Source organism: Burkholderia sp. Ap-955 (genome assembly GCF_011753045.1).
In the GTDB taxonomy this organism is placed as follows: Bacteria; Pseudomonadota; Gammaproteobacteria; order Burkholderiales; family Burkholderiaceae; genus Burkholderia; species Burkholderia lata_D.
This window is the reverse complement of sequence record NZ_VWWH01000054.1, coordinates 1-50323: the sequence shown is the minus strand read 5'-3', so window position 1 is coordinate 50323 and position 50323 is coordinate 1. Positions and strand designations below refer to the sequence as shown.

The following is a 50323-nucleotide window of genomic DNA, read 5'->3' as shown; positions in this document are numbered from 1 at the left end:
CCTTTCCAGCGCCCAGGCCGCCGAGACCGCATGAACGCGCCCGCCCGCCCCGCCGTCGCGGCCCGGCCGCGCTACGCGCTGGTCGCCACCGCGTGCCTCGTCGCACTGATCGCGCTGTCGCTCGCGTGGGAGCTGTGGCTCGCGCCGCTGCGTCCGGGCGGCTCCGCGCTGATGCTCAAGGCGATCCCGCTCGCGCTCGCGCTGCCCGGCGTCTGGCGGCGTAACATCTATACGATGCAGTGGGCGAGCATGCTGATACTCGTCTATTTCGCCGAAGGCGTCGTGCGCGGCATGTCCGATCGCGGGCTGTCCGCGACGCTCGGCTGGTGCGAGACCGCGCTCGCCATCGTCTTCTTCGTGGCGGCGCTGGCGTACGTCGCGCCGTTCAAGCGCGCGGCGAAAAAGTCGCGCGCCGCGTCCTGACCCTTACGCGACAAGGTGATGATGTCTTCCGAAGCTTTCGTTTCCGCGTGCCGCGACGCGATCGGCGCCGATCACGTGCTGACCGACCCGCACGATACCGAACCGTTCCTGACCGACTGGCGCCGCCGCTACAAGGGCGCCGCATGCGCGGTGCTGAAGCCCGCGAACACGGCCGAAGTCGCCGCGCTCGTCAAGCTGGCCAACGCACACGGCATCGCGCTCGTGCCGCAAGGCGGCAACACGGGCCTGGCCGGCGGCGCCACGCCCGACGCGAGCGGCAGCCAGGCCGTGCTGAGCGTCGCGCGCCTGAACCGCGTGCGTGCGCTCGATCCGCACAACAACACGATCACCGTCGAAGCCGGCGTGATCCTCGCAGACGTGCAGGCGCGCGCCCGCGAAGGCGGCCGGCTGTTCGCGCTGAGCCTCGCGGCGGAAGGCAGCTGCACGATCGGCGGCAACCTGTCGACCAACGCGGGCGGCACCGCGGTGCTGCGCTACGGCAACGCGCGCGAGCTGTGTCTCGGGCTCGAGGTCGTGACGCCGCAGGGCGAGATCTGGGACGGCCTGCGCGGACTGCGCAAGGACAACACGGGCTACGACCTGCGCGATCTGTTCATCGGCGCGGAAGGCACGCTCGGGATCATCACGGCGGCCGTGATGAAGCTGCATCCGCTGCCCGCGGCGCAGGTCACCGCACTCGCCGCGCTCGAATCGCCGCACGCGGCGCTCGATTTCCTCGCCCTCGCGCAGCGCGCGGCCGGGCCGCTGCTGACCGGCTTCGAGCTGATGTCGGACTTCTGCATGCAGCTCGTCGGCAAGCACTACCCGCAACTGCGCTACCCGTTCGCGCAGACGCATGCGCAGACGGTGCTGCTCGAACTGTCCGACAACGAAAGCGAAGCGCATGCGCGCGCGCTGTTCGAGAAACTGATGGAAGAAGCGTTCGAGGCCGGGCTCGTGGTCGACGCGGTGGTTGCGGAGAATCTCGCGCAGTCGCGCGCGTTCTGGGATCTGCGCGAGCACATCCCGCTCGCGCAGGCCGACGAAGGGCTCAACATCAAGCACGACATCGCGGTGCCGATTTCGTCGATCGCGCGCTTCATCGACGAGACCGACGCGGCGATCCAGCAGGCCGCGCCGGGCGCGCGGATGGTCACGTTCGGCCACCTCGGCGACGGCAATCTCCACTACAACGTGCAGATGCCCGAAGGCGGCGACCCGAAAGCGTTCCTGGCCGCGTTCCAGGCGCCGATCAACCGGATCGTCTACGACAACGTGCATCGCCACCACGGCACGATCAGCGCGGAGCACGGCATCGGCCAGTTGAAGATCGACGACGCGCAGCGTTACAAGTCGCCGGTCGAAACGACGCTGATGCGCACGCTGAAGACCGCGCTCGATCCGCGCGGCCTGATGAATCCCGGCAAGGTCCTGCGCTGAAGCCGTCCACTCCGGAGCCACGCCCGTGAAAGTCCGCGTCCTGTCCGACCTGCATCTCGAAAGCAACCTGCCCGACGCGATCCCGCATGCCGACGCGGATCTCGTCGTGCTCGCCGGCGACATCCACAATCATGCGGAAGGCCTGCGCTGGGCCGCCGAAACGTTCGATTCCGCGGTGCCGGTGATCTACGTGCCGGGCAACCACGAGTACTACGACGGGGAATTCGGTGCGCTGGAGACGGCGATGCGCGATGCGGCGCAGGCGCTCGACAACGTGCATTACCTGAACAACGACGTCTACGTCGATCCCGGGCAGCGCTTCCGCGTGCTCGGCACGACGCTCTGGGCCGATTTTTCGCTGTTCGGCAACGACGAAGCCAGCCTTGCCGGTTCGATCGAGGCCGGGCTGCGCGTGATGCTCGATTTCAAGGGATTGATCCAGGTGACCTGGCCGCACGACGCGGCACTGCATGCGGCGCCGGGCACGCAAGAGCGGGATTTCTCGCCGGCGGACGCGATCGCGCTGCATCGACGCAGCCGCGCGTGGCTCGAAGCGCAGCTCGCCACACCGTTCGCGGGCCAGACGATCGTCGTGACCCACCATGCGCCGCACCGGCGCTCGCTGGCGGAGCGCTACGCGGAAGATCTTGCGTCGGCGGGATTTGTGACAGACATGGCGGAGCTCGTGAAGCCGCCGGTCAATCTGTGGCTCCATGGCCACACGCATACGTCATTCGACTATGTGGCGGACGGCGGCACACGCGTGGTGTGCAACCCGCGCGGCTACATCCACCGGCGCACCGGCGAACTGGAAAATACCGCGTTCGCGTGGGGCAAGGTCGTCGAGCTCGGCTGAACGCCGAGCCCGCGCGGCCGCGTTGCACGGCCTTTTTCGACCCGGAGCGTGACGGCCGGATCAGCGGCCGGGGCGGCGTTGCTCGCGCACTCGCACCGGTACCGGCTTCATCTGCGCCTTCGCCTTCATCGCGCGCAGCAGGTCGCGGGTCGCCGCGGCGGCCGCGGCCGCGCCCAGCAGGACTCCAAGGCCGATCATCAGGTGCGTATCCATTGCTACTCCGGGGTTGCGTATCTCGTTAATTCCCACAGTATCAAACTGTCTGACACGCGTTCGTAAAAAAATGTTGCGTGAAGGACAAATCTCGTCAGATTGCGGTCAACCGCGCTGTCATGTCGCACGCGTGTACTGCTCGAGCGCGGCTTCGTCGGCTGCGAGCGTCGCCGGCAGTTCGTCGCGCAGGAAATCGACCCAGGTGCGAATTTTCGCGTCGAGGTACTGGCGCGACGGATACAGCGCGTAGATGTTCATCACGTGCGACCGGTAATCGGGCATCACGCGCACGATGTGCCCGCTGCGCAACCAGCCGATCGCCGAATAGAGCGGCAGACCGCCGATCCCCATCCCTTCCCGCACGGCCACCGCGAGCGCCTCGGCGACGTTCACGCGAAACGGCGGCGGCGTCGTGATCGGGACGACCTCGTCGCCGTTCGGCCCCGCCAGCGCCCATTCGTCGAACTGGAAGCCCGGCCCGATCATCCCGAGACAGACGTGCTGTGCGAGATCCGCCGGCCGTTGCGGCACGCCATGGGCCTCGACATAACCGCGCGACGCGCACACCACGCTGTAGCTCTCGCCGAGCCGCTGCGACACGAGCCCGGAATCCGGCAGGTCGCGGCCGACGACGATCGCGACGTCATACCCCTCGTCGAGCAGGTCAGGCATCCGCTGCGCGAGGGTCAGCTCGACGTGCACGTCCGGGTAGCGCTCGCGATAACGCGCGATGGCCGGCACCAGGTAGTGCTGGCCGAGGCTCGTGAAGCAATGCACCTTCAGCTTGCCCGACGGGCGCGCATGTGCGTCGCCCGCCTCGGCTTCGGCCTGGTCGACATACGCGAGGATCTGCTCGCAGCGCTGCAGGTAGCGCTCGCCGGCTTCGGTCAGCGCGATCCGGCGCGTCGTGCGGTTCAGGAGACGCGTGCGCAGGTGCGCCTCGAGATCCGAGACCGCGCGCGACGCGTAGGCGGTAGTCGAATTCATCTGCTGGGCGGCCGCGGTAAAGCTTCCCGCGTCGACCACGCGGACGAATACCCGCATGTTTTGTAACGTATCCATCCCATTACCCATTTGAATCCGGACGGATTGTTGCACAGAGGCGAACAAGTATTGTCTCAGGATTCGTAAAAATGACTTGCACCCTTGTCCATTTATTCAGGAATCACTGAAAAATATAATCGCATCCGACTCATCTATATCCGAAAGGGAGAAAATCGTGCAGTCTCCGGCGACAAAAGGGACGCTCGCACTGGCGGTTCTTGCAGTCTCATTAATAATGGCCGGATGCGCGAGCATGGGCGACAACAAGCCGCAGTCGGCCCGCATCGAGGCGAACGCGCTCGATGCCGGCGCCGCGATCCGTGCGGCCGACCGTGACGCGGGCTGGCCCGCAGCCGACTGGTGGCGCGCCTACCGCGATCCGCAACTCGACGCCTGGATCGCCAACGCCCAGGCCGGCAACCCGACGCTCGCGGCCGCCGAGGCACGGGTGCGCGAAGCGCAGGCAATGGCACGCGTGGCCCGTTCGGCCGAGTTGCCGCAGATCAACGGCAACCTGTCGCTGATGCGCCAGCACTGGCCGGACAACGTGTATTACGGCCCCGGCCCGCTCGCGAACGCCGATACCTGGAACAACACCGGCACGCTCGGCCTGTCGTACCACCTCGACCTGTGGGGCAAGGACAAGAACGCGACCGAGCGCGCGCTCGACACCGCGCATGCGACCGCCGCCGACGCGCGTGCGGCCAAGCTCGAGCTCGAAGTCAACGTCGTGCGCGCGTACGTCGGCATGTCGATGAACTATGCGTTGCTCGACCTCGCGCACGAAACGTTCGAACGCCAGCGCTCGCTCGCCGATCTGGCGCGCAAGCGGCTGCAGGCCGGCCTCGGCACGCAGCTCGAAGTGAGCCAGGCGGAATCGACGCTGCCCGATTATGAGCGCCAGATCGACAGCTACGAGGAAGCGATCCAGCTCGCACGGCACCAGCTCGCCGCGCTGGCCGGCAAGGGCCCCGGCGCGGGCGATGCGATCAAGCGGCCGCAGCTGTCGCTCGACGCACCGGCCGGCCTGCCGTCGGCGATGCCGGCCGACCTGCTCGGCCGCCGCCCCGACGTCGTCGCGGCGCGCTGGACGGTCGACGCGCAGGCGCGCGGCATCGATGTCGCGAAGGCGTCGTTCTACCCGAACATCGACCTGCTCGCGACGGTCGGCGGCTTCGGCGTGACCGCGCCGTTCACCGACTTCCTGCGCGCGATGAACGGCGGCTGGACGGCCGGCCCCGCGCTGTCGCTGCCGATCTTCGAAGGCGGCCGGCTGCGCGCGCAGCTCGGCGCCGCGAATGCCGGCTACGACCAGGCGGTCGAGCGCTACAACCAGACGATCGTCGGCGCGCTCAAGGACATCGCCGACCAGGTCGTGCGGATCCGTTCGCTCGATACGCAGAAAAAGGACGCCGCACGCTCGGTGGCCGCCAACGACCGCAGCTACCAGCTGTCGCGCGAAGGCTTCCGCCGCGGGCTGACCGACTACGTGAACGTGCTGGTCGCGCAGCAGCAGTTGCTGCGCGCGCAGGAGACGGCCGCCCGCATCGATGCGGAACGCCTCGCCGCGCACGCGCAGTTGATGGCCGCGCTCGGCGGTGGCGTCGAGACGGGTATGGACGTTCGGGGCGGCCATCCGCGGGACGGCGATCCGTCGCACGACGAATCCGCCGCGGGCGCAGCCGTGCCTGCTGCCGCGTCGGGCGCGAAGCCCGTGGCAGCCGTCGCCCGGCCCGCGCAGGTGGCCGCCGCCGGTGCGTCCGGCGTGCCGGCCGCACGGTAACGCGGAGCGACGCCATGTCAGCCTCCTCTCCCGCCTCCACGCCCGCCGGCGGTCCGTTCGCGGCCTGGGCCGCCGCGTTCGGCGACTGGGCCCGCACCTACGGCGCCGCGTGGCTCTACCTGTTCAAGGCGCTGCTCGCGACCTTCATCGCGCTCGGCGTGTCGATGCGGCTCGACCTGCCTGCACCGAAGACGGCGATGACGACCGTCTTCATCGTGATGCAGCCGCAAAGCGGCGCCGTGCTCGCGAAGAGCTTCTACCGGGTCGCCGGCACGATCTTCGGGCTCATCGCGACGCTCACGTTCGTCGGGCTGTTCCCGCAGCAGCCGCAGCTGTTCCTGCTGGCGATCGCCATCTGGATCGCACTGTGCACCGCCGGCGCCGCGCGCAATCGCAACTTCCGCAGCTACGGCTTCCTGCTCGCCGGCTATACGACCGCGCTGATCGGCCTGCCCGCGTCGCAGCACCCGGACGGGGCATTCATGAGCGCGATGACGCGCGTCTCGGAAGTCATTATCGGGATCGTGTCGGCCGGCGTCGTCAGCGCGCTCGTGTTTCCGCAGTACACGGGCGAACAGATGCGCACGACGGTGCGCAAGCGCTTCGGCAGCTTCGTGGACTACGTCGCGTCGGCGCTGTCGGGCCAGCTCGACCGCGCGCACATCGAGACCATCCACACGCGCTTCGTCGCCGACGTGGTCGGCTTCGAGGCCGCGCGCAGCATGGCCGTGTTCGAGAATCCGGACACGCGCATGCGCAGCGGCCGCCTCGCGCGCCTGAACAGCGAGTTCATGAGCGCATCGAGCCGCTTTCACGCGTTGCATCAGTTGATGAACCGGCTGCACGCGGCCGGTGCGCAGGCTGCGATCGATGCGATCGAACCGTATTTCCGCGAAATCGCGCCGCTGCTCACGCGCCATGGTGAACCCGTGCGCACGTCGATCGACGCCGCGCACTCGGCCGAGCAACTGCTCGCGTGGCGCGACGCGCTGCCGCGCCGCATCCGCGCGACGCGCGCGGAACTCGAAACGCAGCCCGATTTCCCGCTGCTCGACTTCGACACGGCCGCCGAGCTGCTGTACCGCTTCATCACCGACCTGCAGGAATACGCGGCAACCTACGCATCGCTCGCGACCGCGACGCACGAACGCGAACGCTGGATCGAGCGCTACGAGCCGCGCACCAACCGGACGGCCGCCACGATCGCGGGGATCCGCACCGCGACGGTGATTCTCGCGCTGGGCTGGTTCTGGATCGAGACCGCGTGGCCGAGCGGCGTGATGCTGGTGCTGAATGCCGCGGCGACCTGCGCGCTCGCGTCGTCGGCACCGCGCCCGACCGCGATGGCCGCCCAGATGGGGATGGGCACGGCGCTGGCCGTTTGTACCGGCTTCCTGCTGATGTTCGGCATCTATCCGCGGATCGACGGCTTCTGGCTGCTGTGCGCGGCGCTCGCGCCGCTGCTCGCGATCGGCATCTACATGACGCTGAAGCCGAAGCTCGCGGGCTACGGGATGGGCTACCTGATCTTTTTCTGCTTTCTCGCCGGCCCGGACAGCATCACGCACTACGATCCGATGAGCTTCATGAACGACGCGCTCGCGCTGCTGCTGTCGATGCTGGTATCCGCGATCGCGTTCGCCGTGCTGTTCCCGCCGACCGCGCCGTGGCTCAAGAAACGCCTGTTCGCGGACCTGCGCCACCAGGCCGTCGCGGCCTGCCATGCGCGGCTCGCCGGATTGCGCACGCGCTTCGAGAGCGGCGCGCGCGACCTGATGTACCAGGCGCACACGCTGTCGGCCGACCAGCCCGACGTGCAGCGCGACGCGCTGCGCTGGATGTTCGCCGTGCTCGAAACCGGCAACGCGGCCATCGACCTGCGCCACGAGCTGGCCACGCTGCCGTCCGAGCCGCGCTATGCGCCGACGACGCCGTGGCGACGTGCGATCGAGACGATGCGCGCCGCGCTGTCGTCGCTGTTCGCCCGGCCGGACGCCGAACGCTTCGACGCAACGCTCGCCGCGGTCAACGATGCGATCGACGCGACCCGGCAGACGCTCGACGCGTTCACGCCTTCGCGCGAGGAGCGCCACCGGCTGCAGCGCATCCTGAGCCACCTGCATTTCGTGCGCACGGCCCTGCTCGATCCCGAATCGCCGCTCGCCGCGCTCAACCGCAACCGCCCCGTGCGTCCCCAACCAGGAGCCTCGTCATGATGCCGCGTGAAATCGCCATTCTCGATGCCTACATGCCCACGGCGGTGCTGATGTTCGTCCTCGGCGCGCTCGCGACCTGGGCCGTCGACCGCCTGCTCGCCTACACGGGCCTCTACCGTCTCGTCTGGCACCCGTCGCTGTTCCGGGCCTGCCTTCTCGTCTGCATTTGCGGCGGACTGAGTCTAGCCGTTTACCGTTGATTCCGAACCATCATGATTCTCAGAAAACTCTTCGGCTTCGTCGCGACCGCCGTCATTCTTCTCGTCGCGATCCTGATCGGGCGCTCGCTGTGGGTGCACTACATGGATGATCCGTGGACGCGCGACGGGCGCGTGCGCGCCGAGATCGTCAACGTCGCGCCGGACGTGTCGGGCGCGATCGTCGAGCTGCCCGTGCATGACAACCAGCTCGTCAAGAAAGGCGACCTGATCATGCAGATCGACCCGTCGCACTACCAGATCGCGGTCGAGCAGGCGCAGGCGGCCGTCGCCGCCCGTCGCGCGGAACTGCAGATGCGCCGCGACGACGCGGCCCGCCGCGCGGATCTCGATGCGCTCGTCGTGTCGAAGGAAAACCGCGAGAACGCGGCACACAGCGCATCGAGCGCCGATGCGCAGTACCAGCAGGCGATCGCCGCGCTCGATGCCGCGAAGCTCAACCTCGAGCGCACGCGCGTCGTCGCGCCGGTCGACGGCTACGTCACGAACCTGCAGACGTTCAAGGGCAACTACGCGGTGGCCGGCCAGGCGAAGCTCGCGATCGTCGACAGCCATTCGTTCTGGGTCTACGGCTACTTCGAGGAAACCAAGCTGCCGCGCGTGAAGATCGGCGCGCCGGCCGAGATGCGGCTGATGAGCGGCGGCGTGATGAAGGGCCACGTCGAAAGCATCTCGCGCGGCATCTACGATCGCGACAACCCGCAGAGCCGCGATCTCGTCGCGGACGTGAACCCGACCTTCAACTGGGTGCGCCTTGCGCAGCGCGTGCCGGTGCGCATCAAGATCGACGACGTGCCGGCCGACGTGGTGCTGTCGGCGGGCACGACCTGCACGGTCATCATCGATCCGGACAAGCAGAAGAAGTCGTAAGCGCCGGATAGCCGGGCGCGCTTACGCGGCGATACGGAAACGCCCGACCAGCGACTTCAGCGCCTGAGCCTGCTCGTCGAGCGCATTCGCGGCCGCGGCCGCCTGTTCGACGAGCGCCGCGTTCTGCTGCGTGCCGGCATCCATCTGCGTGACCGCTCGGCCGATCTCCTCGATGCCGGCGCTCTGCTCGTCGGACGCCGCCGAAATCTCGCCGATGATGTCGGTCACGCGCTTCACCGCCCGCACGACGTCGCCCATCGTGCGGCCCGCATCGTGCGCGAGCGTCGCGCCGTTCGCGACGCGTTCGACCGATGCACCGATCAGCTCGCGGATCTCCTTCGCCGCGGTCGCCGAACGCTGCGCGAGCAACCGCACCTCGCCCGCGACCACCGAAAAACCACGCCCCTGCTCGCCGGCGCGTGCGGCCTCGACCGCCGCGTTCAACGCGAGAATGTTGGTCTGGAACGCGATCCCCTCGATCGTGCCGATGATGTCGCGGATGTTCTTCGCGCTGTCGTCGATCTCGCTCATCGTCGCCACCACACGCCCGACGACTTCCCCGCCCGTCTCCGCGACGGCCGATGCATTGGCCGCGAGCGCGCTCGCCTGCCGCGCGTTCTCGGCGTTCTGGCGTACGGTCGACGTGAGCTGCTCCATGCTGGCCGCGGTGCGTTCGAGCGCGACGGCCTGCTGCTCGGTGCGCTTCGACAGATCGAGATTGCCGGTGGAGATCTCGCCCGACGCCGCCGCGATCGCCTCGGCGCTGACCGCGATCTCGCCGACCGTCGCCGCGAGCCCCGTCTGCATCTCGGCCAGCGCACGCACCATGCTGTCGCGGTCGTGCCGGCCCAGTGTGATCGGTCGCGTCAGGTCGCCGCGCGCGATGTCCGCGGCGATCGCCTTCGCGTGCGCGGGCTCGCCGCCGAGCTGCGACGCGAGACGGCGCACGACGCGCTCGGCGATCACGATCGCGAGCACGATCAACGCAACCGTCATCGCCGCGATCATCGCGAACGACGACGAGAATATGGTGGCGGACGCATCGAGCGTCGCCTTCGACTTCGCCCCGCGCGTCTTCACGAGTTCGGCGACGAGTTTCTCGAGCTTGCCGGTTTCGACCAGCAGCGACACGTCCTGCGTGCCGACCTGCCAGTTCATCTGCGACAGGTCGAGCGGCTGCGCACGCACGAGTTCGACGAAATCGCGCAGATGCGCGCTCCACGTACCGACCGCCGTCGAGAAGGCGCGCAGCCGCGCCGAATCGTCGGCGTCGGCCGGATCCGCGTAGCGCTGCAGCGTACCGAGCGCCTGGCCGATCGACGCGAGCCCCGCGCCCACGTCGGCGCCCAGTTCGTCGCGCTCCTTCGCGGTGGTCGCAGTCAGCAGCATCTTCTGGGCACGGCTCGCGCGCAGCACTTCGGCCCGGACCTCCTCGGCCGCGCGGCTCGCGACGTGGCCCTGCTCGTAGACCGACGAGATCGACGCATTCAGCCGGCTGATCTGCCAGAGCGAAAACATGCCGATCGCCAGCGTGCCGGCGAGCAGGATCGCGAATGCGGCGCGCAACGTCGCCTTGACGGTCCACGGCCGGCGCTCGCGACGCGCCGCGCGCAGGCGCCGTGCGGCGCGACCGGCGGCAACGTCGGGTGCGGCAGCCGCCGCACCGGGCTGTGGATGCAAAGATGCTGCTTTCATCGAACTATCCCCATATTGATCACGCAGCCGGAAAGGTCGGTCCCGGCGTTCCCGCGATGGCTGGCCATGCCGCGCGTCCTGCATCCTGCCCGGCGGGTAGCCGGTGCCGGGTGCGGCGCGCCTGTTGTCATTGGGTCGTTCTACGGCCCCCACCGCCGTTTCTTGAGTCCGGGAAACCACGCACCGGCCCCGGGCGCGCCCTCCATCTAACCGGCAGGCGCATCGCCAGCGTTATACCCGGTCAAAAAAACGCGCACCCGGCGATCCATCAGATGAATGTCCGATTCACGATAAAAGTTGTCCTGACATTCTCGATACGCCACATTACACTTCTTTGACGCAGCAACGATTCAAGACGCGCCGATCCCCAGCAGAGCGCGCCCGCCACCTCAACTCGTTCAGCTCTCACATGGAAACCAGCCTCGACACCGGCTCCGCCGGCGCAGCCACCGCCCAGCCATCCACGCCCCCCGTCGCCCGCACCGTCTACCCGGTGCTCGGCGCGATCAGCTTCTCGCACATGCTCAACGACATGATCCAGTCGTTGATCCTCGCGATCTATCCGATGCTCAAGAGCCAGTTCGCGCTGTCGTTCGCGCAGATCGGCCTGATCACGCTCACTTACCAGATCACCGCGTCGCTGCTGCAGCCGCTCATCGGCCTCTATACCGACAAGCGCCCGAAACCGTATTCGCTGCCGGTCGGCATGGGCTTCACGCTCGCGGGGCTGCTGCTGATGTCGGTTGCGACGAGTTTCCCGATGCTGCTGGTGGCCGCCGCGCTCGTCGGCTGCGGCTCGTCGGTGTTCCATCCCGAATCGTCGCGCGTCGCGCGGATGGCGTCGGGCGGCCAGCACGGGCTCGCGCAGTCGGTGTTCCAGGTCGGCGGCAATGCGGGTTCCGCGCTCGGGCCGCTGCTCGCCGCGCTCGTGATCATTCCGCACGGCCAGCACAGCATCGCGTGGTTCTCGGCGGCCGCGCTCGTCGCGATGATCGTGCTCACACAGATCGGCCACTGGTACAAGAAGCATCCGTCGATGAAGAAGAAGGCCGCGGCGGCCGGCCACCCGACGCTGTCGCGCGGCCGCGTGATGGGCGCGATCGGCGTGCTGGTGCTGCTCGTGTTCTCGAAGTACTTCTACCTCGCGAGCATCAACAGCTATTTCACGTTCTACCTGATCGACAAGTTCCACCTGTCGGTACAGGCCGCGCAGATCCACCTGTTCGTGTTCCTCGCGGCCGTGGCGGCCGGCACGCTGATCGGCGGGCCGGTGGGCGACCGGATCGGCCGCAAGTACGTAATCTGGGTATCGATCCTCGGCGTCGCGCCGTTCACGATGCTGCTGCCGTACGCGAACCTGTTCTGGACGAGCGTGCTGACCGTGATCATCGGCGTCGTGCTGGCGTCGGCGTTCGCCGCGATCCTCGTCTATGCGACGGAGCTGATGCCCGGCAAGGTCGGGATGGTCGCGGGCCTGTTCTTCGGCTTCGCGTTCGGCCTGGGCGGCGTCGGCGCGGCCGTGCTCGGCCAGCTCGCCGACGCGACGAGCATCCCGTTCGTCTACAAGGTGTGTTCGTTCCTGCCGCTGATCGGCGTGCTGACGGTGTTCCTGCCGAACCTCGAAAGCAGCCGGCGCAAGCGGGCGTGACGAACCGGCCGCGGCGTGCGCGCCGCGGCCGGTCGAACGGCTCGAATGAAGGAAAGAAGAAAACGGCGGCGGCGTCAGGCCGCCGTCGTCGCATGCAGCGTCAGGAAACGCTTGAGGATGCCGGACGAATAGCTGCTCGCGATCGCCGACAGGAAGTGCGAGAACGACTGCGTCGCGTGATCGTCGGCCGTATCGGAGATCGTGCGCACGAGCGCGAACGGCACGTCGTGCTCCGCACAGACCTGCGCAATCGCGGCGCCTTCCATCTCGACCGCAAGCGCATCCGGCAGCGCATCGCGCAACGCGACGACCTCGCGCTCGCTCGACACGAAGCGGTCGCCGCTGATGATGAGCCCCGCATGCAGCGTCGCACCGGCCAGGCCGAAGCGCGCGGCGAATTGCGCGCCCTCTTCCTCGACGAACTGCGTGCACGCCGCCCGCAGGCTCGCGGTCAGCGCCGTGTCGGTTGCGAAACGCGTGATGCCGAGCAGCGGCACCTCGTAGCGCGGAAAGAGCGGCGACGCATCGAGATCGTGCTGCAGCAGCGTATCGGCCACGACGACATCGCCGACCCGCACCGTGCGCGACACGCCGCCCGCCACGCCGGTGAACACGACGCCCGCCACGCCGAACACGTGGATCAGCGCGCTGACCGTCGCGGCGGCCGCAACCTTGCCGACCCGTGCGAGCGTCACGACGCAGGCCGCGCCGTGCACGGTGCCGACGTGATAATCGCGGCGGCCGAGCGTGACCGTCTTCATCGCGCCGTCGGCGCGCATCGCGGCGATCAGGTCGCCGAGTTCCTCGGGCAGCGCGGCCAGAATGCCGAGCGGACGGGCCGCAAGCGTCACATCCATGTCGACGCCCATCATTCCACCGCCTGCAGTTTCGCGACCGCGAGCGCGAGCCACTTCTCGCCGTGCCGCTTGAATTTCACCTGCGCCTTCGCATCGGTGCCGTTGCCTTCGAGCGCGGTGACCGTGCCTTCGCCGAACTTGGTGTGGAACACCTGCTGCCCGACCCGGAAGCCAGCATCGGCGGCGCGCTGCTTGTCCGCGAACGCGGGCAGCGGCGCGGATACGGCCGGGTCGACGATCTGCTCGCGACTGCCGCCGCCCGGCCGCGCGAACCAGTCGCGCCCGTACCCGGCGTTGTCCGACCGGCCGCCCCAGCGCGAACTGGCCTCGACCTTCGGCGTCAGCCACTTCAACACGTGCTCGGGCAGTTCGTCGAAGAAGCGCGAGCGCACGTTGTAGCGCGTCTGGCCGTGCAGCATCCGGCTCTGCGCGAACGACAGGTAGAGCCGCTCCTTTGCGCGCGTGATCGCGACGTACATCAACCGGCGCTCTTCCTCGAGGCCGTCCGATTCGAGCACGCTGTTCTCGTGCGGGAACAGCCCTTCCTCGAGGCCCGTGATGAACACGGCCGAGAATTCGAGCCCCTTCGCCGCGTGCACCGTCATCAGCTGCACGGCGTCCTGCCCGGCCTGCGCCTGGTTGTCGCCGGCCTCCAGCGACGCATGCGACAGGAAGCCGGCGAGCGGCGTCATCGTGTCGGGGTTCTGTGCCGGGTCGGCGGGCGATACCGGGTCGAGCACGTCGACCGCCGGATCGTCCGTCGCGGTGCCGAGCTCGGGCACCGCGATCGCGCCCGCGCGCAGCGGGATCGAACGCGCCGGCGTGTCGAGCCCGTAGCCTTCCTCGGCGATGAACGCGGTGGCCGCGTTCACGAGTTCCTGCAAGTTCTCGAGACGGTCCTGGCCTTCGCGCTCGCCCTGGTAGAAATCGGCAAGGCCGCTGGCGCGCACGATGTGCTCGACGGTGTCGGGCAGGTTCATGTGCTGCGTGTCGGCGCGCATCTTCGCGACCAGGTTCGCGAATCCGCCAAGGCTCGTGCCGGCCTTGCCCGTCACGTACGGGATCGCGGCGGCCATCGAGCAGCCGTACAGGCGCGCGGCGTCGGCCAGCTGCTCGATCGAGCGCGCGCCGATGCCGCGGGTCGGGAAGTTCACGACGCGCACGAACGCGGTGTCGTCGTTCGGGTTGTCGATCAGGCGCAGGTACGCGAGCGCATGCTTCACTTCCTGGCGTTCGAAGAAGCGCAGGCCGCCGTACACGCGGTACGGGATGCCCGACGACATCAGCGTGTGCTCGATCGAGCGCGACTGCGCGTTGCTGCGGTACAGGACGGCCACTTCGCTGCGCGCCATCCCGGTGTTGATCAGCGAGCGGATCTCCTCGACGATCCAGCCGGCTTCCTGCGAGTCGGTGCTCGCCTCGTACACGCGCACGGGCTCGCCGTGGCCCGCGTCCGTGCGCAGGTTCTTGCCGAGGCGGTGCGCGTTGTTCGAGATCAGCTGGTTCGCCGCGTCGAGGATGTTGCCGTGCGACCGGTAGTTCTGCTCGAGCTTGATCAGGTTGCGCACGCGGAATTCGTCTTCGAAGTCGCGCATGTTGCCGACGTTCGCGCCGCGGAACGCGTAGATCGACTGGTCGTCGTCGCCGACCGCGAAGATCGCGTTCTCGCCGCCCGCGAGCATCTTGAGCCACGCGTACTGCAGCTTGTTGGTGTCCTGGAACTCGTCGACGAGGATGTGCCGGAAGCGCGCCTGGTAGTGCGCGCGCAGCGGCGCGTTGTACGCGAGCAGTTCGTAGCAGCGCAGCAGCAGTTCGGGGAAATCGACGACGCCCTCGCGCTGGCACTGCTGGTCGTACGCCTGGTACAGCTCGACGAACTTGCGGTTGAAGTTGTCGGACGCGTCGACCTTGTCGGGACGCAGCCCCTGCTCCTTCGCGTTGTTGATGAAGTACTGCACGTTCTTCGGCGGGTACTTTTCATCATCGACGTTCGCCGCCTTCATCAGCCGCTTGATCGCGGACAGCTGGTCGGCCGTATCGAGGATCTGGAAGGTCTGCGGCAGGCCGGCGTCGCGCCAGTGCGTGCGCAGCATCCGGTTGCACAGGCCGTGGAACGTGCCGATCCACATCCCGCGCGTGTCGATCGGCATCATCGCCGACAGGCGCGCCATCATCTCGCGCGCGGCCTTGTTGGTAAAGGTCACGGCGAGCACGGTGGGCGGCGATGCGTAGCCCTGCTGGATCAGCCACGCGATGCGGGTGATCAGCACGCGGGTCTTGCCGCTGCCCGCCCCTGCAAGGATCAGCGCCGGTTCGTTCGGCAACGTGACGGCGGCGAGTTGTTCGGGGTTCAGATTGGCGAGCAGGTCGGGCATGGAGCGGCAGCGGACGGGCGAGAAAAATGCGGACCCGACATTATAAGTCGGCCGCGCGATGCTGTTCCCGATCCGTTCGACGGCACGTCACAAGCGCGCGGCGACCGCGTCCCGAGCGCCCCGCGCCGGCAAGGCGATGGCTGGTCGATGTGCATCCATTTATAATTGTCAGATTCGGCATCCAATTCACGCATTTTTCGGCAGATTTCCAACATGAGCGACAACACGCTTGCGAAGAGCTTCGAGCCCCACACCATCGAGTCCCAATGGGGGCCGGAGTGGGAAAAGCGCGGCTATGCGGCCCCGGCCTTCGATCCGGCCCGCCCCGATTTCTCGATCCAGTTGCCGCCGCCGAACGTGACGGGCACGCTGCACATGGGCCACGCGTTCAACCAGACGATCATGGACGGCCTCACCCGCTACCACCGGATGCTCGGCGAGAACACGCTGTGGGTGCCCGGCACCGACCACGCGGGGATCGCGACCCAGATCGTCGTCGAGCGCCAGCTCGACGCGCAGGGCGTGTCGCGCCACGACCTCGGCCGCGAGAAGTTCGTCGAGCGCGTATGGGAATGGAAGGAAAAATCGGGTTCGACGATCACCGGCCAGGTGCGCCGCCTCGGCGCATCGCCCGACTGGTCGCGCGAATACTTCACGATGGACGACAAGATGTCGGCCGCCGTGCGCGACGTGTTCGTCACGCTCTTTGAACAGGGCCTGATCTACCGCGGCAAGCGCCTCGTCAACTGGGATCCGGTGCTGCTGACCGCCGTGTCGGACCTCGAAGTCGTGAGCGAAGAGGAAAACGGCCACCTGTGGCACATCCGCTACCCGCTCGTCGACGGCTCGGGTTCGCTGACCGTTGCCACGACGCGTCCGGAAACGATGCTCGGCGACGTCGCGCTGATGGTCCACCCGGAAGACGAGCGTTACGCGCACCTGATCGGCAAGCTCGTCACGCTGCCGCTGACGGGCCGCGAGATCCCGGTGATCGCCGACGACTACGTCGACCGCGAATTCGGCACGGGCGTCGTGAAGGTCACGCCCGCGCACGACTTCAACGACTACCAGGTCGGCCAGCGCCACAAGCTCGCGCCGATCGAGATCCTGACGCTCGACGCGAAGATCAACGACAACGGCCCCGAGCAGTATCGCGGCCTCGACCGCTTCGACGCGCGCAAGGCGATCGTCGCCGACCTCGACGCGGAAGGCTTCCTCGACTCGGTGAAGCCGCACAAGCTGATGGTGCCGCGCGGCGACCGCACGGGCGTCGTGATCGAGCCGATGCTGACCGACCAGTGGTTCGTCGCGATGACGAAGCCGGCGCCGGAAGGCACGTTCAATCCGGGCAAGTCGATCACGGAAACGTCGCTCGACGTCGTGCGCAGCGGCCAGATCAAGTTCGTCCCGGAAAACTGGACGACCACCTACTATCAGTGGCTCGAGAACATCCAGGACTGGTGCATCTCGCGCCAGCTGTGGTGGGGCCACCAGATTCCCGCGTGGTACGGCGAGAACGGCGAGGTGTTCGTCGCGCGCAACGAGGAAGAAGCGCGCGCGCAGGCTGCCGCGAAGGGTTACACGGGTGCGCTGAAGCGCGACGAAGACGTGCTCGACACGTGGTTCTCGTCGGCGCTCGTGCCGTTCTCGTCGCTCGGCTGGCCGAACGAAACGCCTGAACTGAAGCACTTCCTGCCGTCGTCGGTGCTCGTCACGGGCTTCGACATCATCTTCTTCTGGGTCGCCCGGATGGTGATGATGACCACGCACTTCACGGGCAAGGTGCCGTTCCACACCGTCTACGTGCACGGCCTCGTGCGCGACGCGGAAGGCCAGAAGATGTCGAAGAGCAAGGGCAACACGCTCGACCCGATCGACATCGTCGACGGCATCGACCTCGACACGCTGGTCGCGAAGCGCACGACGGGCCTGATGAACCCGAAGCAGGCTGCAACGATCGAGAAGAAGACGCGCAAGGAATTCCCGGACGGCATCGCCGCGTTCGGCACCGACGCGCTGCGCTTCACGATGGCGTCGATGGCGACGCTCGGCCGCAACGTGAACTTCGACCTCGCGCGCTGCGAAGGCTATCGCAACTTCTGCAACAAGCTGTGGAACGCCACGCGCTTCGTGCTGATGAACTGCGAAGGCCACGACTGCGGCAGCGACAAGCCGGAAGTCTGCGGCGCGGGCGATTGCGGCCCGGGCGGCTACCTCGACTTCTCGGCGGCCGACCGCTGGATCGTGTCGCTGCTGCAGCGCACCGAGGCCGACATCGCGAAGGGCTTCGCCGATTACCGCTTCGACAACATCGCCAGCGGCATCTACAAGTTCGTGTGGGACGAATACTGCGACTGGTATCTCGAACTCGCGAAGGTGCAGATCCAGAACGGCACGCCGGAACAGCAGCGCGCAACGCGCCGCACGCTGCTGCGCGTGCTCGAGACGGTGCTGCGCCTCGCGCACCCGATCATCCCGTTCATCACCGAAGCGCTCTGGCAGAAGGTCGCGCCGCTCGCGGGCCGTTATCCGCAAGGCAAGGCCGAAGGCGAAGCGTCGCTGATGACGCAGGCGTACCCGATCGCGAACCTGCAGAAGATCGACGAGGTGTCCGAACAGTGGGCGGCCGACCTGAAGGCGATCGTCGACGCGTGCCGCAACCTGCGCGGCGAGATGAACCTGTCGCCGGCCACCAAGGTGCCGCTGCTCGCAGCCGGCGATGCCGAGCGCCTGCGCTCGTTCGCGCCATACGTTCAGGCCCTGGCGCGCCTGTCGGAAGTGCAGATCCTCGCCGACGAAGCGACGCTCGACAAGGAAGCGCACGGCGCGCCGATCGCGATCGTCGGGCCGAACAAGCTGGTGCTGAAGGTCGAGATCGACGTCGCGGCCGAACGCGAGCGCCTGTCGAAGGAAATCACGCGCCTGACGAACGAAATCACGAAGTGCAATGCGAAGCTCGGCAACGAGGCATTCGTCGCGAAAGCGCCGCCGGCCGTGGTCGAACAGGAGCAGAAGCGCGTCGCGGAATTCCAGAGCACGCTTGAAAAACTGCGCGCGCAACTCGATCGGTTGCCTGCGTAACAAAGGGTAAGGTCGTTTGCGTTCACTATAATGGGGACGTGAACATACACCGTCTGACAAGTCGATTACAGGAATAAAGGTTCGATCATGTTGAAAGTTACCAAGGCAGTGTTCCCCGTTGCTGGTCTCGGCACGCGGTTCCTCCCGGCAACGAAAGCGAGCCCCAAGGAAATGCTGCCGGTCGTCGACAAGCCGCTGATCCAGTACGCTGTTGAAGAAGCGATCGCCGCCGGCATCACCGAAATGATCTTCGTCACCGGGCGCAGCAAGCGCGCGATCGAGGACCACTTCGACAAGTCGTACGAGGTCGAGGCCGAACTCGAGGCGCGCGGCAAGGAAAAGCTGCTCGAACTGGTGCGCAGCATCAAGCCGAGCCATGTCGACTGCTTCTACGTGCGCCAGCCGGAAGCGCTCGGCCTCGGTCATGCGGTGCTGTGCGCGGAAAAGCTCGTCGCCGACAACCCGTTCGCGGTGATCCTCGCGGACGACCTGCTCGACGGCAACCCGCCCGTGATGAAGCAGATGGTCGACGTGTTCGACCACTATCACAGCTCGGTGATCGGCGTCGAAGAGATCCCGCCGTCGGAGACGAAGTCGTACGGGATCGTCGACGGCAAGGAGTGGGAAGAGTCGATCGTCAAGATGTCGGCGATCGTCGAGAAGCCGGCGCCGGAAGTCGCGCCGTCGAACCTCGGCGTGGTCGGCCGCTACATCCTGAAGCCGCGGATCTTCGAGCACCTGCGTGCGCTGAAGCCCGGCGCAGGCGGCGAGCTGCAGCTCACCGACGCGATCCAAGCGCTGCTCGCCGATGAGCAAGTGCTGGCCTACAAGTACCAGGGCACGCGCTACGACTGCGGCAGCAAGCTCGGCTACCTGAAGGCGACGGTCGAATTCGCGCTGCGCCACGCGGAAGTCGGCGCGGAATTCGACGCGTACCTGCGCGCGCGCGACGGCGCACACCCGGCCGACTGAACGCGGCAAGGGCACGAGGGCTCGCTCCGGCGAGCCCCGCCCTCACCTCACCGGCCGACGCTCAGCGCGCTTCGGCCGGCTTCACCGAGACGACGCCCGGCATTCCGCCCGCGTCGTCTTTTTTCGTCTTGACGAGCCAGCCGCCGCCGTCGCCGAACGGCACCTTCGCGAGCGCGCTCTTCACGAGTGCCGGCGCGGCCTGCTGCGTGCCGGGATCGCGATCGCGCAGCGCGGCCGATACGCGGTAGACGTCGGCGCCCGATTTCGCGTCGACGAAGCGCAGCGTCAGCACATGGCGATACACGCGGCCCATGAACGGCAGCGCGAACGGCGCCGGCCCGTCGACCGTCACGCATGCGCTGCTTGCGGCCCCGCACCCGTCGGCGCTCGCCGTGACCGAGGCCGGCTGCGTCGCATACGCGATCGACAGCCGGTAGCGCGCGGCCGCGAGCGGCTGCGCATCGAAGCCGCGGTGCGCGAGTTCGTCGCGCACGAGCGTCTCGATCTGCCGGTATTCGGCATCATTGGCCTGCGCGGCCGTCCGCACGAAATCGTAGCCGTGCGCGTCGGATGCGAACGCGTTCGGCTGCCCGACCGCACTGACGCCGCTCGTCACGCCGGCGCAACCCGTCAACAGCGACGCCGCCAGCGCGGTCGCTGCCCATTGCTTTCTCATGGCTTTCCCCAAATGCCTGCCGTCGCGCCCGGCCCTGTCAGGCGGACGGCTCGTCGATCGCGGGCAGCGACACCGTCACCGCGGTGCCGACACCCACCTCGCTGTCGACCGACACGCTGCCCCCATGGCGCGTGACGACCGTCTTCACGAATGCCATGCCGAGCCCGGAACCCGAGATTTCGGGCCGCTCGCCGGCATGGAATCGCTTGAAACGCTCGAACAGATGCCGCTGATCTTCCGGCGCAATGCCGTACCCCTGATCGCGAATCGTACAGAACATCCGTTTCGACGCGTGCTCGACCGCCAGCGTACACGTGATCACGGTATCGGACGGACTGTATTTGACTGCATTGTTCAGCAGGTTCACGAACGCGCGCGTGATCAGCGAGCGGTCCGCGCGCACCCAGCACATGTCGGTGCCGACGTCGGTGTCGACGCGAATGTGCTTCGCCTGAGCCTGCGGCCACACCTCGTCGCTCGCATCGATCAGCACGTCGACGAGGCTCGTCACCTCGAGCTGGTACACCTGCGACTCCGCGCGCGCCAGCTGCACGAACTCGTCGGCCAGCGACAGCGCGCGGTGCGCATAGCGCTCGATCCGCGCGAGCAGCCCGCGCATCGCATCGGTCTCGGCGCGGTCGCGCTCGATCTCGACAAGCGCGAGAATCGACGACTGCGGCGAGCGCATGTCGTGCGACAGCAGGTGCAGCGCTTCCTCGCGCTGCCGCTCGGCCGCGTGCAGTTCGGTCACGTCGACGAGGCCCGCGATCCAGCCCGTCACGCGGCCCTGCGCGTTCGTACACGCCGCGTAGCGTAGCAGATGGTCGAGCCCGTCACGATCGCGCACCTCGATGCCGCGCGCCATCGCGTCGTGCTCGGCCTCGAGCGTCGGGTCGAGCGCGGCCGGCCAGTGTTCGCGGATCGTCACGTCGTGCTCGGTGTTGCCGTCGACGGTCTTCATGAACGTCAGCTCGCCGAGCGCCGTGCGCAGCGGCCGACCTTCCGGCAGCGGCAGCGACAGGCGCGACCCGTAGCGCTTGGCCGCATGGTTCGCGATCAGCACCGTGCCGGCCAGGTCGGTCACGAAGATCGGCTCGGGCATGCTGTCGAGGCTGTCCCACACGAAGCGCTTCATGTCCTGCACGCGCTGCGCGGCTTGCGCCATCAGCGCCATCTGCCGCTCCAGCACGTCGCCGCCGACGCTGCGCGTGCGCGGCGCCTCGGGCAGCAGGTGCGGCTCGTCGGCGAGCTTCTGCAGCTCGCGGCGCAGGTACGACATCGTCATTTCCAGGCGCCGCCAGTTCCAGATCGGGTAGACGGCGATCAGCCCGAAGATCGCGGGCGCCGGCGACAGCCAGATGCGCGCCTCGAACAGCAGCGCCAGGCTCGCGACGACGGCAAGCGCGGCCAGGCTCAGCGTCAGCAGCAGCGCGCGCCACGGCGACAGCATCAGGAAGCCGCCCAGCAGCGCGGCGAGCGGCAGCAGCGACGCGACGAACAGCCCGGTGCGCGACGCGGGCGAGATCGCACTGCCGGTCGCCAGCATGTCGAGCACGTTGGCATGGATATACACGCCGGCGAGCGGCCCGAACTCGCCGGACACGGGCGTGGCGAAGCGATCGTACAGCCCGGACGCGGTCACGCCGACGACGACGATCTTGCCGCGCAACGCGTCGGGTTTCACGCGCCCTTCGAGCACGTCGTCGAACGACAGCGTCGGATACGCGGGCGTGTTGCGGCTGAACGGGATCAGGTAGCGGCCCTCGCCCGCCGCATCGCGCGACAGGTCGTGCGCATCCGCGCCGGGCACGCCACCGACCGGGTGCAGCCGGCCGGCCTGGATCGCACGGTAGACCGGCACCATCAGCTGCGGCCAGCGCACGCGGCCGTCGCTTTCGAACAGCGCGACGCTGCGCACGATGCCGTCGCGGTCGACTTCGAGATTGATATGGCCGAGCCCCGTCGCGCGCGCCGCGAGCGCGGCGACCGGCGGATCGACGGATCGCGTGCCGTCCGCCTGCTCGGGGCTCAGCAGCACCGGCAAGAAGGTCGGCACGCGGCTCATTGCGTCCGCGAACGCGCGATCTTCCGGCGACGGTTCGGTAAACAGCACGTCGTAGACGACGGCGGCGGGCTGCGCGCGCGCGAGCGTGTCGAGCAGCCGCGCATGCACGTCGCGCGACCACGGCCAGCGGCCGAGCGCGGACACGCTCTGGTTGTCGATGTCGACGACGACCACGTCGGGAGACAGCGGCAGGCTGCGCAGCATCAGCAGCCGGTCGTAGATCAGGCCGTCGACGCTCGCCGACAGCCGGCCGAGCGCGCACGCGAGGATCACCGCGATCCCGAGGCAGCCGATCGCGATCCATTCGATCAGGAAGCGGCGGCCGAGGTGCCGCCGCGGAGAAACGGAGTCGGGTTTCATGCGCCGCGGATCAGCGCGACAACGTGAACGCGCTGACCGGACTGGTCTTCTCGTAGAACTTGCCGCCTTCGAACTCCTCGACGGTCACGGCCCAGAAATAGTCGCCCGGCGGCAGGTGCGCGACGGTGATCTGGCGCGTATGCAGGCCGACCTGGTCGACGACCGGCGCGCTCAGGTCCTTCGAGCGCGACAGCACGAACCGGTAGCGCGCACCCTGGCCCGAACCGTTCGGCGACCAGCGGAACTCGTAGCCGCCCGCGCCGGGCGACGCGCTCGCGTCGAGCCCCATCACGCGGCGTTCGAACGTGTACGTACGCGGCCGGCCCTCGAGACCGTTCGCATCGATCGCGGCGACCCGCACGAAGTAGTTCCCGTTCGGCACGTCGCGGAAAACCGCGCGCGGCGAATCGGTGCGCGTTTCGCGGAACAGGTCGAGCAGCCCGGCGTCGTGCGCGAGTTGCACGCGGTACGCATGCGCGTCGGCGAGCGGCACGACGTCGAAGGCGACGTCGGGCTCGTCCTGCACCTTGTCGGGATGCGCGAGCGCCGGTGCGGGCAGCAGTTCGACGGGCGCGCCGACCGCGCCGGACGACGTCGCGACACTGCCGAAATTCGCATGCACGAGCGTCGGATCGGCCGGCTTCCGGCCGCCCGCGACGCCGACGGTGCCATCGAGCACTTCGACGCGTGTCGACGCATTGCCGGCCGCGTCGTAGTTCACGCGAAAGTGCGTGCCGCGCACGCCTGCCACGACCGACGGCGAACGGATCTGGAAGCGGTCGTCGCGTTTCTTCAGATGGGTGACCTCGCTGTCGACCGAGCCGCGCGTGAGTTCGAACTCACGATCGAGTGTGCCGGTCAGCACCGTGCGGCGCAGCGCCTTCAGGTCGAGCTGGCTGTCGGGCGGCAGGCTCATGTGCGTGCCGTCGGCGAGTTTGAGCGTCACGAAGCCGTTCGGGCCCGTGCGCACGCGGTCGCCCTCGGCGAGCGTCGCGTCGTTCGCGAGCGGCGCAAAAGCATCGCCGGACGCGCGTTCGGCCGTGCCCTGCACCGCGATGACGCGGGCGGTCAGCTTTTCCTTGCGCAGGCGCGCCACCGGCAGCTTCAGCGCGATGCCGGGCTGCAGGTGCTTCGGCGCGGGCACGCCGTTGATCTGTTGAAGCAGTTGCCAGTCGTCCGCGCCCTGCAGGTAGCGCGCGGCGACGTCGTACAGCGTGTCGCCCGCCTGCGTGCGGTAGACGACCATCTTGCCCGCCGCCGCGGGCGGCTGGGCAGCCGCATGCTGCGCGGCGAACGCAAACGCGACCGCGCCGGCCGCGCGCAGCGCGACCGTGCGCAGGTTCGCCGTGCGCTGCGTGATTCCCGTGGTCACTCCGGTTCTCCCTGGCCGACCCGCTCGAGCCGGTAGCCGTAGCCGTAGATCGGCGCGAGGCGATAACCGTTTTCGGGCCGCAGGCCGAGCTTGGTGCGCAGCATCGAGATGTGCGTATCCATCGTGCGCGACGGGATGTCGGTCGCCTGCTTCCACACGAGATCGAGAATGTGCGCGCGCGACAGCGGCCGGTCGAGGTGCTGGAACAGCAGCAGCGCGAGTTCGAATTCCTTCTGCGTGAGGCTCACGGCCTTGTCGCCGACGTAGGCCTGCTTCAGGTTCACGTCGAAACGGAATTGATCGAATTCGCGGACGGTGGCCTCGGCGTTGACCGGATACGCGCGACGCAGCAGCGAGCCGATGCGCGCGCGCAGGATCGGGCCCGACACGGGCTTGACCACGTAGTCGTCGGCGCCGGCGTTGAGGATCTGTGTGATCCCCGCCTCGTCGTCGCGGCTCGTCATGAAGATGATCGGCAGGCTATGCTCGGTCTGATTGGCGCGCACCCACTTCAGCACTTCCTCGCCGGACATGTCGGGCACGTTCCAGTCGAGCACCAGCAGATCGAACGTCTCGCGCTGCAGACGCTTCTTCAGGGCCTTGCCTTCCTTGAACGCATAGCACGTATGGCCAACGGCCGTCAGCGTTTGACTGACGAAATCCGTCTGGGCCGGATCGTCATCCAGTACAGCAATTCTCATAGCACCCCGCAAATCGAAATCGATTCGTCCAGTTCAGCTTCCCGCCCCCACCCGGCCGCGCAGCACGTGGGCCGCTTCCGGATACCGGCCGGCGAGCCGTCATTCGCCGCTCGCGCCGCCTGCGCAAACTGGCGACCCCGGCTAAATATCTCAAAAACGGGGCACGGACGAACCGGCGATTTCATCATAGTAGTATGAAATTCGCCAATAAATTGCGCGGACTACCGTCTTTTCTTCGAATAATCCTTCCCACCGCGCAATCGAGCGCCTAATCGGCGCCCGTGATGCCCGCCACCGGCTCGGCCACATCGTCGGCCGGCACGCGATGCGGCAGCGGTTCCGGACGCGCCGGCTGGGCAAGCATCCGCTGCAGCTGGCCGCGCACGCGCTCCCACGCGGTGGCCGCATAGTCCTGCTGGCCCGCTGCCCACGCCTGTGCCAGATCGAACACGCGCTCGATCGTCGCACCGCAGTAGGTCAGGCCCGAGCCGTCGTCCTGCGCGGCATCGCGCAGCCGTTCGTCGAGCCACTCGGCCAGCCACGGCATCTCGGCCGCGGCGGAATCCGCGTAGGCCTCCAGCGCGGCACGCGCGTGGCGATCCTGTTGCGGGTCGAGCTCGATACGGCTCAGTCCCGATACGCTGCGTTCCGCTCTGGACGGACTTCGAATGGTCCCTGGTCTGAAGGACATGTCCTCTCCCCGTTGTACGACGGTAGCATCAGGCATGGCCCCCGTGCCCGCCGTACGACGTACCGTGGCCGGCGCATCCGCTGGGAGCGGACGACCGGCCGGGTCAGTATACGCAGCCGATCACGAAGCGAGGTTTAAGAATTGTCAGAAAAGGGTAGCCGGCGCCAGGCGCTGCCGGCAGCGTGATGCGGGCCGTCAGCGGCGGCGCATCAGGAACACGAAGGTCTTGTCCTGCGTCGTCGATTCGACGATCTCGTTGCCCGTCTGCTTCGCGAACGCCGCGAAATCGCGCTGCGAGCCCGGATCGGTCGCGAGCACCTTGAGGATTTGCCCGCTTTCCATATCGGCGAGCGCTTTCTTGGCACGCAGGATCGGCAACGGGCAATTGAGCCCGCGCGCGTCCACTTCCTTGTGAATCTGCATCGGCTGTCGACCTTCGAATGACGCGCCGTTCAAGGCGCGGAGAGAAGCCGCGATTTTACCGCAGCGCCGCCGTGCCTGCCCGGGCCGCCCGCGGCCCGGCGCTCGCGGACACCGGGCTCAGGTGCCCGAAAAGCCCCCCGCGAGCCGTTCGCGCAGGTGCCGCACGAGCGCGCGCACCGCGCTCGGCACGACCGGACTGTACGGGCGGATCGCGAAGATGTGGTCGCCGAACGCGCCCGACGGCCGCCAGCCGTCGAGCAGCGCGACCAGCCGGCCGGCGTCGAGATCGCGCTGCGCGCTGAAATCCGGCAGCAACGCAATGCCGAGCCCGCCGAGCGCGGCCTCGCGCATCGCCTCGCTGTTGTTCGCCGCGAAGCTGCCGCGCACCGGCACGCTCACGCGCTCGCGCCGCCGGCCGTGCGGCTCGAAGCTCCATGCGGCCGGCTCGTGGTCGCGCAGGTAGCACAGGCAGCTGTGGTCGACGAGCTCGCCCGGGTGTCGCGGCGCGCCGCGCGCGTCGAGGTAGTCGCGGCTCGCGACGAGCAGCGAGCGCGTGTCGCACAGCTTCCATGCGACGTGGGTCTGCGGCGCGGTGGTCGTATGGCGGATCGCAAGGTCGAAACCCTCCTGCGTCAGCGAATGCAGCCGGTCCGACAGGTCGAGCTCGATCTGCACGCCCGGATGCTGCCGCAGGAAATCGGGCAGGTGCGGCACGACCTGCTGGCGCCCGAGCGCGACCGGCACCGTCAGGCGCAGCAGGCCGCGCGGCTCCCCGGCCAGATCCTTCACGCGCGCGAAGTGCTGCCCGATCGACTCGAACGCGTCGCGCGTGCTGTCGACGAGCGTCTGGCCCGCGTCGGTGAGCCGCACGCTGCGCGTCGTGCGCCGCACGAGCGGCACGCCGGCGGCCTTTTCGAGATCGGCGATGCGCTGGCTCATCGCGGCCTTGCTGATGCCGAGCCGCTGCGCGGCGGCCGTGAAACTGCCGGCCGCGGCCAGCACCGTCAGCGAATGGATATGCGGCCAGAGCGCCTGGACATTTTGCTGATTCATCCGGTGATTATTCAGAATTCTGAACAGTGAATCAAGCTGCGCGGCCTTCTCCCACCCTGCCCGTTTGCCTAGACTGGGCGCTGTCCACCCTCACCCGATCCCCCAGGAGACACGATGAATCCGGTTCCCGCGTACACCTCCGACGCCGACGTCGGCCACTATGTCGACGGCGCGCCCGTCGCCGGCCGCAGCGGCCGCTTCCAGGACGTCCTCAATCCATCGCTCGGCCGCGCGGTGCGCCGCGTGGCGCTCGCCGACGACAGCGAAGTGCAGCGGGCCGTCGCGTCGGCCCACGCCGCGTTCCCGGCCTGGGCCGCGACGCCGCCGATCCGCCGCGCGCGCGTGCTGCACCGCTTCCTGCAACTGATGAACGAGCACCGCGACGCCCTCGCGGCGATCATCACGGCCGAGCACGGCAAGGTGTTCTCCGATGCGCAGGGCGAAGTCGCGCGCGGCATCGACATCATCGAATTCGCCTGCGGCGTGCCGCAGCTCCTGAAGGGCGACTTCACCGACCAGGTCAGCACCGGCATCGACAACTGGACGATGCGCCAGCCGCTCGGCGTCGTCGCGGGCATCACGCCGTTCAACTTTCCTTGCATGGTGCCGTGCTGGATGTTCCCGGTCGCGATCGCGACGGGCAACACGTTCGTGCTGAAGCCGAGCGAGCGCGACCCGTCGGCGGCGCTGTTCATCGCCGACCTGCTCACGCAGGCAGGCCTCCCGGCCGGCGTGTTCAACGTCGTGCAGGGCGACAAGGGCGCGGTCGACGCGCTGCTCGACCACCCCGACGTGCAGGCCGTCAGCTTCGTCGGCTCGACGCCGATCGCGGCGTACGTGCAGCAGCGTGCCGTGCAGTCCGGCAAGCGCGTGCAGGCGCTCGGCGGCGCGAAGAACCATCTCGTCGTGATGCCCGACGCGAACCTCGAGCAGGCGGTCGACGCGCTGATCGGCGCCGCGTACGGCTCGGCCGGCGAACGCTGCATGGCGATCAGCGTCGCGGTGCTGGTGGGCGACATCGCGGACCAGATCGTGCCGCTGGTGGCCGAGCGCGCGCGCAAGCTGGTGATCGGCGACGGCATGTCGCCGGAAGTCGAGATGGGCCCGATCGTCACCGGCGACGCGCTGAAGCGCATCGAAGGCTATATCGAGCAAGGCGTGAACGAAGGCGCGCAACTGGTGGTCGACGGCCGCGGGCTGCGCGTGCCTGGCCGCGAGGCCGGCTTCTTCACCGGCGGCACGCTGTTCGATCACGTGACGCCCGACATGCGCATCTACCAGGAAGAAATCTTCGGGCCCGTGCTCGGCTGCGTGCGCGTGAAGGATTTCGGCGAAGCGGTCGACCTGATCAACGCGCACGAATTCGGCAACGGCGTGTCGTGCTTCACGAGCGACGGCGGCATCGCGCGCGAGTTCGCGCGGCGCATCCAGGTCGGGATGGTCGGCATCAACGTGCCGATTCCTGTGCCGATGGCGTGGCACGGCTTCGGCGGCTGGAAGAAGAGCCTGTTCGGCGACATGCACGCCTACGGCGAGGAAGGCGTGCGCTTCTACACGCGCCAGAAGTCGGTGATGCAGCGCTGGTCGTCGAGCATCGGCAAGGGCGCCGAATTCGCGATGCCGACTGCGAAGTAACGACCCTACGGCACACCGCCCGCCGATCGGTCGCGCGGGCGGTACGTCGGCAGGATGCGTCAGCCGGCCTTCGTCCCGTGCGCGCCGTCGGCGGTCGGCAGGTACGACAGTTCGAGCCGGTACGCGAGCGCGACGAACAGGCTCTGCGCAAGACCCATCGTGGCCGTCAACGCGCGGAAGCCGAACGTCGCGCTGTCCTGCACCATCAGCGTCACCTCGGCCTCCCGCGCCAGCGGGCTCATCCGGCTGTCGGTGATCGCGATCAGCCGCGCGCCGCGCTGCACGGCCTGCTGCGCAACCTGCACGGTTTCCTCCGCATACGGCATGAACGAGATGACGATCATCACATCACCCTCGCGCACCGAGCGGATCTGCCCGAGATGCATGCTGCCGAGCGCGCTGAACAACCCGATGCGCTTGTCGGTGTGCTGCAGCGCGTAGTCGAGATAGACAGCGATCGGAAACGCGCGCCGCGAGCCCGCGATCCAGATCGCCTGCGTATCGGCGAGCAGGTCGACGGCCTGCGCGAGCGCCTGCGAATCGAGCGTCTGCCGCAGCTGCTGCATCCCGGCAATGCTGCCCTTGATGAATTCGTCGGCGATCTGCTCGGGCTGCAGGCTCGACGAGCCCGATTCGATCACGTCGCGCAGCCGCAGGTTGTACGCGCGCCCCGGCGCGATCTGCTGCGCGAGCCCCTCGCGGAACAGCTTCTGCATCTCGGAGAAGCCGGAGAAGCCGAAATGCTTCGCGAAGCGCACGACGGCCGACGGCTGGACGCCGCATGCCTCCGCGAGCGACTGGATGCCTTCCAGCCCAAGCTGGTCCCGATGCGTTTCCACGTGGCGCGCAATCACCTTCAGGCGATTGCTGAGGCCGTCGTACTCCTGCGTCAAATGCTGCAGGAACTGCTCGACGGAGGCGGGAGGTTTCTCGGATGAACTCATCGGATAGCGCGAAGTTGACGGCCCCGATGTGCGCGCGGTATTGGCGGGCGCGGCCCGGGACTCGACTGGATACATGCATGAAGGGCGAATTTAATCACGTTTGCGGCGCGGCCCGCGCCGCGTGCTCGCTCCCACGCGCTCGATCATCACTTGCCTACGCTCCACGGCATTACTGGGAGCGATTGTCCAACGCTCTCGCGGCGTCGTAAAGATCAGGGTGTCTACCAACGCCGGCCGTCGGTGCGAAGCCTTGTACGACAGACGCGCCGCGCGCCGCGGCCGGCCCATGCCGCCGGTTCAGCGATAGTCGACCCACACACCGCCCGCATCGGCGGAGCGCACGCAGTTCTCGACCCAGCGCACGCCTTCCACGCCCGCATGGACGTCCGGATAGCGGATGTTCTTCAATGCCGCAACGTCGCCGCGGTCGGCCGCATCCATCGCGAGCGCGAAGCGCGCATACAGATTCGACCAGGCCTCGAACAGCCCTTCCGGATGCCCCGCGCCGATGCGATCCTCGCGCAATGCATGCGGATGCAGATAACCCATTCCGCGATCGAGCACCTGCGCTGGCTGCCCCTGCACTTCGTAGCGCAGCTGGTTCGGATGCTCGTCCCACCATTCGACGCTCGCCTTCGAGCCGATCACGCGCACCTTCTGGCCGTGCATCGAGCCCGCGTTCACCGCGCTCGACCACACGTAGCCGACCGCACCCGTGTCGTATTCCATGATCGTGAACGCGTTGTCTTCCAGCGGCGCACGGCTCTTCACGAAGCTCTGACGCGAACACATCAGCCGCCGGATCTTCAGCTCGGGCGCCATCACCTCGGAGATGTACAGCGGATGCGTGCCGATGTCGCCGAGCACGTAGCTCGGGCCCGCGAACTTCGGGTCGACGCGCCAGCGCGCGGCCGCACTCGCGGCCTCGACACCCTCGCTGTGGAACCCGTGCGCGAACTGCATCTGCACGATGCGGATCTCGCCGAGATCGCCGCGCGCGATCATCTCGCGCGCCTGCTCGATCATCTGGTGTCCGGAATAACCATACGCGACGCCGACGATCCGGTTCTTCTCGACCGACAGCCGCTCCAGCGCCTCGGCCTCCTCGGTCGTGAAGCACAGCGGCTTCTCGCAGACCACGTGCAGCCCCGCGTTCAGCGCGGCGCGGCAGATCTCGAAGTGCGTGTTGTTCGGCGTCGCGATCGATACCGCGCGAATGCCGTCCGGGCGACGCGCCTCGGCGTCGAACATCGTCGCGTAATCGGGATAGCAGCGCTCGGCCGCGACGCCGAGCTTCACGCCGAACTGGCGGCCGCGTTCGGGATCGATGTCGAACGCGCCGGCGACCAGCTGGAAGCTGCCGTCGCGCAGCGCGGCCGACCGGTGGCTGTAGCCGATCTGGCTGCCGAGCCCGCCGCCGACCATGCCCCAGCGAATCGAATGTCCAAGCAGAATCTGTCCGTCAATCATGATGGTGGTGTTCCTGGTCCGTGTTCAGTTCAGGGTGTGCGTGATGCGGTGGATCACGCGAAGCCGGCCGACGCGAGAAACGCGCGGCTCGCGGCGACGTCGCGCAGGCTCGTGCCGGCATTGCGCGGGTCGCGCTCCTGCTCGATCGTGATATAGCCCGCGTAGCCGATGTCGTCGAGCGCCTGCCGGATCGACCGGTAGTCGAGCACGCCGGTGCCGATCGGGCACATCACGCCGCGCGCGCAGGCGGCGAAGAACGCGATGTGCTCGCCCATCACCGCGTCGTACACGGCTGCGTCGATGTCCTTGAAATGCACGTAGTCGACGCGCGTCGCATGGCGGCGCAGCCAGGCCTCCGGGTCCATGCCCGAGTAGTACAGATGGCCCGTGTCGAGACAGAGGCCAGCCGTGTCGGCCGGAATGTCGGCGACGATCCGGTCGATCTCGTCCGCGAACTCGATGTAGCCGCCCGCATGTGGATGAATCACCGCGCGCACGCCGAATTCGTCGCGTGCGATCGTCGCGATCTGCCGGATGTGCCCGACCATCGCCGCCCAGCTTTCGTCCGACAGCCGCGGCGCGCGCTCGCCATGGCCGGCCGCGTAGTCACGCTCCTCGTGGCCCCAGTCCATCACGACGAGGTACGGCGCCGCGTAGCGCTGGCCGTCCTGCGTCGGCAGCTTCGGCAGCCGCGTGATCAGCGCGCAGATCTCGCGCGTCTGGCGCAACAGGTTCGGCAGGTTCTCCGGCGACACCAGATCGTCGAAGATCGTGCCGGCGGTGATGCTCAGGCGCTGCCGCTCGAGCTCGGCGCTCACCACGTCCAGTTCGAGCGGGATGTAGCCGTACGGCCCGAGCTCGATGCCCGAGTAGCCGGCCTCGGCGGCTTCGGCAAGCACCTGCCGCCACGGCGGCAGGTGCGGGTTCTTCACGTCGTCGACACCCCAGCAGCACGGTGCGCAACCTATCTTCATCGTCATGTCGGTCAGTCCGGCAAATAGGCGGCTGCGGTTCAGCCGCGATAAAACGCAGGGCGTTCAGCCATCGCGATCGGTTCGACCGCCCCGCTCTTCTGCGCACGCACGCAGGCGTCGGCCGCGACCGCCGCCGCGTAGCCGTCCCAGGCCGACGGCCCGGTGAGCGCATGCGCCCGCACGCCGTCGATGAACGCCTGCAGCTCCACGTCGTACGACGCGATGAAGCGCTCCTTCCAGTCGGTCATGATCTCGACCGACTGCCGCGCCGCCTGCTTGAGCCCCACGGCCGGCGGATCGGGCAGCTTCGCGATGCCCTGCTCGCCGACCACCTCGCACTGGATGTCATAGCCGTACTGGCAGTTCACGAAGATCTCGACGTCGATGCGCACGCCGCTCGCGGTTTCCAGCAGCACGATCTGCGGATCGGCGAGATGGGCGGACGCATGGCGCGTCTTCTTCGGATAGACGACCTGCGTGCTCACGTAGTCCTCGCCGAGCAGCCAGCGCAGCACGTCGAGCTCGTGGATCAGCGTGTCGGTGATCGCCATGTCGGTCGTGTAGCGCTCGCCGACCGACTGGTTGCGGTGCGCGCAATGCAGCATCAGCGGTACGCCGATCTCGCCGCTGTCGATCACGCGCTTCAGCGCGCGGTAGCCTTCGTCGTACGGCCGCATGAAGCCGACCTGCACGAGCCGCTTGCCGTGCGCGACTTCGGCTTCGACGATCCGCATGCAGCCTTCGGCCGTGACGGCGAGCGGCTTCTCGCAGAACACCGGCTTGCCGTGCGCGATCGCGTCGAGCACGAACGCTTCGTGCGTCGGCCCCCACGACGTGACGAGCACGGCCTGCACGTCGGCGGCCGCGATCACCTCGTGACCGTCGCCGTAGATTTCGGCGTCGAGCCCATACTTCGTCACCGCGTCGCGCGCCTGCTGCGGATCGATGTCGTTGACGGCCACGACGCGCGCGCCGGACAGTGTGCGGGTCAGTCTGCGAATATGGTCCTGGCCGATCGCACCGCAGCCGATCACGCCGATTTGCAAGGTCATCTAGGAGTCTCCAGTCGTTCATTGGCGGTGCGGCACGCGCCGCACCGGTCAGTCATTCTTCAGCGCGCCGTGCGATCGAAATGACGATCGACGTAGCGCTGGATCGTGTCGCGCATGTAGCGCGACGACGCTTCCGCGCGGTCCTCCCACGCGAACACGCACGACGACATCACGCCGTCGAAGCCGGCCGCGCCGAGCGCGCGAAAGAACACGTCCCAGTCGATCTCGCCCTGCCCGATGTCGAGATGCTGGTGCACGCGAATCTGGTTCGAACCCGGCGGGTTCACGATGTAGCGCAGCTGGCTGCTCTTGCGATGGTCGAAGGTATCGGCCACGCGCACATGCGCGAGGATCGGCGCCGCCTGCGCGATCATCGCGGCCATGTCGTCGCCGTAGTAGAACGTGTGCGGTGCGATATACGACAGCTTCAGCGACGGCGAGCCGATGTTCGTGACGATGTCGATCGCCGGCTGCAGCTGCTCGATCCAGTCCTCCGGATGCGGCTCGACCGACAGCACGATGCGTTCGCGCTCGAGGATCGGCAACAGCTCGTCCATCGACCGGAACCACGCGGCTTCGCACAGCTCCTTGGGGTTCGCGCCCGGCCGTTCGCCGACCGAGCGCTCGGGCGACGCGCCGCGCCCGAACTCCGACACCATCAGCGCGCACTCCATCTCGACCGCCACCTCGATCGCCTTCTTCCAGCAACGCACTGCCCATTGCCGCTCGTCCTCGAACGGGCTTGCCCAGCGGTACATCGGCTGCAGCGACGCGAGGCCGACGCCGCTCGCGCGCATCGCCTGCCGGAACGCGGCCATCCGCTCGCGCGTGGCGCGCGGCATCACCCACCAGTCGAGGAAGTCGCTGCGCGGCGACAGCTCGATCTGGTCGTAACCGAGTTCGGCCACCGCGTGCGGCAGGCGGTCGAGCGGCAGGTGGCGAATCATGTAGGGGTCCAGCGCGATCTTCATCGAATGTCCTCGACAGTGATGGGTGCCGGACGCAGGCGGCGACACGTGCCGCCCCCGCCCGGCGATGCATGACGGGTCAGCGGCGCTTCTTCTTGTTGCGGTACTGGTCGGCGATCACGGCCGCGACGATGATCGCGCCCTTGACCATCTCCTGGTAATACGCGTCGATGCGGATGAACGTGAAGCCCGACGTCATCACGCCGAGGATCAGCACGCCGATCACGGTGCCGGTCACGCGGCCGAGGCCACCCGACAGCGACGTGCCGCCGATCACGACCGCCGCGATCGCATCGAGTTCGTACATCACGCCCATGCCCGACTGGCCGGAAATCGCGCGCGCGGCCGTCACGGTGCCGGCGATCCCGCTCAGGAGGCCCGCGATCGCGTAGACGAAGATCAGGTGGCGCGTGACGTTGATGCCCGACACGACGGCCGCATGCCGGTTCGCGCCGATCGCATAGGTGTACTTGCCGAAGCGCGTGTAGCGCAGCACGACGTGGAAGATCGCGGCGATCACGAGAAAGATGATCACCGGATTGGCGCCGGCGCCGATGGCCGCGAACTGGTCGGTCAGCATCGACACCGGCATCCCGTTGGTGAACCACTTCGCGAAGCCCCGCGCGGCGACCATCGTGCCGAGCGTCGCGATGAACGGCGGGATGCCCGTCATCGCGATCAGCGAGCCGTTCAGCAGGCCGACCAGCAGCCCGACGCACACGCCGGCGAGCACGGGCCAGATGATCGGCAGGTCGGTCAGGTGCGGAAACACCGCGCGGGGAAAGTCGGACACCTGCGCGAGACTGGCCGAGACGACCGCCGCGGCGGCCACGACCGAGCCCGACGACAGGTCGATCCCGCTGGTGATGATCACGAGGTTCACGCCGACCGCGATGATGCCGATCACGGCCATCTGCAGCACGATGATCTCGAGCCGCTCGGTGTTGAACAGGAAGCTCTGGCCGACGACGATCCAGCCGACGATCTCGAAGAACAGGCTGATGCCGACGAGCACGAGGAAGATGCTCAGCTCGGGCGGCCACTTCGTGTGCCGCGTCTTGATGGTCATGGTCTGCGCATCCGCGACCGGGTTCATGTTGCCCATTTCCTTGTCTCCAATCTTGGTTCGGCTCAGCGCGACGCGAGATCCATGATGCGGACCTGGTCGGCGTCCTTGCGATCGACGATGCCGGTCATGCGCCCTTCGTGCATCACCATCACGCGATCGCTCATTCCCAGCACTTCCGGCATCTCCGACGAGATCATCAGCACCGCGACGCCCTTGCCGGCGAGCGCGCTGACGAGCCGGTGGATCTCGGCCTTCGCGCCGACGTCGATGCCGCGCGTCGGTTCGTCGAGGATCAGGATGCGCGGCTGCGTGAGCAGCCACCGGCCGATCAGCACCTTCTGCTGATTGCCGCCCGACAGGTTCTGGATTTCCTCGTGCAGCCCGGGCGACTTCACGCGCAGCATCCGGCTCATTTCCTCGCAGTCGCGCTTCAGCTGCGCCTGCCGCACGAAGTTGAACTTCACGTAGCGGTTGCTGAGCACCGCGGCTTCCATGTTCGCGAGCAGGTCGAGATTCAGGAAGCAGCCCGTGTCCTTGCGGTCTTCGGTGAGGAAGGCCATCCCGTGCTTCATCGCCTGCGCGGGCGTCGTGATGCGCACCGGCTTGCCGTCGATGCGGATCTCGCCCGACGTGGCCGGCACGACGCCGAACAGCGCCTCCGCGACGTTCGAGCGCCCCGAGCCGACGAGGCCGGCCACGCCAAGGATCTCGCCCGCGCGCAGCTCGAAGCTCACGTCGCGGAACACGCCGTCGACGCCGAGGTTCTGCACCGACAGCACGACCTCGCCGATCGGCACCTCTTCCTTCGGGAACATCTGCGTGATCTCGCGCCCGACCATCATGCGGATGATGTCGTCACGCGTGACGTCGCTCGATGCATGCGTGCCGATGTACTTGCCGTCGCGGAACACCGAGAACTCGTCGGCGATCTCGAACAGCTCGTTCATCTTGTGCGTGATGTAGACGATGCCCTTGCCCTGCTCGCGCAGCTGGCGAATGATCCGGAACAGGTGCGTGACTTCCTTGTCGGTCAGCGCGGAAGTCGGCTCGTCCATGATCAGCACGTCGGAGTCGAACGACACCGCCTTCGCGATCTCGACCATCTGGCGGCTCGCGACCGTCAGCGTGCGCACGTCGGTTTCCGGATCGATGTCGATCGACAGCCGCTCGAACAGCTCGGCCGTCTGGCGGCGCAGCGCGGCGTGATCGATCAGGCCGAAGCGGTTCTTCGGTTCGCGGCGGATCCAGATGTTCTCCGCGACCGTCATGTACGGCATCAGGTTGAGTTCCTGGTGGATCATCGCGATGCCGCGGTCGAGCGCATCGAGCGGGCCATTCAGCACGACGGGCTCGCCGTTGATCAGGATCTCGCCCTGGTCGGGCGTGTAGACGCCCGCGATGATCTTCATCAGCGTCGACTTGCCGGCGCCGTTCTCGCCCATCAGTGCATGGACGGTGCCGCGACGCACGCGGAACTGCACGCCATCGAGCGCAACGACGCCCGGAAAGGACTTGCCGACGCCGCGCACCTCGAGCACGCAGTCGGCCGCGGAAGAAGCCGGCGGGGCCGACGCGCCGGTCGAGCCGGACGAAGCGGCCCGCGCAGCGTCGCCGGCCATCGGGCGCGCGACTCTGGCTGTAATCATGGACGTTCCTCGACAAGTCGTGCACGAACCCGGTCGTGCCGGGCCCGCGCCATTCAACGGATCACCGGTCAGTGCTTCGCGTACTGGTTCATGTTCTCGGGCGTCACGAGCTCGAACGGCACGTTCACGTAGCGGTCGACGGGCTGCTTCTTCGCGAGCTTGAGCGCGGCCGCGACGGCCTGCTGCCCCTGCCCGGATGCGTTCTGGTACACCGACACCTTCAGCTCGCCGCTCTTCATCGACGCCAGGCCGTCCGGGGTCGCGTCGATGCCGGCGACGATCGTCTTCGGCGTCCACTTGCGCGCGGCCTTCAGCGCGTTGATCGCGCCGATCGCCATCTCGTCGTTGTTGGAGATGATCGCGTCGTACTTCGTGCCGGAGCTCAGCCAGTTCATCGTGATGTCCTGGCCCTGCGTGCGGCTCCACTTGCCTTCGCGCTTGTCGACGATCTTCATGCCCGAGCAATCCTTCGTCGCGATCACGTCCTCGATGTCCTTGGTGCGGGCGCGCGCCGATTCGTTGGACAGCTCGCCCATCAGCACGAGGAGGTCGCCCTTGCCGCCGAGCAGCTTGCACACCTGGCGCGCCTGCAGCGTGCCCGACTGCTTCTCGTCGGAGGCGACGACCGCGACGCCCGTCGGCAGCTTGTCAAAATCGACCGGCTTGCGGTTCACGTATACAAGCGGAATCTTCGCGGCCGTCACCATCTTGGTGATCTTCGGCGTCGCGTCGGTATCGACCGCGTTCACGATGATCGCGTCGACCTTCTGCGCGATCATGTTCTGGACCTGGCTCAACTGCTTGCCGACGTCGTTGCCGCCGTCCTCGATCTGCACCGTCGCGCCGTCCTTCTTCGCCGAATCGGCGATGCTGTTGCGCAGGATGGTCAGGAACGTGTCGTCGAACGACGCCATCGTCACGCCGATCTTCTCGGCATGCGCGAGCGGCGCTGCCAGGATCGCGGCGGCCGCGACGGCCATCAGCTTGGTCTTCATGATCAATCTGTCTCCTCATCTCCGGGGGGCGGAAGACGGCGCGTTGCGCGCCGCCGGGCCGAGTCCGATCGAATCCGATACGGACTGAAGCATCCGGATGAAACTGTAGATCACTTCCTCGACAATTTGGAAATTTATTTCTACGTGATTTCACCTAGGGAACTGGATTTCCAAAAAGTCTAGACTCCGTTCCGTAGCCCGATTCCTTGCGGCAGGCAGTCCCGCGTCGTGCAGCACACGGTGCGGATCGCCGCCCGAGGTTCGGTCCCCTAATCCGCCGGCATCGCCGAACGCCGGCTGCGAGCGTGACACGTGATATGAGCCTGCTGAACTTTCCGAGTGACCGCCCCATCGATCTCGCCTGCCTCGGCCGCGTGGCCGTGGATCTCTATGCGCAGCAGTACGGCAGCCGCCTGGAAGACGCGCGCAGTTTCCAGATGTATCTCGGCGGCTCGTCCGGCAACGTCGCGTTCGGCGTGGCCCGGCTCGGGCTGAAGACCGCGATGATTTCGCGCGTCGGCGACGAACAGATGGGCCGCTTCCTGCGCGAAACGCTCGAGCGCGAAGGCTGCGACACGAGCCAGCTGCAGACCGACCGCGAACGCCTCACCGCGCTGGTGCTGCTCGGGCTGAAGGACCGCGACACGTTCCCGCTGCTGTTCGTGCGCGAGAACTGTGCGGACATGGCCGTGCGCGCCGACGAGATCAGCGAGGACTTCATCGCCGGCTGCCGCGCACTCGCGATCACCGGCACGCACCTGTCGACGCCGGGCACGCGCGAGGCATCGCTGACCGCGCTCGGTTATGCGCGCCGCCATGGCGTCGTGCGGATTCTCGATATCGACTACCGGCCGGTGCTGTGGGGGCTGACCGCGCGCGGCGCGGGCGAGAACCGCTACGTGCCGGACGCGCAGGTGACGCGGCAGCTGCAGCAGGTGCTCGGCGAATTCGACCTGCTGGTCGGCACCGAGGAGGAATTCCTGATCGCGGGCGGCGTGCCGCACGACGTGATCGGCTCGTTGCAGGCGGTGCGCAAGATCACGAACGCGACGCTGGTCGTCAAGCGCGGCGCGCTCGGCTGCTGCGTGATCGAAGGCGACGTTCCCGCCCGCATCGACGATGCGCCGACCTTCCTCGGCGAACGCGTCGAGGTGCTCAACGTGCTCGGCGCGGGCGATGCGTTCCTGTCGGGCCTGCTGTCCGGGCTGCTGCGCGGCCGCGACTGGGCCGAGTCGACACGCATCGCGAACGCGTGCGGCGCGATCGTCGTGTCGCGCCACGCGTGTTCGGCCGCGATGCCGACGCCGGCCGAGCTCGCGCACTGGTTCGACGGCAGCCGCAACCCGGTGGTCGACGCCGACCACGCACTCGCGCACCTGCATCGCGTGACGGTGCCGCGCCGCGAATGGGACGACCTGTGCGTGATGGCGTTCGACCATCGCAGCCAGTTCTACGAACTCGCGGTGCAGGCCGGTGCGGACGAAGCGCGGATCAAGACGCTGAAGCGCCTGCTCGTGCGCGCGGTCGAACAGGTCGAGCGCGATCGCCACATCGAAGGCCACGTCGGCGTGCTGATCGACGGCGGCGGCTACGGCAGCGACGCGCTGGCGTCGGCCACCGGACGCGGCTGGTGGGTCGGCCGCCCGGTCGAGCTGCCCGGCTCGCGGCCGCTGCGCTTCGACGAAACGCGCTCGGTCGGCTCGTCGCTCACGCACTGGCCGACCGAACAGGTCGTGAAGTGCCTCGTGCACTATCACCCGGACGACCCGGTCGACCTGCGCGTCGAACAGGAGCAGCGCGTGCTGGAACTGTGGGAAGCCACGCGCGCCAGCGGCAACGAACTGCTGCTGGAAATGATTCCGCCGCGCGCGGTGACGCCGGCCGGCACTGAGGACGACGCGGTGCTGCGCACGATCGCGCGCTTCTACAACCTCGGCGTGAAGCCCGAATGGTGGAAGCTCACGCCGCTCACCGCCGACGGCTGGACGCGGCTCGCCGCGCTGATCGCCGAGCGCGACCCGCATTGCCGCGGCGCCGTGATCCTTGGGCTGAACCAGCCGCTGCAATACCTGGTCGACAGCTTCCGCTCCGCGACCAACCCGATCGTCAAGGGCTTCATGGTCGGGCGCACGCTGTGGGCCGACGCATCGCTGAACTGGTTCGCCGGCCGGATCGACGACCAGGCGCTGATCGACGAAGTCGCCGGCAACTTCGCGCAGCTCGTCGACGCATGGCTCGGCCGCCGTGCCGCGGCCGCCCGCGCCGCCGCGGCCTGATGCGACGCCCGCGATGACCCATTCCTCTTCACCGACCGACATGACCTCTACCGTGAGACTGACCGTCAGCCAGGCGCTCGTGCGCTACCTGGCCGCCCTGCGCGCCGAAGTCGTCCAGCCCGACGGCCGCACCGAGATCCTGCCGTACTGCGGCGGCGTGTTCGCGATCTTCGGCCACGGCAACGTGGCCGGGCTCGGCGAGGCGCTGCACGCGGAAAAAGACCGCCTGCCGACCTTCCGCGCCCACAACGAGCAAGGGATGGCCAACGCGGCCGTCGCGTTCGCGAAAGCGAACTTCCGCCAGCGGATGATGGCCGCGACGTCGAGCATCGGCCCCGGCGCGACCAACATGCTGACGTCGGCCGCGCTCGCGCACGTCGGCCGGCTGCCGCTGTTGCTGCTGCCCGGCGACGTGTTCGTGTCGCGGCTGCCCGACCCGGTGCTGCAGCAGGTCGAGGATTTCGAACAGGGCGACGTCAGCGCGAACGACTGCTTCCGGCCGGTGACGCGCTACTTCGACCGGATCACGTCGCCCGAGCAACTGCTCGTCGCGCTGCCGCGCGCGATCCAGGTGATGACCGACCCCGCGCAGTGCGGCCCCGTGTGCCTCGCGTTGCCGCAGGACGTACAGACCTTCGCGTACGACTGGCCCGAGGATTTCTTTGCGCCGCCGGTGATCCGGATGCGCCGGCCGCCGGCCGACGCGCTCGAACTCGCCGATGCGCTCGACGTGCTGAAAGCCGCGAAGAAGCCGCTGATCGTCGCGGGCGGCGGCGTGCTGTACAGCCAGGCGTGGGATGCGCTGCGCGCGTTCGCCGATATGCATGGCGTGCCGGTCGCCGAATCGCAGGCCGGCAAGGGCAGCCTCGCGTGGGACCATCCGCTGAATCTCGGGTCGATCGGCGTGACGGGCTCGCCTGCCGCGAACCGCGCGGCCGCGCAGGCCGACGTGGTGTTCGCGGTCGGCACGCGGCTGCAGGATTTCACGACCGGCTCGCATGCGCTCTACGGCAATGCGACGCTCTTGAGCCTGAACGTGCAGCCGTTCGACGCAGGCAAGAAACGCGGCCGTCAACTGGTGGCCGATGCGCGCACGGGCCTCGGCCAGCTGTCGGCCGCCCTGGCCGGCTGGCAAGCCGATCCGGCATGGACCGCAAGCAACCGCGACCAGGCCGCCGCCTGGAACGCGCGCGTGACCGATCTGACGACGCGTATTCCGAAAGACACGCTCCCGTACGACGCGGAAGTGATCGGCGCGGTGCGCGACTCCGCGGCCGACGCGGGCCGCGACAGCGCGCGCGACGACCTCGTCGTGTGCGCGGCGGGCACGCTGCCGGCCGAACTGCACAAGCTGTGGCGCAGCGGCGTGCCGGGCAACTACCACATGGACTACGCGTACTCGTGCATGGGCTATGAAGTCGCGGGCGGCCTCGGCGCGAAGCTCGCGCGGCCCGCGCGCGAAGTGATCGTGATCGTCGGCGACGGCTCGTACATGATGCTCAACGCGGAACTGGCGACGTCCGTGATGCTCGGCCGCAAGATCATCGTCGTGATCCTCGACAACCGCGGCTACGGCTGCATCGAGCGGCTGCAACTGAATTGCGGCGGCGCGAGCTTCAACAACATGCTCGACGACTGCGTGCCGGAGGGCGGCGAGCGCTCGACGATCGATTTCGCGATGCATGCGCGCGCGATGGGAGCCGAAGCCGTGCACGTGCGCGACATCGGCGAGCTGCGCAGCGAGATGAAACGCGCCCGCGCCGCGACGACGAGCCAGGTGCTCGTGATCGACACCACGCACCATCGCACGACCGACGACGGCGGCGCGTGGTGGGAAGTCGCCGTGCCGCAAGTATCCGAACGCGCCGGCGTCGATGCAGCGCACCGCGCGTATCTCGATGCGAAGACCCGGCAGCGGCGCTGATCGCGCGCACGGCCCACGAACCCTCCCTGCGAAAAACACATTCGAACCAAGGAAGCACGCCATGAGCTGGAACGTCCGCATCGGTATCAATCCCCTGTCGTGGATGAACGACGACCTGCCGTCGCTCGGCGGCGAGACGCCGCTCGAAACGGCGCTGAAGGAAGGCGCCGAAATCGGCTACGCGGGCTTCGAGCTCGGCAACAAGTTTCCGAAGACGGGCCCCGAGCTGAAGGCGAAGCTCGCCGAGTTCGGGCTCGTGTGCGTGTCGGGCTGGTATTCGGGCTTCCTCGCCGAGGTCGAGCCGGGCATGAGCGACGCCGATGCGGTCGCAGCCGAGATCGAGCGCTGCCGCGCGCACATGACGAAGCTGCAGGTCAACGACGTGAAGGTGGTGGTCTACGGCGAATGCGCGGGCACGATCCAGGGCAACATCGACACGCCGGTCGCGAAGCGCCCGCGCTTCGTCGACGACGAAGCCTGGCGGCGCTACGCGGCGCGCCTCGACGCGTTCGGCGCGCATCTGCTCGACACGTACGGCATCAAGCTTGCCTACCATCACCACATGGGCGCGTACGTCGAGTCGCCCGACGACGTCGACCGGCTGATGGCGCTCACCGACCCGGCGAAAGTGTTCCTGCTGTTCGACACCGGCCACGCGTATTTCGGTGGCGCGGCCGATCCGGTCACGCTGCTGAAGAAGCACGTGTCGCGGGTGGTTCACGTGCATTGCAAGGACGTGCGGCCGCAGGTCGTCACGCAGGCGCGCAACGATGGCTGGAGCTTCCTGAACGGCGTGATCAACGGCACCTTCACGGTGCCGGGCGACGGTGCGCTCGACTACGAGCAGACGCTGCGCACGCTGAAGGACGCCGGCTACGAAGGCTGGCTCGTCGTCGAGGCCGAGCAGGATCCGGCCGTCGCGCCGAGCTATGCGTATGCGAAGAAGGGTTACGAATCGCTGCGCGCGATCGTCGACCGGTTGAGCGCGTGAACGCATGAACGTGTGAACGCGTGAACACATGAGCCCTACCCTGTTGCGGAGCCCCACCCCATGACGATTTCTCCCCTGCTGGTCAAAGCCTCTGCCGACCGCGAAATCTGCAACGTCACGCCCGAGTCGGCCGGCTGGAAGCACGTCGGTTTCCGCGCGCTGCGCCTGAAAGCCGGCGACACCGAAACGCTCGACACCGGCGCGCGCGAGCTGTGCGTCGTCGTGCTCACCGGCACGGTGCGCGCCGATATTGACGGCACCACCTACGATGCGCTCGGCAAACGCGACAGCGTGTTCGAGGACATGTCGCCGGACGCGCTGTACGTGCCGGGCGGCAAGACGGTCACGCTGGTCGCGACGCGCGATGCGGAAATCGCGCTGTGCACCGCGCCGTATGCGAGCGGCGACAAGCCCGTGCAACGCCTCGATGGCGAGCGGATGCGCCGCTCGGTACGCGGGCAAGGCACCAACACGCGCTACGTGTGCGACATCCTGATGGGCGACAACCCGGCGGCCGACCGGCTGCTCGTGGTCGAGGTCGTCACGCCGGCCAGCCATTCGAGCAGCTATCCGCCGCACAAGCATGACCGCGACGCGGCGCCTGACGAGACGTCGCTCGAGGAAACCTACTATCACCGGATCGATCCGCCGCAGGGTTTCGCGTTCCAGCGCGTGTACACGGACGACCGCAGCCTCGACGAAGCGTGCGCGGTCGAGGACCACGACGTCGTGATGGTGCCGCGCGGCTACCACCCGGTGGTCGCGCCGCACGGCTACAACCTGTATTACCTGAACGTGATGGCCGGGCCGAGCCGCGCGTGGGCGTTCAAGAACGATCCCGCGCACGAGTGGATGCTCGACGCGGCGCCCAAGCGCTGAAACGCCGACGTGCCGACACGCCGAAGCACTAAACGGAAGACGGGCCCGCGCGCGGCCCGTGACGATGCGACGCCCGGCACGCGCGTACCGCGCCGGCAACGCTACGGAGCCGCCATGGTGACGCCCCTCTTTCGCCTCGACCACCCCGCCTTCGACGACGATGCGTCGAACCCGGCGCTGCCGCACTTCAATGCGTCCGTCGCGCGCCGCATCGGAGAGATCGCGGTCAACCTCGCGTCGCGACGCGGGCTGCCGATCGCGGTCAGCATCGTCGGCGGGCACGCGCCGCTGTTCTACTGCGCGCTCGACGGCAGCGGCGCGCACGACAGCGATGCTGTCCGCCGCCGGCAGAACACGGTGCTGCGTTTCGGCCAGAGTTCGCTCGCGGTCGGCGCGTGCTTTCGGCGTGCCGGCTGGTCGCTGCGCTCGCAGGGCCTGTCGGACGACGATTACGCGCTCGACGGCGGCGGCGTGCCGTTGCGGCTCGACGGCGCCGGCATCGTCGGCGCGATGACGATCGCGGGGCTCGGGTCCGAAGCCAATCACGCGCTCGTCGTCGAATGCTTGCGGTGGCACGTCGGCGCGAATGCGCTGGCGATGAGCGCGTAACAGCCGTTGCGCGGTCGCGCGCGCGCCGTCACGAACGGCGCGTCGGCAACACGTCGAGCGTGCTGGCCGGCCGTTTCGCCACGGCCGCATCGGCTTGCTCGTCCGGGATATCGTCGAGCGACCGGTTGTTGGTGCGCGGCCCGAACGCGCCGATCGACAGCATCACGATCAGCATGCTGCCGCCGATCAGCGCGAACACCGCCGACACGCCCGCCCGCTCAAGCAGCAGCGCGACGATGAAACTGCTGACGGCCCCGGTCAGGCGGCCGATCGAATGCACGAAACCGAGCGCGCGCCCGCGGATCGCGGTCGGAAACAGTTCCGCCTGGTACGCGGTGCCATTGCTCGCGAGTACCGTGCTCGACAGCGTGACGAGCAGGCCGAACGCAATGACGAACGGCGCTTGCGCCGACATCGCGAACGCGCTGCCGAACAGCGCGACGCCGAACGCCGACGCGACGATCAGCCACTTTCGCTCGATCCGGTCAGCGATCAGACCGGCGACGAGCGGCGACACCGGATAGGCGAACGCGATCACGAACGCATAGCCGAGACTCGTCGCGACGGTTGCGCCCTGAGCGGCGAGCAGCGTCGGCAGCCATTGGCTGAAGCCGAAGAAGCCGATGCTCAGGAATCCGTTGAACGCGATCAGCATCGCGGTGCGGCCGCGGTATCGCGCATCCCACATCGACGGCGCGCGTGACGCCGGCTGCAAGTCGGCGGCCGGTGGCCGGACCGCCGGCAGCGGCCGCCCCGATTCGCGCGCCACGGTCTGTTCGAGTTGCGCCACGATGCGCTCGGCCTCTGCTTCGCGGCCCACGCCGACGAGCCAGCGCGGCGACTCCGGCAAGCGCGCCTGCAGCCACCAGACGACCACCGCGCCGCTTCCGCCGAGCAGTACGACCCAGCGCCATCCGGACCAGCCGAGCGGATCGTGCGGCACCCAGAGCCACGATACGAACGCGAGCACCGGCATGGCCAGATACCCGACGGCGAAGCAGACGGCGAATGCCCGGCCCCGTACCGCCTTCGGCACCAGCTCGGTCAGGAACGCGCCGATCGTGATCAGCTCCGCGCCGACGCCGCAGCCTGCGACGAAGCGGCACACGAGCACGCCGAGCGCGCTCGACTGCACGCACATCATCAGGCTCGCCGCGGTATAGAGCAGCAGCGCACCGGTGAACACCGCGCGACGCCCGTAGCGGTCCGCCAGGCGCGACACGAACATTTCGCCGATGAACAGCCCGATGAACGTCGCCGCGCCGAGCGCGCCCTGGTCCGACATGCCGAGCACGCCGCGTGCCCCGGTGTGAAAGATGCCGTCGCGAATCAGCCCGGGCGGCAGATAGGTCATCTGGAACAGGTCGTAGACCTCGAAGAAGCCGCCGACGCTCAGGAACAGCACGAGCTTCCAGATACCGGCTGTCGCGGGCAGGCGATCGATGCGCGCGGCAAGCGATGCCGCAAGGGAGTCAGACATGGCGTGTCCTCGGTAGTCGCCCGCGCGGCGCGCGGAGCGGCGGTCATGGCGCGGCACCGGCCGCGCGGCGTGGCAATCACACGGTGGCGACCGGATTGACCGGCGAGCCGACGAGCCCGCGCAGATGCAGCGGCGGCGCGGTCAGCAGGAAGCGGCTGCGGTGATGGGCGTGCAGCCAGTCCGCGAGCGGCGTCAGGTGCCACAGTTCGCCGAGATGGATGCCGAGCTTGAACAGGCACAGCTCGTGCAACGGCATCAGCGCACCCGGCTGGGCGAACGGCTGCGCGTCGCGCGGGCGCTCCTCGACCGCATGGTTGTCGGCCGCAAGCGCCGCGAGCCCCGACGCGTCGATCCAGTTCAGCAGGCGCGCGTCGCCACCGTCCAGCACGCAGCAGGCGTGCGGCGCACCGGTCTCGCCGCGCGCGGCCGCTTCCAGCAGACGGTCGGCGAAGCCCGTATGCACGCACACGATATCGCCGCGCTCGACGCTCACGTCATCCGCGCGCAGCACCGCCATCCAGTCGTCGAAGCCGATCTTGCGCCGCGCGTCGCCGAAGTGACGGCGCAGGTCGACCATCACGCCGCGCCCCTGCACGCCCGTCCGCGCCATCACCTCGATGCCGAGCGCCCGTGCGCCGCCTTCCGGCGCACCGGCCTCCGGCACGCGGATATGCTCGCCCATCCGGTAGCCGTTGTAGAACACCCGGGTCTTTTCACCGTCGCCCGCCGGATCGAACAGCGAGCCGACGTGCGACAGCGCGTCCCATTGCGTCGAGAACTGCGAATGCATGCAGAACGCGTCGTCGCACACGACATCGGTTGCGTTTGCAACCTGTTCGTCCGCGCGATAGCCGAAGTACGGCCTGTCGCCGACCAGCGCCGGCATGATCGCCGGCGGACGCCGCCGTGCATTCAGTCCGCCGCCGCGCGGCACGTCGAGCGGCAGGCTCAGCGAAAAAACGCGGCCTTCGCGCACTTCCGCGACGCCGCGCAGCACGGCGTCGGGCGTCAGCCAGTTCAGGCGCCCTTTCTGGTCGTCCGGGCCGAAATCGCCCCAGTTCGAGCCGGGCGGCCGATGGGTCCAACGCGGATTCATGGTGTCTCCTCCATGCAATGTCCGGTGCATCCGGTTTCCGTCGTTGCGCGGTCCGCTCACCGCGAACGGATCACGCCCCGCGCAGCGAGCCGCGCGTACTCGTGCTCGCCGAGCAGCGGCTCGAGGATCTCGCGATTGTGTTCGCCGAGCGCGGGCGCGGGCCGGCGGAACGCGCCGGGCGTACCCGACAGGCGCGGCGTGACGTTGTGCATCGGCAGGCTGCCGACGTCGTCGTCGGGCAGTTCGACCAGCGCCTCGCGCTCGATCACGTAGCGATCCGCGACGATCTGCGCGATGTCCTGGATCGGCCCGACCGTCACGCCCGCTTCCTCGAAGAACGCGAGATTGGCGTCGAGATCGCGTGCGGCAATGAATTCGCCGACGATCGCGTCGAGCGCCTCCGCATGCCGCACGCGCAGCACGTTGGTGGCATAGCGCGGATCGTCGACCAGGTCCGCGCGGCCGATCGCGCGGAACAACCGCTCGGCCATCGCCTGCGTCGAACTCGACAGGCACAGCCATTTGCCATCGCGGGTGCGATACGCATTGCGCGGCGCGGTGTTCGTCGAGCGGCTGCCGGTGCGCGGCTTGATCTCGCCGGTCATCACGTAGTTCGCCGCGGCCGGCCCGAGGATCGACAGCAGCGGCTCGAACAACGACACGTCGATCACCTGCCCCGCCGCCCGCTGCGTCCCGCGCGCATGCAGCGCGACCAGCACGGCGAGCGCGCCGGACATCCCGGCCGTCATGTCGGCAAGAAACATCGGCGGAAGGACCGGCTCACGATCGGCGAATCCGTTGATCGCGGCGAAGCCCGCATAGCCTTCGGCGAGCGTGCCGAAGCCCGGCTTGTGGCGATAAGGGCCGGTTTGCCCCCAGCCGGAAATCCGCGCGATCACCAGTTCCGGCCGGATCGCAAGCAGGTCGTCGGGGCCGAGCCCCATCCGCTCCGCGACGCCCGGCTTGAAGCTCTCGACGAACACGTCCGCGTCGCGCACCAGCCGGCGCACGATGTCGACGCCCTCCGGCGTGCGCAGATCGACGCACACGCTGCGCTTGTTGCGTCCGTAGACCTTCCAGTTCGTGCTGATTCCGCCCGCGCCGACCGCGCGCAGCGTATCGCCGCGCTCGCTTTCGACCTTCACGACGTCCGCGCCGAAGTCGGCGAGCTGCACGCTCAGCATATTGCCGGCCATCAATCGTGACAGGTCGACCACGCGCACGCCGGACAGCGGTCCGCCCGCGCCTGCGTCGAACGATTTCTGACGGATCGGACCGGTGGGCGCGCGACGATGCGCGCCGGCCGCATGAGCGGCCTGCGTGTCGGGTACGGACATGACTGTCTCCTGGTAGGTGTCTGTCGGTGGGTCAGGGAGGCGCGCGCCGCGCGCCTGCGCTATTCGAGCAGCGCGCCAAGCTGGTCGGCCGCCGGGAACGGTGCACCCGCAGCGGGCAGATCGCCGCCGAGCGCATGCGTCAGCTCGGCAGCGGCGGCCTGCACGTACGGCAGGTAATCGGCCAGCACTTTCTTGTTGAAGCGATAGCGCGGCACGCCGAGCGAGATTGCCCCGCTCAGCACGCGGCCGACGCCGAACGCCGGACATGCGATCGCCGCGCTCTCCGGATCGCGCTCGGCAATCGACACCGTGTAGCCCTGCTCGGCCGTCTTCTCGTACTCGCCGCCGCGCGTGCCGGAAAACGCGAGCAGCACGCGCCCCGCCGCGCCGACGTCGAGCGGAAAACGGTCGCCTTCGCGCAGATGCGTACGCACCGCGCGCTGGGCCTGGATGCGGAACAGGCAGACGCGCTGGTCGCCCTCGCGCACGTAGAACGCGGCGGTTTCGCCGGTCTGCACCGACAGCGTCGACAGGATCGGCATCACGTGCTCGCGCAGCTGGAACGACTCGCGGTACATCACGCCGAGCTGGAATACGGCCGGCCCCAGCACGTAGCGCCCGTCGGGCAAACGCTTGATGAAGCGGAACTGTTCGAGGGATTCGAACATCCGCAGCAGCGTGCTCATGTTGAGCCCGGTCACCTCGCTGACCTGCGCGAGCATCAGCCCGCCGGGCGCGCCGGAGAAAGCCAGCAGCGCGGTCAGCGCGCGATTGACCGCGGCCACGCCGCCTTCTGCCGGGTTGTTCGTCTCCACCTTGCTCATGTCCGCCTCACGCTGTGCCGGGCGACCGGGTGATCCGCATCGCCCAAGATCATCTGAAAATGAAAGTCGCTTTCATTATACGCAGAGCGCCGATGACATCAACATGAATTCGCATGGCGCCGATCGTTCATCTTCTTTCAATTCCCGTTATTTATAGGCGTTAACGATAATCTTGACGAATGCGCCAATCAGTCACAAAAATGAAAGTGACTTTTATTTTACGAGAACGACGATGAACTCCTCTTCCCAACCCGTCTGGCGCTCGCTCCTCTACGTCCCTGCCCACGTCCCCCGTTTCGTCACGAAAGCCGCGACCAGCGCAGCCGATGCGCTGATCCTCGACCTCGAGGACAGCGTCCCGTTCGCGTGCAAGCCCGACGCCCGCGCCGGCCTCGCCGACGCCGTGCCGATGCTGCGCGGCGCCGGCTGCGACGTGCTGGTCCGCGCCAACGGCCCGCTCGACCTGCTGGTGCCGGACCTGCGGGCGGCCGTGCGGGCCGGCGTGCACGGCGTCGTGCTGCCGAAGGTGCGTGGCGGCTCGCACGTCGAGGCGATCGACGAACTGCTGGCCACGCTCGAGAACGAAGCCGGTGCCGCGCCCGGCAGCACGCGTATCGTCGCGATCATCGAAACGCCGCGCGCGTTCCAGGCAATGGACCGTATCGCGCGCGCCTCGCCGCGCGTCGTCGCGATGATGCTCGGCGGCGGCGACTTCGCGCTGAACTGCGAAAGCGGCACCGGCGCCGACGTGCTGCGCGTACCGAAGCAGTTGCTGATCATCGCCGCGCGAGCGGCCGGCATCCTGCCGCTCGGCCTGATCGACGGTCTCGACGAACTGCGCGACCTCGATGCGTTCGAGCGCATCGCCTGCGCGTCCGCGGCACTCGGCTATGCGGGCGCCACCTGCATCCATCCGCTGCAGGTCGATGCGCTGAACCGCGCGTTCCGCCCCGACGACGATGCAGTGCGCAACGCGCGCGCCGTGCTCGCCGCCTACGACGACGCGCGTGCCAACGGCCGCGGCGCATTGCGCATCGACGGCCGGATGGTCGACGCCGCCGGCGTCGCACAGGCGGCCCGCGTGCTCGCGCGCGATGCCGCCGTACGGGCACGCGCACGCTG

41 protein-coding genes are annotated in these 50323 nt (G+C 68.1%); 17 read left to right on the top strand and 24 right to left on the bottom strand.

Annotated elements, in window-relative coordinates; genetic code table 11:
- Window positions 1-30: 30 nt before the first annotated feature.
- The 3 genes from F3J15_RS24595 to F3J15_RS24585 are packed head-to-tail and all read left to right on the top strand — an operon-like array spanning window position 31 to window position 2719.
- A complete protein-coding gene (locus F3J15_RS24595; protein ID WP_166894591.1) occupies window positions 31-423 on the top strand; it encodes a DUF2069 domain-containing protein in 393 nt (130 codons plus the stop codon).
- Between the two features lie 18 nt (window positions 424-441).
- Complete coding sequence (locus tag F3J15_RS24590) at window positions 442-1863, top strand: FAD-binding oxidoreductase (RefSeq protein WP_027787719.1); 1422 nt, start codon at window positions 442-444, stop codon at window positions 1861-1863.
- Window positions 1864-1888: 25 nt separating this feature from the next.
- Entirely contained in the window at window positions 1889-2719 is an 831-nt protein-coding gene (locus tag F3J15_RS24585) for a metallophosphoesterase (RefSeq protein ID WP_166894589.1), read from the top strand.
- Between the two features lie 60 nt (window positions 2720-2779).
- Here F3J15_RS24585 and F3J15_RS24580 read toward each other — a convergent pair whose 3' ends face one another.
- The gene (locus tag F3J15_RS24580) at window positions 2780-2932 is read right to left on the bottom strand and encodes a hypothetical protein (protein WP_163008969.1); all 153 of its coding nucleotides are present in this window, start codon (window positions 2930-2932) and stop codon (window positions 2780-2782) included.
- Window positions 2933-3049: 117 nt separating this feature from the next.
- Entirely contained in the window at window positions 3050-3994 is a 945-nt protein-coding gene (locus F3J15_RS24575; RefSeq protein ID WP_166894587.1) for a LysR family transcriptional regulator, read from the bottom strand.
- Window positions 3995-4151: 157 nt separating this feature from the next.
- On the opposite strand from F3J15_RS24575, the gene F3J15_RS24570 reads away from it, so the two are divergent.
- Genes F3J15_RS24570 through F3J15_RS24555 form a run of 4 tightly spaced genes read left to right on the top strand, consistent with a single transcriptional unit; the run spans window position 4152 to window position 9063 of the window.
- Complete coding sequence (locus F3J15_RS24570) at window positions 4152-5759, top strand: efflux transporter outer membrane subunit (protein WP_166894585.1); 1608 nt, start codon at window positions 4152-4154, stop codon at window positions 5757-5759.
- Window positions 5760-5773: 14 nt separating this feature from the next.
- A complete protein-coding gene (locus tag F3J15_RS24565) occupies window positions 5774-7975 on the top strand; it encodes an FUSC family protein (protein ID WP_166894583.1) in 2202 nt (733 codons plus the stop codon).
- Window positions 7972-8175 (top strand): DUF1656 domain-containing protein, encoded by a 204-nt coding sequence (locus F3J15_RS24560; protein ID WP_166894581.1) that lies wholly within the window; start codon window positions 7972-7974, stop codon window positions 8173-8175. Before F3J15_RS24565 ends, F3J15_RS24560 begins: the two co-directional genes overlap by 4 nt.
- 12 nt (window positions 8176-8187) lie before the next feature.
- Complete coding sequence (locus F3J15_RS24555; RefSeq protein WP_089445460.1) at window positions 8188-9063, top strand: HlyD family secretion protein; 876 nt, start codon at window positions 8188-8190, stop codon at window positions 9061-9063.
- A gap of 21 nt (window positions 9064-9084) precedes the next feature.
- Here F3J15_RS24555 and F3J15_RS24550 read toward each other — a convergent pair whose 3' ends face one another.
- Entirely contained in the window at window positions 9085-10758 is a 1674-nt protein-coding gene (locus F3J15_RS24550) for a methyl-accepting chemotaxis protein (RefSeq protein WP_069247786.1), read from the bottom strand.
- A gap of 409 nt (window positions 10759-11167) precedes the next feature.
- Here F3J15_RS24550 and F3J15_RS24545 point away from each other — a divergent pair, with 409 nt between their 5' ends.
- Window positions 11168-12406 carry an MFS transporter gene (locus F3J15_RS24545; protein ID WP_166894579.1) on the top strand — a complete coding sequence of 413 codons (1239 nt, stop codon included), beginning with the start codon at window positions 11168-11170 and terminating at the stop codon, window positions 12404-12406.
- A 74-nt stretch (window positions 12407-12480) separates the two neighbouring features.
- On the opposite strand, the gene F3J15_RS24540 is transcribed toward F3J15_RS24545, so the two are convergent.
- On the bottom strand, window positions 12481-13278 hold the full coding sequence (locus tag F3J15_RS24540; RefSeq protein WP_166894577.1) for a 5'-methylthioadenosine/adenosylhomocysteine nucleosidase: 798 nt from the start codon (window positions 13276-13278) through the stop codon (window positions 12481-12483).
- Complete coding sequence (locus F3J15_RS24535) at window positions 13275-15638, bottom strand: UvrD-helicase domain-containing protein (protein ID WP_166894575.1); 2364 nt, start codon at window positions 15636-15638, stop codon at window positions 13275-13277. Before F3J15_RS24535 ends, F3J15_RS24540 begins: the two co-directional genes overlap by 4 nt.
- Window positions 15639-15851: 213 nt before the next feature.
- On the opposite strand from F3J15_RS24535, the gene F3J15_RS24530 reads away from it, so the two are divergent.
- Window positions 15852-18719, top strand: a complete 2868-nt coding sequence (locus tag F3J15_RS24530) for a valine--tRNA ligase (protein WP_089483855.1) — start codon at window positions 15852-15854, stop codon at window positions 18717-18719.
- 87 nt (window positions 18720-18806) lie between these two features.
- A complete protein-coding gene (gene galU / locus F3J15_RS24525) occupies window positions 18807-19691 on the top strand; it encodes a UTP--glucose-1-phosphate uridylyltransferase GalU (RefSeq protein ID WP_069247781.1) in 885 nt (294 codons plus the stop codon).
- Window positions 19692-19752: 61 nt separating this feature from the next.
- Here galU and F3J15_RS24520 read toward each other — a convergent pair whose 3' ends face one another.
- The 7 genes from F3J15_RS24520 to F3J15_RS24490 form a co-directional block, all read right to left on the bottom strand.
- Window positions 19753-20367 (bottom strand): DUF4136 domain-containing protein, encoded by a 615-nt coding sequence (locus F3J15_RS24520; protein WP_166894573.1) that lies wholly within the window; start codon window positions 20365-20367, stop codon window positions 19753-19755.
- Between the two features lie 37 nt (window positions 20368-20404).
- Window positions 20405-22792, bottom strand: coding sequence for a CHASE2 domain-containing protein (locus F3J15_RS24515; protein ID WP_166894571.1), 2388 nt, complete (start codon window positions 22790-22792; stop codon window positions 20405-20407).
- A 10-nt stretch (window positions 22793-22802) separates the two neighbouring features.
- A complete protein-coding gene (locus F3J15_RS24510; protein WP_166894569.1) occupies window positions 22803-24164 on the bottom strand; it encodes a FecR domain-containing protein in 1362 nt (453 codons plus the stop codon).
- Window positions 24161-24865: a response regulator transcription factor gene (locus F3J15_RS24505; protein WP_006490421.1), complete on the bottom strand. Its 705-nt coding sequence runs from the start codon at window positions 24863-24865 to the stop codon at window positions 24161-24163. The genes F3J15_RS24510 and F3J15_RS24505 overlap by 4 nt, the downstream gene beginning before the upstream one ends.
- A gap of 268 nt (window positions 24866-25133) precedes the next feature.
- Window positions 25134-25556: a peptidase gene (locus F3J15_RS24500; RefSeq protein ID WP_166894567.1), complete on the bottom strand. Its 423-nt coding sequence runs from the start codon at window positions 25554-25556 to the stop codon at window positions 25134-25136.
- A 195-nt stretch (window positions 25557-25751) separates the two neighbouring features.
- Complete coding sequence (locus tag F3J15_RS24495) at window positions 25752-25979, bottom strand: sulfurtransferase TusA family protein (RefSeq protein WP_006402122.1); 228 nt, start codon at window positions 25977-25979, stop codon at window positions 25752-25754.
- A gap of 117 nt (window positions 25980-26096) precedes the next feature.
- Window positions 26097-27032, bottom strand: a complete 936-nt coding sequence (locus F3J15_RS24490; RefSeq protein ID WP_166894565.1) for a LysR family transcriptional regulator — start codon at window positions 27030-27032, stop codon at window positions 26097-26099.
- A gap of 114 nt (window positions 27033-27146) precedes the next feature.
- Between F3J15_RS24490 and F3J15_RS24485 the strand changes: the two genes are divergently transcribed.
- Entirely contained in the window at window positions 27147-28667 is a 1521-nt protein-coding gene (locus F3J15_RS24485) for a CoA-acylating methylmalonate-semialdehyde dehydrogenase (RefSeq protein WP_166894563.1), read from the top strand.
- A 59-nt stretch (window positions 28668-28726) separates the two neighbouring features.
- On the opposite strand, the gene F3J15_RS24480 is transcribed toward F3J15_RS24485, so the two are convergent.
- The 8 genes from F3J15_RS24480 to F3J15_RS24445 all read right to left on the bottom strand — a co-directional run bounded on the left by F3J15_RS24480 (window position 28727) and on the right by F3J15_RS24445 (window position 37785).
- On the bottom strand, window positions 28727-29611 hold the full coding sequence (locus tag F3J15_RS24480; RefSeq protein ID WP_166894561.1) for a MurR/RpiR family transcriptional regulator: 885 nt from the start codon (window positions 29609-29611) through the stop codon (window positions 28727-28729).
- 297 nt (window positions 29612-29908) lie between these two features.
- On the bottom strand, window positions 29909-31081 hold the full coding sequence (locus F3J15_RS24475; RefSeq protein WP_069247773.1) for a Gfo/Idh/MocA family oxidoreductase: 1173 nt from the start codon (window positions 31079-31081) through the stop codon (window positions 29909-29911).
- A gap of 53 nt (window positions 31082-31134) precedes the next feature.
- Window positions 31135-32061, bottom strand: a complete 927-nt coding sequence (locus F3J15_RS24470; protein ID WP_166894559.1) for a TIM barrel protein — start codon at window positions 32059-32061, stop codon at window positions 31135-31137.
- 32 nt (window positions 32062-32093) lie between these two features.
- Window positions 32094-33107 carry a Gfo/Idh/MocA family oxidoreductase gene (locus F3J15_RS24465; RefSeq protein WP_166894557.1) on the bottom strand — a complete coding sequence of 338 codons (1014 nt, stop codon included), beginning with the start codon at window positions 33105-33107 and terminating at the stop codon, window positions 32094-32096.
- A 59-nt stretch (window positions 33108-33166) separates the two neighbouring features.
- Window positions 33167-34078 carry a sugar phosphate isomerase/epimerase gene (locus F3J15_RS24460; RefSeq protein WP_166894555.1) on the bottom strand — a complete coding sequence of 304 codons (912 nt, stop codon included), beginning with the start codon at window positions 34076-34078 and terminating at the stop codon, window positions 33167-33169.
- A gap of 76 nt (window positions 34079-34154) precedes the next feature.
- The gene (locus F3J15_RS24455) at window positions 34155-35180 is read right to left on the bottom strand and encodes an ABC transporter permease (RefSeq protein ID WP_011351736.1); all 1026 of its coding nucleotides are present in this window, start codon (window positions 35178-35180) and stop codon (window positions 34155-34157) included.
- A 26-nt stretch (window positions 35181-35206) separates the two neighbouring features.
- The gene (locus tag F3J15_RS24450; protein WP_166894554.1) at window positions 35207-36790 is read right to left on the bottom strand and encodes a sugar ABC transporter ATP-binding protein; all 1584 of its coding nucleotides are present in this window, start codon (window positions 36788-36790) and stop codon (window positions 35207-35209) included.
- A gap of 68 nt (window positions 36791-36858) precedes the next feature.
- On the bottom strand, window positions 36859-37785 hold the full coding sequence (locus tag F3J15_RS24445) for a sugar ABC transporter substrate-binding protein (protein WP_166894552.1): 927 nt from the start codon (window positions 37783-37785) through the stop codon (window positions 36859-36861).
- Window positions 37786-38102: 317 nt separating this feature from the next.
- On the opposite strand from F3J15_RS24445, the gene iolC reads away from it, so the two are divergent.
- The 5 genes from iolC to F3J15_RS24420 all read left to right on the top strand — a co-directional run bounded on the left by iolC (window position 38103) and on the right by F3J15_RS24420 (window position 44464).
- Window positions 38103-40061 carry a 5-dehydro-2-deoxygluconokinase gene (gene iolC, locus F3J15_RS24440; protein WP_089445444.1) on the top strand — a complete coding sequence of 653 codons (1959 nt, stop codon included), beginning with the start codon at window positions 38103-38105 and terminating at the stop codon, window positions 40059-40061.
- 40 nt (window positions 40062-40101) lie between these two features.
- Complete coding sequence (iolD, locus tag F3J15_RS24435) at window positions 40102-41985, top strand: 3D-(3,5/4)-trihydroxycyclohexane-1,2-dione acylhydrolase (decyclizing) (protein WP_166894550.1); 1884 nt, start codon at window positions 40102-40104, stop codon at window positions 41983-41985.
- A gap of 61 nt (window positions 41986-42046) precedes the next feature.
- A complete protein-coding gene (gene iolE / locus F3J15_RS24430; protein ID WP_166894548.1) occupies window positions 42047-42976 on the top strand; it encodes a myo-inosose-2 dehydratase in 930 nt (309 codons plus the stop codon).
- 60 nt (window positions 42977-43036) lie between these two features.
- Entirely contained in the window at window positions 43037-43855 is an 819-nt protein-coding gene (gene iolB / locus F3J15_RS24425) for a 5-deoxy-glucuronate isomerase (protein ID WP_166894545.1), read from the top strand.
- Between the two features lie 114 nt (window positions 43856-43969).
- The gene (locus F3J15_RS24420) at window positions 43970-44464 is read left to right on the top strand and encodes a heme-degrading domain-containing protein (RefSeq protein WP_069247763.1); all 495 of its coding nucleotides are present in this window, start codon (window positions 43970-43972) and stop codon (window positions 44462-44464) included.
- Window positions 44465-44492: 28 nt separating this feature from the next.
- Here F3J15_RS24420 and F3J15_RS24415 read toward each other — a convergent pair whose 3' ends face one another.
- The 4 genes from F3J15_RS24415 to F3J15_RS24400 all read right to left on the bottom strand — a co-directional run bounded on the left by F3J15_RS24415 (window position 44493) and on the right by F3J15_RS24400 (window position 49201).
- Complete coding sequence (locus F3J15_RS24415) at window positions 44493-45944, bottom strand: MFS transporter (protein WP_166894543.1); 1452 nt, start codon at window positions 45942-45944, stop codon at window positions 44493-44495.
- Window positions 45945-46020: 76 nt separating this feature from the next.
- Window positions 46021-47040, bottom strand: coding sequence for a cyclase family protein (locus F3J15_RS24410; protein WP_166894541.1), 1020 nt, complete (start codon window positions 47038-47040; stop codon window positions 46021-46023).
- Between the two features lie 56 nt (window positions 47041-47096).
- Window positions 47097-48377: a CoA transferase gene (locus F3J15_RS24405; protein WP_069247760.1), complete on the bottom strand. Its 1281-nt coding sequence runs from the start codon at window positions 48375-48377 to the stop codon at window positions 47097-47099.
- A 59-nt stretch (window positions 48378-48436) separates the two neighbouring features.
- Entirely contained in the window at window positions 48437-49201 is a 765-nt protein-coding gene (locus F3J15_RS24400) for an IclR family transcriptional regulator (RefSeq protein WP_069247759.1), read from the bottom strand.
- A gap of 232 nt (window positions 49202-49433) precedes the next feature.
- On the opposite strand from F3J15_RS24400, the gene F3J15_RS24395 reads away from it, so the two are divergent.
- Window positions 49434-50323, top strand: an 890-nt coding sequence (locus F3J15_RS24395; protein ID WP_166894539.1) for a CoA ester lyase, incomplete at its 3' end; no start/stop codon positions are given.

Coding starts and splice junctions, on each gene's coding strand:
- F3J15_RS24410 (WP_166894541.1), bottom strand. CDS start 47,040: ATGAATCCGCGTTGGACCCATCGGCCGCCCGGCTCGAACTGGGGCGAT.
- F3J15_RS24420 (WP_069247763.1), top strand. CDS start 43,970: ATGGTGACGCCCCTCTTTCGCCTCGACCACCCCGCCTTCGACGACGAT.
- F3J15_RS24450 (WP_166894554.1), bottom strand. CDS start 36,790: ATGATTACAGCCAGAGTCGCGCGCCCGATGGCCGGCGACGCTGCGCGG.
- F3J15_RS24400 (WP_069247759.1), bottom strand. CDS start 49,201: ATGAGCAAGGTGGAGACGAACAACCCGGCAGAAGGCGGCGTGGCCGCG.
- F3J15_RS24575 (WP_166894587.1), bottom strand. CDS start 3,994: ATGGATACGTTACAAAACATGCGGGTATTCGTCCGCGTGGTCGACGCG.
- F3J15_RS24545 (WP_166894579.1), top strand. CDS start 11,168: ATGGAAACCAGCCTCGACACCGGCTCCGCCGGCGCAGCCACCGCCCAG.
- F3J15_RS24500 (WP_166894567.1), bottom strand. CDS start 25,556: ATGTCCTTCAGACCAGGGACCATTCGAAGTCCGTCCAGAGCGGAACGC.
- F3J15_RS24480 (WP_166894561.1), bottom strand. CDS start 29,611: ATGAGTTCATCCGAGAAACCTCCCGCCTCCGTCGAGCAGTTCCTGCAG.
- iolD (WP_166894550.1), top strand. CDS start 40,102: ATGACCTCTACCGTGAGACTGACCGTCAGCCAGGCGCTCGTGCGCTAC.
- F3J15_RS24530 (WP_089483855.1), top strand. CDS start 15,852: ATGAGCGACAACACGCTTGCGAAGAGCTTCGAGCCCCACACCATCGAG.
- F3J15_RS24560 (WP_166894581.1), top strand. CDS start 7,972: ATGATGCCGCGTGAAATCGCCATTCTCGATGCCTACATGCCCACGGCG.
- F3J15_RS24565 (WP_166894583.1), top strand. CDS start 5,774: ATGTCAGCCTCCTCTCCCGCCTCCACGCCCGCCGGCGGTCCGTTCGCG.
- F3J15_RS24460 (WP_166894555.1), bottom strand. CDS start 34,078: ATGAAGATCGCGCTGGACCCCTACATGATTCGCCACCTGCCGCTCGAC.
- F3J15_RS24485 (WP_166894563.1), top strand. CDS start 27,147: ATGAATCCGGTTCCCGCGTACACCTCCGACGCCGACGTCGGCCACTAT.
- F3J15_RS24555 (WP_089445460.1), top strand. CDS start 8,188: ATGATTCTCAGAAAACTCTTCGGCTTCGTCGCGACCGCCGTCATTCTT.
- F3J15_RS24445 (WP_166894552.1), bottom strand. CDS start 37,785: ATGAAGACCAAGCTGATGGCCGTCGCGGCCGCCGCGATCCTGGCAGCG.
- F3J15_RS24455 (WP_011351736.1), bottom strand. CDS start 35,180: ATGGGCAACATGAACCCGGTCGCGGATGCGCAGACCATGACCATCAAG.
- F3J15_RS24475 (WP_069247773.1), bottom strand. CDS start 31,081: ATGATTGACGGACAGATTCTGCTTGGACATTCGATTCGCTGGGGCATG.
- galU (WP_069247781.1), top strand. CDS start 18,807: ATGTTGAAAGTTACCAAGGCAGTGTTCCCCGTTGCTGGTCTCGGCACG.
- F3J15_RS24580 (WP_163008969.1), bottom strand. CDS start 2,932: ATGGATACGCACCTGATGATCGGCCTTGGAGTCCTGCTGGGCGCGGCC.
- F3J15_RS24470 (WP_166894559.1), bottom strand. CDS start 32,061: ATGACGATGAAGATAGGTTGCGCACCGTGCTGCTGGGGTGTCGACGAC.
- iolB (WP_166894545.1), top strand. CDS start 43,037: ATGACGATTTCTCCCCTGCTGGTCAAAGCCTCTGCCGACCGCGAAATC.
- F3J15_RS24595 (WP_166894591.1), top strand. CDS start 31: ATGAACGCGCCCGCCCGCCCCGCCGTCGCGGCCCGGCCGCGCTACGCG.
- F3J15_RS24490 (WP_166894565.1), bottom strand. CDS start 27,032: ATGAATCAGCAAAATGTCCAGGCGCTCTGGCCGCATATCCATTCGCTG.
- F3J15_RS24590 (WP_027787719.1), top strand. CDS start 442: ATGATGTCTTCCGAAGCTTTCGTTTCCGCGTGCCGCGACGCGATCGGC.
- F3J15_RS24465 (WP_166894557.1), bottom strand. CDS start 33,107: ATGACCTTGCAAATCGGCGTGATCGGCTGCGGTGCGATCGGCCAGGAC.
- iolE (WP_166894548.1), top strand. CDS start 42,047: ATGAGCTGGAACGTCCGCATCGGTATCAATCCCCTGTCGTGGATGAAC.
- F3J15_RS24495 (WP_006402122.1), bottom strand. CDS start 25,979: ATGCAGATTCACAAGGAAGTGGACGCGCGCGGGCTCAATTGCCCGTTG.
- F3J15_RS24535 (WP_166894575.1), bottom strand. CDS start 15,638: ATGCCCGACCTGCTCGCCAATCTGAACCCCGAACAACTCGCCGCCGTC.
- F3J15_RS24540 (WP_166894577.1), bottom strand. CDS start 13,278: ATGATGGGCGTCGACATGGATGTGACGCTTGCGGCCCGTCCGCTCGGC.
- F3J15_RS24505 (WP_006490421.1), bottom strand. CDS start 24,865: ATGAGAATTGCTGTACTGGATGACGATCCGGCCCAGACGGATTTCGTC.
- F3J15_RS24520 (WP_166894573.1), bottom strand. CDS start 20,367: ATGAGAAAGCAATGGGCAGCGACCGCGCTGGCGGCGTCGCTGTTGACG.
- F3J15_RS24405 (WP_069247760.1), bottom strand. CDS start 48,377: ATGTCCGTACCCGACACGCAGGCCGCTCATGCGGCCGGCGCGCATCGT.
- iolC (WP_089445444.1), top strand. CDS start 38,103: ATGAGCCTGCTGAACTTTCCGAGTGACCGCCCCATCGATCTCGCCTGC.
- F3J15_RS24550 (WP_069247786.1), bottom strand. CDS start 10,758: ATGAAAGCAGCATCTTTGCATCCACAGCCCGGTGCGGCGGCTGCCGCA.
- F3J15_RS24415 (WP_166894543.1), bottom strand. CDS start 45,944: ATGTCTGACTCCCTTGCGGCATCGCTTGCCGCGCGCATCGATCGCCTG.
- F3J15_RS24515 (WP_166894571.1), bottom strand. CDS start 22,792: ATGAAACCCGACTCCGTTTCTCCGCGGCGGCACCTCGGCCGCCGCTTC.